Genomic DNA, 54,816 nt, shown 5'->3' with positions numbered 1-54,816 from the left:
GGCCGTCGAAATCGGTGGTTAGTTGGCAGTTCAGCGGTTCAACAGTGGTGACAGAAAGTGGAGCGTTCCGTTTACGGGGCTGCCCAGAGCGCGCTGGGTTTTGATCTGCTAGCCTAATGTTCAGGTTCGTTCGCCGCGTCGGTTACGGTGTTTTTTGACACTGTGAATCGGCGGATATTGGCGCAAGGGGCAGCGGCGTAATAGGCTATCATTTTGAGTGCCGAGGGCTGGGCTGTCAGTTACACCCAGCTAACAAATCGCAGCAGTACGCGGCCTACGGCCGCCGGACGTCACTGACGTGCCGCCGCTGTGCTCAGCGTTAAACGGTAAACCATGGAAAGCAGGGCTCGCAGAAAATATGCTTCGATGATGTGGGAGTGTCGCTATCGGGCAGAGACACTGCGTGACTTCACGTCAGGAAAAACTCATTGCACCTATCTCCAGACCACGATCGAATCCGAAGCTCTTCAGTTGCGAAAATTGCTTGAGCTAATTGCGTTCTCCTCGCTTGTGTCATACCAAGAGGCCTACCGTTCTGTCAGAAGCGATATTGCGAAGGATTGGCACGCTGCAAGGATCTTACGCAAGATTGAGAGCATTAATCCTAAGTTTTATCCGGTCCCAATCGACGGCTTTAACAGACAGGGCTGGAATAGAGTTCAAGGCGGCTACCTCACGAGAAAGCAGTTCGAAAGGTTATATGATAAATGTGGAGCAATGCTTCACTCCCAGAATCCGTTTTCAAAAAGGAAGAGTTCATTGGCCTTTCACAAAAAAGTGCCTGAATATTTGGGCAGGATCGAGGCTCTATTGTCAGAGCATTTGGTGGCGCTTGCTGACTCACAAGAACTCATTCATGTGATCGCTCCGATGGAAGAAAATGCACCAATTCAGGTCCGACACTTAGTGCGGGAAACGAACCACGTTTAACAAATCGCGTAAGGCGGACGTCCCTGACGGGCCGCCGCTTCGCTTCGCGTTACACATCGCAGGAGGCATTGTGATAGTCATCTACGGAATTAAGGAACACCTGAATCCAGTCAAGGCGAAGCTTTCCGATGTTATTCATGGGTGTATGAGGTCGGTTTTAGGTATGCCGGAGGACAAGCGCGCTCATCGGTTCATACCGCTAAACGCCGAGGACTTTTTCTATCCAGGTGGCCGGACGCCCGCTTACACTGTTATTGAAATCAATATGATGCAGGGCCGAACTCCCGATACTCAGAAAGCCCTCATAAAGGAGCTATTCAGCCGAATTGAGTCGGAGATTGGTATTTCGCCTGTGGACGTGGAAGTGACGATTAAGGAGCAACCAGCCCACTGTTGGGGGTTCCGTGGCATGACCGGAGATGAGGCGCGAGATCTCAAGTACTCTGTCAATGTGTAACAAAACGCTCAAGTATGTTCCCGGCCTTCGGCCGTCCACCGGACGGCTTTTAGCCGCCGCTTAGCTATGCGTTATATGCAAAAATGAGGTGAAAATGCTTAGCTTTCTTTTATTAATTGGCTCTATCACGGCTGGCTTTATTTACTCAAGCTGGTTTTTTATAGCGTCGCTTTGTATATTATTTTATAAGCTACATAAGTGGTATTACTATCAAAGTAAACCTTGGAGGATAGTACATTTTCCTATGATGAGATCATATGCGCAGGCATGTGGGATTGTGCAGAATGAGGCAGATCAAAACAATAAAGATTTTCAGTTCAAAAAAGCTGTTATTCTCATGCTCGATTTACTAAATCCAGTTAAGTTAGATTTGTCTCATGAACAAATTGTCGAACAGGAATGTATGCGATTGAGTTCATTTTATGATAAACGATTAATTCGCAACCACTTAAAAAAATCAAATATCGAAGAAGATAAAATAGATTCAATATTACACTCCATAAAAAATAGAATTGATACTGCTGATAACAACTACATAAATTATCTTACTGTTCGTATGGTAATTGCTTCTGTTTTAGCATCACAATTTGATGAGGATGCAAGAGGAGAGTATGTATTTAATATTTTCAATGGTAGAGCAGTGTAAATGCATATAACAAAGGCAATCAAGACGGACAGCTAAACGTTGGCTGCTGTTCGTTCCTCACAACAATTATAGCCAACATTTATCTGACCGCTTATTGCGGCGTTAGGCACTACACACCACAATCTGAGTTTGAGTAAGATTCAAAGTATGAAAAAGGTATCAGAAATGCTCATAGCAGTTAGCGGTGACCTGTTAAAGAGCGTGGATAATCTTGAGGAAATGCAGGCACACTTGGATTTGGTGAAGACTGCATGGAATATGTCGCTTTCATCTGGAAAAAAACGAAATGGAAGGCTCAAAAAATTTATTGAGTCTCAACGAGGCTGGGCGCCAAGCATCGAGGCACTCGAAGGTTTAGAGTGGGAATTCAGGCGAATCATGCAGCAAAAGGACAAGCTTTTTCCTACGGTCAAGAAAAAAGTAGAGTTTGCGACGGCCATTGAGGAAGACACGAACGACTATATTATACGGGCGTACTTCACAAATGGTGCCGAGCCGCCCCCGATCACCTAACAATCACAGGCACGGCGACGCCTACTACATTGCGGCTTCGCCTTCATTCCGTAACCGCGCGTGCTGTTGGCGTTAAGTGTTTTTAGGGAGGAAGCTGTGAGTAAGTATCATATCGCCCAACTCAACATTGCCACGCTGATGGCTCCGATTGATTCGCCGCAGCTTTCGGATTTTGTCGCAAATCTTGATAGGATCAATGCGTTGGCAGAGGAATCTCCGGGTTTTGTCTGGCGGCTTCAAACCGAAGACGGTGATGCTACCAGTATCGATTATTTCGGTTCAGATAAGATCGTGAATCTTTCCCTCTGGGATTCGGTCGAGGCTTTGCATAATTACGTTTATCGGTCTGCCCACGTTGAGGTCATGCGCCGCAAGAAAGAGTGGTTTCACAAAATGGGTGAGGCTTACATGGTTCTTTGGTGGGTGCCTGCCGGTCACATTCCGTCAATTGAAGAGGCAGCCCACAAGCTGAACATTCTGCAAAAGCGTGGCCCAACCGTGGAGGCTTTCATATTCAAAAAAGCATTCCCGGCTCCCAGTGACCTCGCCACTGCGCCAGCCGAGACTTGGGATGGTGAATGTCCAGCCACTTAACCAATCGCTCAAGTACGTTCCCGGCCTAGTGGCCGTCCACCGGATGCCCTTGTCAGGGCACCGCTTAGCTTCGCGTTAGGCCAGTAAATCAGAAGAGGTTGAACATGGATATTGATGACTTCATGAGAAATACAAATGGGCCGGCCTACGAAAAAAACGAGTCAAGAAATGGGCCGCCTCTCAGCTATGTTGGCGAAAAGCTCCGGTATGCTCTGGAAAACTGCCATGACTTGCTTAAAGGAATCGAGGGTTGTGTTCCCAATAACTTGCCGCTTCCAGATGGATATCAGGAACACGCACCAATCTCAGCAAAACTGGACTTGTTGAAGAGCCCAGCACTGGCGTCTTTCCACTATCAAGTCACCGCATTTGCTGCACTTTTCAATATGCTTGGTGTGGTTAAATCGAGTAAGGACATTGAACGTTTGGTGCAAATGTCGGAAAAGGACTTCAAGAAATGGCTCGATTTCATTGAGCGCGAAGGCTCTGTGCTAGGGTGACGGCCTAACCAATACAGTCACGGCGACGGCTACTACATTGCGGCTTCGCCTCCATTTCGCAGCCGCGCGTGCTGTTGGCGTTAAAATCCCTTCGGAGGTATCGATGAAGAGTCTATCTGTAGCACTTCTCATGCTCTTAATTACCGGTTGCGCGACAACAAAAATGCAAACGCACGTCGATCCCGAGCATAGGGATCGAACTTACTCGAAAATATTAGTTGATGCACCGAATGCGAATTTTGAGTTCAAAGACTTAATGATCACTGAGCTGTGCAGTGGTCTAAGGGAAAGGTCAGTAGAGTGCATAACGAAGGATGACCTGTTCCCCCCTACCAGAGAATACTCAGAGCCTCGAATTTTCGAAATCATTGATCAGAATGGTATCGATGGTTGGCTAATCGTTGGTATCGGATCAGGTGCGACTAACAGCCAGTATATGGGGTCTCAAACATTTGGATCTGCTACAGTTTACGGCAATACCATTTCGGGTAGCGCGAACTCCATGGCAATGTATTCCTTCAGTCGGCAGCAAGGCTATTCGATAACCATGTTTGATATGGAAACGAAGCACAAGGCTTTCATCATGGAAGCCAGTACCTCTGCATCGGGCTTGGCTAACATAACTAACACGGTTTTCGCAGAGAGTTTGGCAAACAAAATAATCAATGAAATGTCCACTGCTGGCTTTGTTGAGTAGCGAATTTTAACAAGGCCAGGCACGGCGACGGCTACTGCATTGCGGCTTCGCCTTCATTCCGTAGCCGCGCATGCTGGCAGCGTTCGGCAGCAATGAGGATTTAAATGATCGAGCCTATGACCCGTATAAATTCTGGTAAATGCCGCTGCGGGGCATACCGATTCCATGTGTCTGAGGAGCCGTTTTGGGTATCGTATTGCCATTGTGGTGATTGCCGCAAGTCGACAGGAGCACCGGTTACAGTTTTCGCGGGGTTCAAAATTGAGAGCGTGAAGCTCACCGGGTGCGAAGCTACAACCTATAGAGCTATACCGGAGGTAACACGCTTATTTTGTTCACGGTGTGGGACGCCAATCGGATATCAAGATGTTCGACTACCGGGTGAAATTTATTACTACATCGGAATTTTGGAAGAACAAACGATAGTTGTTCCGCAGGTGCATGCCTGGACGGTGGAGCGCTTGTGTTGGCTTAATATAACTGACGATTTGCCAAGCTATCAGCACTTTAGCCGACCACGGTAGAGTAGTTATCGTGCGTAGGCAGATGCTGCCGAACAATACGCTCAAGTTCGTTCCCGGCCTGGCGGCCTTCCACCGGATGCCCTTATCAGGGCACCGCTTAGCTTCGCGTTAGGCCCTTCCGGGCACAAGGAGATATCCATGCGGAATAAGAGTAAAAGTCGTCCAGATCATAGCAAGGTTGACTGGAGGAATTTGACAAAAACTGGGGAAAACTTCCGAAAGTTTAAGTTTTTCAGTGCACGGTTTGAGTTCAGTAAGCTCACCAATTGTGATTTTTCGGCAGTTTCAGCAAAGCGAGCATGCTTCATAAAATCTGACCTTTCTGGAAGTGATTTCACAGGTGCAAATCTAGAGGGGGCCAACTTCGGTGGCGCGAACTTGACTGGTGTTAATTTCAAGAGTGCCGTGTTAAAGCATGCGAATTTCGAAAACGCTATTGTTGACGGAGCAAATTTTTTGAATGTGAACATCAACATGGCAAAAAAGCTGAAACTTTCAGAGTCTCAGCTGCGCGAGATTGAAGAAGCTAAGCAGGCAGAAAAGGACAGAGCGGCGGCCGACTTGGCGGCAAGAAAAGCAAAGAAAGAAGCGGAATCAACTCAATAGCCTAACAATTACAGGCACGGCGACGGCTACTACATTGCGGCTTCGCCTCCATTCCGCAGCCGCGCGTGCTGTTGGCGTTAGCTGGATTGATGTGGTTCCTTTTTGGTGGCTCGGTATCAGTGGCCTTGGTTCAGGTTTGGCAGCAAACCGGCGAGTTTCGGTGTTTGCCAAGGCCGTCGAAATTGGTGGTCAGTTGGCAGCACAGCCGTTCAAAAGTGGCGACAGAAAATTGGGCGTTCTGTTTGTGGGGCTGTCCGGCGTAAGCAAGTTTTTGGCCTGCTAATCTGGCGTTCTGGTTCATTCGCCGCATCGGTTGCAGTGTTTTTGACACTGTGCATCTGCGGATCTTGGCATAAAGGCAGCGGCGGAATAGGCTATCATTTTGAGTGCGAGGAGTTGGGCTGTCAGTTATACCCAGCTAACAAATCGCAGCAGTACGCGGCCTACGGCCGCCGGACGTCACTGACGTGCCGCCGCTGTGCTCAGCGTTAAACGCTCACAACACAGATCATCAACGGGAGGTGTGTCCATGGAATTCGATTACCGAGCAGACGACAATTCCGGGATTATGTATATGGGTGACTATGGGCCCGGAACAAGCCTGTCGCAGACTATCGAGCCAGATGATGAGGTGACGCTCAAGGTTGGTGGAAGCAGGGTCAATGTCACCGTTGACAGCATCAATGGTAATTCGTACGAGGGAACTGTAAATCGAATCATTGATGACTCTGATGCATTTGACGATCTTGAGGCCGGCAACGAGGTGGAATTTCTACACTCCAATATCTGGGCCAGGTATCGGAGCTAGCGAGCGTCTAACCAGTCGCTGTAGTACGCGGCCGATGGCCGCCGGACGCCCTTTTCATTGCGGCTTCGCCTCCATTACAAGGTCGCCGCTAAGCTTCGCGTTAAATGCCAGTGATCGCGAAGTCCAGGGCATCTACTATCTGGTCTCGAAAGTGGGTTAATGAGCCTGCGGGGTTATTCAGTTGCTTGGTGGGCACTGAGGATATTTGAGGTGTCAGCAACAGAAGTTTCTGGCCATCGAAGGTGACCTCTGGAGTGAGGCCCTGCATCGTTTGGTTCCCGAAGGCTGAGAGCCTGCCAAGCGGAATAACGATGCGTGTTGCCAGTTCAGATAAGTGCAGGCTTTGAATGTCGACCAAGTAGGGATAAAACGATTTGCTGGCTTTGTTCGGATTGGGGTATACATCGAACTGGGCCATTAAAATTCCCTAAATTCGTCACCGAAGCAACCATGTTGCTCAACGAATTTGTTGTAACTTGTGATGGCAGCGCGGTTTTCGTCGGCCCATTGAGCTGCTTTGCGTTTCGCCAACTCTTCTCTCAAAGCTCGCTCAAGCGTGGCCGAGAGATTGATGTTCAACGCTCGCGTTTTTGACAGCAAGTCGCTGTTCACGGACAGATTCGTTGCCTTTTTAGGAGAAGCTATATCGTAGAGCTCATGCATTTTGGCCTCCACAGAGCTATTTTCTGGCTTTTACACAGCTTATGCGTATGCGGGTGCGCATTCAAGTGCATTTAACCAATCAATCAAGTTCGTTCCCGGCCTGACGGCCGTCCACCGGACGGCTTTTAGCCGCCGCTTATCTCAGCGTTATGTGCCAAGGAGAGTTCATTGTCAAACCAAGACCCATTAAAGAGGCTAGTTGACATCGTTAACGAACAGCTTAAGCAAGGGAAAAGTGAAGAAGAAGTTGTCGATCTTTTGATTTCCTCTGGTTTGGATGATTTCAAGGCTAGGAATGTTGTTGCAACAGTTAAAGCCTCTCGGACAAGCCACGTCGGCGGAGTTATACGCTTCATGGCTGTTGCTATAGCAGCTTTATCTGTTCTAACTTTAACTGCCTACATTATGCTAGGTGAATCACAATTTTTAGGCCAGGCGACGTCGTTAACGTTAATATTTTTCCTTTGCTTTATTCTTTTCGGCATCATGGCAAGTATCAAAGGTAAAATAATGGTTTACGCCAGACTGGTTAACGCTGGTTTTTGGTTGACTTCGTCTTTTATGCTTATGGTAGCCATGTTTCTGCATCCAGGCTGGGATAGCGAATGGTTCGGCACTGGAGGTGGGTGGCGTGGGAAAATTTTTTCTTTGGCAGGTAATGTTATCTACAACATAGGTCCAACTGGCATAGCATATATCCTAGCAGTTTTATCTATGTTAATTCTTCTCTTATTTTGGTCAGAGATTCATAGACTTAAAACCCAGGACTACGAAGCTATTTAGCACATAATGCGGCGTTAGGTGCCTTTAGCATATGTCTCATTATCGATAACAAGTAGGAAGTTGTTTATGACAAAAGAGCAAGAATTATTTATCCAGCGCTTCTTGAGTGAGCTTGAAGAAGATAATATAGCAATATTTGCTGGAGCAGGATTGTCATCTACAGCAGGGTACGTGAACTGGAAAGAACTACTGCGCCCACTTGCAGATGAATTAAATTTAAATATAGACGAAGAGCAAGATCTAGTAGGAGTTGCCCAGTTCTATTTAAATGAAAATGGACGCAACCGGATAAGTCAGCAGTTAATGGATGAAATTGCAACAGCAAAGCAACCTACCGAGAATCATAAAATACTATCCAAACTGCCAATAAGAACTTACTGGACAACAAACTATGACAAATTGATAGAAAAGTCATTAGAGGATGTGAACAAAATTGTCGATGTTAAATATACAATTAATCATCTAGCTGTAACTAAGAAAAAAAGAGACGCAATAGTATACAAAATGCACGGCGATATAGATCATTCTGATAACGCGGTATTAACAAAAGATGATTATGAAAAATATCCATTCAAAATGAAACCTTATATAACTTCTCTTTCGGGAGATCTAGTTTCTAAAACATTTTTGTTCTTAGGCTTTAGCTTCACCGACCCAAATTTAGACTACATAATGAGTCGTGTTAAGGCGTATTTTGAAGAGCACCAAAGGCAGCACTATTGTATTTTTAAGCAATGTAGCGAAGGTGATTTTGAAAGCCAGAGACTTTATGAGAATGCCAAAATTAGACAAGCTTTACTAATTAAAGATCTTTCTAGATTTCAGATTAAAACAATACTAGTCGAAAGATATTCCGACATTACTGAAATTCTATATAGAATTGAGCGAGTTTATAGACGTAAAACAATTTTTTTATCTGGAAGTGCGCATGATTACTCGCCGTTTAATAAAGCTGATGTTGAATCATTTCTTTGCCTTTTAGGGAAGGTTTTGATTGAGAGGAATTATAAGATTTCATCTGGTATTGGCTTGGGTATTGGTAACGCGTTTATAACAGGTGCAATCCAAGGTGTTTACGCTCACCACAATGGGTATGTAAACGATTATTTAAATATGAGGCCTTTTCCGCAGTACATAGAAGATAAAAAGCTAAGGGATGAGACTTGGCGGAAATATAGGTATGAAGTAATAGGGTCTGCAGGCATTGCCATATTCTTTATCGGTAATAAAGTTGAGAATGGTAATGTTGTTCTAGCGGATGGGGTTAGGAAAGAATTTGAAATAGCCCATGAATTAGGATTGGCATTGGTGCCAGTAGGTTGTAGTGGTTTTATGGCACAAGAACTTTGGTCGGAAGTTATGGCCGAGGTGTCGAAATACTATGATGAGTCTAACGTAGACCTAATTCAAGCTATAAGTGAGCTCGGTGATGAAGTAGAAAAACCTGAACAATTAATTTCGAAGATCGTTAATGTAATTGACTTAATGTCAAAGGAGTAGGAAATGGCTAGGCGCGTATTTTTCAGTTTTCACTATAAACATGTTTGGAAGGTTAACCAGATTAGAAGTATGCCCAATATTACAGGCACAGCTGCTGCAGGTTTTCACGATGCATCACTTTGGGAAGAAGCTAAAAAGAAAAGTGACAAAGCAATAAAAAACTTAATTGATAAGGGGTTAAAGAATACATCAGTAACAGTTGTTTGTGTTACGTATGGCACCACCAACCGTGATTATATTAATTATGAAATTGATCAATCTCTAGCAAGAGGCAACGGTCTTGTGGCTGTTCAAATTCATGAGTTAAAAGATTCAAACGGTGAAACAGGACCCGCAGGTGCTATTCCATCCAAAATTGGAGCGAATGGGTTTAAAGCATACAAATACACCAATAAAACAGATCTTGCTAAGTGGATCGAAGAAGCTGCAAAAATAGCAGGGAAATAGCACCTAACAAATAAGGATAGGTCGCGCGCAGCCGCGACCTGATCCGGTGTTGGACGAGCCCGGTGCTTCTCTATTAAGGAAATATCATCGGCGAACTGAGAGGTGCTTTGGCCCTGGCATTGGGCGGTCATTTTCGTCAGGCCAGAGGTTCCCGTGACCCTCGGTGAAACCGATAGCCGATCTGTCCTGGTGGTGTCATAGGGTGCTCTGATCCCTCCCTGTGAGGTGCATGTCGGACGGATGTGGGTCTATGCTAAACATCGTCGCCGGATTGTCGGCCCGGGCCACCGGCAAGGTCGCCGCCAAAGCGTGATGCCCATGGGCTCGCCACAACAGGGGCAAACGCGTTGTTTCCGGGGTTGGGTGACGATCCCGGGTAGCGCCACCTGCAAGCGCAACTGCAGCCGGTGTAAGGTTTTGCGGGCACCGCCGTGCAGGAACCCGTATGCCCGCACCCGTCGCAGCCCCTTGGGCAGGACATGCTGCAGAACCCGCCAGAGGAACCGACTCGCCGGTTCGGTCAGGGTCTGCCAGCGCCGGGTCTGGCTGTCCTGGTAGCGGAAGGTGACCTGCTCACCGTCGTAATCCACGATGTTCTGCTCCCGGAGCACACCACGATACAGATAGCGGGCCAGATAGGTCAGCGCCTGGTCGCCACGGCCGACCTGCTCGCACTGGGCGACCCAGTGTTTGGGAATCGATTCCGGCAAGGCAAAGCCTTGCTCGCGCATCCGGGTGAGGAATTTGGCGCGAAACACGGTGGCCAGGGCCCGGCCGTTGAACAGGTATCGCCCGGCCCGGGCGTGCCAGTGATGGCCCGTCAGCCCGCCCCCGGGGACCACGATGTGGACATGGGGGTGGAAAGCCAAGCGGCGGGAGTGGGTGTGCAACACCCCGACCAGCCCGAGCTGGTTGCCCAGGCGTTTATCGTTGCGGGCGAACTGGCACAGCGTCTCCCGGGCGGCCTGGAACAGAGCGTGACAGGTCCATCGGAGGTGGTGCCAGGCAAAGCCCCGCAACTGGGCCGGTAGGGTGAAGGTCACCAGGAAATAATCCACCGGCAACAGCTTCTGCCGCTGCCGGCCCAGCCATTGGCTGTTGGTGCCGTGCTGACAGGCAGGGCAACTGCGATGGCCGCAGGACGGGTACGCCTGTTGCACCTGCTGACAGGCGCGACAGTGATAGCGAACCTCGCCACAGTCCGGCGTATGGCAGGCCAGAATCGACCGCAGGGCGGCGTGATGTTCCGGTCGCATACGTGCCCCGACGTGCTGCTTCAGGCTGGCCTCATGATCGCGCAGAATCTGCGCCAGGGTGATCATGGGGTCACCCAGTCAACCTGCAGGCGCTCCACCAGAGCATTAATCATCAGGGCACTGTTCTGCTGGGCCTCATGGGTCATCCGGGTGTAGCGGGCGGTGGTCACCGGGCTGGCATGGCCGAGCAGGGTCTGAATTGAGCGCAGGTTAACCCCATTTTCCAGCAGATGGGTGGCAAAGCTATGGCGCAGGGAATGAATGTGCACATTTTTGCGGATACCGCAGTCCAGAGCGACCTGTTTGATGGCCTTCTGCACTCCACCCCGGTCCATCACCCGGGGCTTGCCGGAGGTGGCAACCGACGCATACGGCGGGTGTCCCCCGGGAAACAGCAGGTCCGGATGACGGTGAGTGGCCCAATAGCGCCGCAAGGCCTTGAGTGTCATCAGCGGTAAAGGCACGAAGCGATCCTTCTTGCCCTTGCCACAGCGCACATGCACCCGCATCAGGTGACTGTCGACATCGGCGATGGTCAGGTTCAGGGACTCGCTCAGTCGCAGGCCCAGACTGTAGGTGGTGAGGAAATAGACCTGATAACTGAGTTTGCGTGTGCGACTAATCAGGCGCTCGACCTCCTTCAGGGAGAGCACGTCCTGCAGGGTCTGAACCTTGGGGGCCTTGACGATAGGGACGTATTCCCAGGGCTTGCCCAGTACATACTGATAGAAACTCTGCAACGCATTGCGGGCAATCTTGACCAGACTCCAGGACCGATGCTCGACCAGATGCATGAAATACTGCTGGAGCTGATCGGTGCTAAGCTGATCGGGACAGGTCTCGAAATAGTCGCAGACCTGTCGCAGGCAACGGGTGTACAGATCGATGGTCTTGGGGCTTTTGCCGCGCAGGGTGAGTTCGGTGAGGTAGCGTTGGTGCAGTGCTTGAAAACGAGCGTGTTCGTTGGCGTTCATCACACTTCTCCTGACAAGCCCTCCGAAATGGAAGGGGTCAGAGAAGTACAGTCGAATTTGGCCTCTGCCGCGTAGCGGCTTCGTTCAACCAGTCGCTGTAGTACGCGGCCTACGGCCGCCGGACGCCCTTTTCATTGCGGCTTCGCCTCCATTACAAGGTCGCCGCTAAGCTTCGCGTTATGTTTTAAGGAGGCAGTTTGAGTAAAGTCGTTGGACGCTGGCGCATTAAGTGGATGGAAACGTGGGATCAAGACGTTGTTGATCTTGTCGAGCCCGGATACTTCCAGTTCGATGAAGATGGCCTTGGCTTTTTTGTATTCGGAGCAGTCGAGGGCCAAATTGACTACCGCATTCCTGAAGATGGTGGACGAGTCGAGTTTTCTTGGTCTGGAAATGATGATGGTCGCGAGAAATCCGGCCGTGGTTGGTTTCAGCTTCTATCTTCACGCTCAGCGAAAGGAGAATTCTTCATTCATTGTGGAGACGAGTCGGCTGTGGAAATCGAACATCAAACATAACCAGGCGCGGCACTCGGATGCCTTTGTCTCCGCTTCGCTGCGTCAAAGCCACCGGTGCGCTTCGCGTTAGCTGGATTGATGTGGTGCCTTTTTGGTGGCTTGGTGCCAGTGGCCTTGGCTCAGGTTCGTAGCAAAACCGGTAACTTTCAGCTACGCCAAGGCCGTCTAAGTCGGTGATCAGTTTGGCAGCTCAATCGTTCACCGGCATTGCCATAAAATTTGGTGCTCGCCGTGTGGGGCCGTCCACGCAAACTTAGGTCTGCGCCTGGTAATCTGGCGTTCAGGTTCGTTCGCCGCATCGGCTGCGGTGTTTTAGGACACTGTGCATCGGCGGATTTTGGTGGAAGGGCAGCGGCGGAGTAGGCTATCACTTTGAGTGCCAGGGGCTGGGCTATCAGTTACACCCAGCTAACAAATCATTCAAGTTCGTTCCCGGCCTGAAGGCCGTCCACCGGACGTCCCTGACGGGCCGCCGCTTAATTCAGCGTTAGCACCAAGAAGTTCAGATATGGCAAAGGTTAAGAAAAAGCTTACTCCGGCCCAAAAGAGAGCAAGGAAAGCCGCGAAGGCAGAGCGGCGAAGGAAGTACGAGTGGGTCTTTATCAACGGTAAGCAAGTAAGAATAAAGCGGCCACCGACCGTGGATGGTATGCCTGTAGACCAGTTCAGTGAAAAGAATGCTGATCCAGTCTGGCTCCATCAAAAGGAGATGTGGGAGTTGATGCCGGTTGAAGAGACTACCTTTGGTCTTGAGCCGTCTATGGAACCAGATGCAATGAAAGACGAAGATGGAATACCGTTTTGACTATGACCGCAGGTGCTCAGTTGAGCAGTGCTAACCAATAGTTGCAGTTCGTTCCGGGCCTGACGGCCCTCCACCGGACAGCCTTGTCACCGCTTCGCTCTGCCAAGGCTGCCGCTGAACAAAAGCGTTGAACTAAACCGCTTCGCGGTAGCGAGTAAGCCTGGAAGTTTCCTGCGAGATCAGGTGAATTGACCGATACTTTTGATTAGCCCAAGTGGGCTTTCAAAAGAGGAGTTACCGTCATGACACCGTTACGTCAGACCATGATCCAGGCCATGTGCCAACATGGCTTTTCCCCCCGAACCCAGCACAGCTATCTTTACGTCGTCACCGCGCTGGCCCGTTATTATCGGCGCTCGCCCGCTGACCTGATCGCAAATCTCGGAGGTGCATGATGGCAGGCACACTGAGCGTTCAAAACATACTGGCGCGATTTCTGCCCGGTCAGACACTGGACAGTCACCGTCGCAAGGTCTGCGCTCGTTTAACGGGCTGCCGAACCGCCCGCATGGGCGGTATGGAAATGCGGTGTGATCATTGCCAGGCCCGTTCCATCTGTTATTACGGATGCCGGGATCGGCATTGTCCGCAATGTCAGGGGCGAGCGAGTCAGCAATGGAGCGAACGTCAGCGGTCACTGTTGTTGCCGGTGCCTTACTTCCATCTGGTGTTTACGCTACCTCATACCTTGAACGGCTGGGTTCAGCTCCACCCCGACGTGGTCTATCGCTGTCTGTTCGCCGCAGTCTGGGACACGCTTAACCAGTTTGGACGCAACACCCGGCACCTTGGCGGCGAGCTGGGCATGACGGCGGTGCTCCACACCTGGGGGCAGAACCTGAGCCGTCACGTTCACGTGCATTGCCTGATTCCAGGCGGGGTGTTGACCGGCACCGGTGACTGGCACAAGGCAAAAAGCCACTACCTGTTCCCGGTACGGGCCCTATCCCGGCGTTTTCGAGGGCGCATGGTGTCGTTGCTGAGAGCGTCGGAGAACGCAGGTGAACTGCACCGAGTTACCCGCAGCGGTGAGGTTGATGGTGTGCTCGACGGCCTGATGCAGCAGGAGTGGGTTGTCTACACTCGACATTGCCTAAACCAGGCCGATAGCGTGGTGGACTATCTGGCTCGCTACACTCATCGAATCGCCATCAGTAACGGGCGCTTGTTGTCGATGGACGGTGACCGGATCTCGTTCCGATATAAGGATTACCGCGATGGTTCCCGAATTAAGACCCAATGGCTGGAGGGCCAGGAGTTCGTGCGGCGGTTCCTGATGCACATCCTGCCCAAAGGCTTCATGCGCATTCGCCATTTTGGCTACCTGAGCAACCGCACCCGACGCCGCAAACTGGCGGTTATCCGACACTGTTTATCGCAGCCGCCCAAGCCAGAAGCGACATCGGAGAGCCCGGCGTCTCAGCGATGCTGGCCCTGCCTCCTATGTGACAACGGTCTGGTGCGTATGGTTCGCCAGATTCCACGGTTCAGAATAACGGCTGTGCCGACGGGCTAGCTTCACGGCCTTCTTGATCCGACGGGGGAAACCTACAGTTCTTAGTGAGCTGGATCTCTCTGTGGCCGAAGGCTGGAAAAACGGGTACCTGAGAGGTAGTCTGAGGGAAATTACAACAAGGAACCGCCTCGTGAAGGATCGAATGAGACTAAAACCCGCCAGCATTGCTTCCCGCCCGGCCCCAGATGTACCGTTCAGGCTTCGCCTCCAAAATACTTTATCCTTAGGCACCGTTCGATAGCTGCGGCGTTGGCGGCTTAGTCCAACAGACATTTAATGGTCATGCTGCGCACTACCATTAAATGCTTAGGTGTTATGAGTATTTAGTCAAGGAGGCTGATCGTTCTGGACATATCAAAAGAATCAAACTCATTAACTCACTTTTAGAACAGGATACTGAGCAAAGCCTTACTTATGCTGCTTTGGAATCTAGGCTCACGTTAGAATACCTGTGCTACGAGCGATTTAAGCTCTACTTCTCATACCTATCAGAAAGTGACTTAAAGAATTGGCAACCCAAACACATCATCAAACAGATTTCAGATGAAGTTGACGATAATGTTTCAAAGGAGTTCTCAATATCAATATCAGATGAAAAAATAGATGAAAGGTCACCAGAAACGAGAGAAGAATTTGAATCGATAAAATACACCCCTTTGGGTAATCAATCGGAACTTAAGTTTAATAAGCTTCATCAGTTATGGCATGGCGTTTCTAACGTTGCTTTGCATATTCCAGTACCAAGCATAACATCTAGAAATCTCAATATTTATGGCGATAAAGATAATATCAGGAAGAAAGTTTCTGGAGTTGTTTCATTTCTATCAGGCATGAAAGGCAATCTATTGATGGGTGGTTCTTTCGGAGAGGAGTATGGTTTTAATTGTTTTGCTTGTGATACTAAAATAAAACGACCTGTAAAAAACTTGCAGAATCAAACAGTTTTAAGCTGTATAAACCCAAATTGCCAAGAAAGCTACGTCATTAAAAAAGATAAAAATGGCGATTTTGAAGTGATTAGAAGCATTATTATGTTTTCATGTTCGGGCTGCAATGAAGACTTAGAAGTTCCGATTAGAGTCTTTCGAGACTTACGCTTCAATCAAACGCTTAATATTAATTGTGGTAAGTGCAATACGTTGTCAGAGGTTATTATGAGGCCTTTGATAAAAAGTACCGAGGCAGAACATCCTCATAACAAAGCATTGCAGCGGACAAGCGGCTGAATGCGGCGTTAGGCACTATCAAACTTTCAATTTAATACACCAAATAAGGTAACAATAAATATGACCTACTGGCACATGCAAATGCACCCTGATGACAAATCTTTCGCTGACGAGCACGTATTTTCAATTCTTGAACATAAAAGAATAATCGGATTAGGTGACTGGAATAAAGGTCAAGCAGTGATAGCGGAATTTCAAACCGAAATGAAAGTGAATGATGTGGTAGCCATTAAAAATGGCGCTAAATTGATTGCGTTAGTACAAGTCATTGGTGGCGCATACCATGTAGATAACGATTCTACGGATACAGGGTGGATTGAGCATCGTAGACCAATTCGTATATTAGATTGGGAATTAGAAGAAAAATCATTACCTCAACCACGAGGTACGCTTGAAAAATGTGTTAATAAAAATGCGCCCACTACGCAAGTTATTAGTGAGTGGCACTCTCGGGTAGTGGAGTCATTCAAGAAGAGAAAGTTAGCTACAGCTGTCTAGATAAATTGTTGTTTACCCAAATGGAAAAATGCCTAATCGGGTAGCCGAGGGTATCTAACCCTCAGCCCCCACAACACCCTGAATGCGGGTCCGCACAGGGCGTTTCACTTAGGATAGTGAAGCTTGATCCAACCATCACGCAACGAATAAAACCCCTCAGATTTCAAATACTTTAAAGATAATGCTTGATTGATCCCTGGAGTTTTAGCGCTACGCCATGGCCCTTTGCTGGTAATGCCACACACAACTGCTGACTGCACATGCACACCTCGTCTCATCAAGTTTCTTACCTTGGTTCGTGGCTTGCGCCACTGTCGCCAGTAAGCCATTCTGACCCTGCGCCGAATCCATTGATCTAGATCGACACAGAGTTGATAGCCTTTGGCGATACCAAAATAATTGATCCAGCCACGTAAGTACTGGCTCAGCTTGAAGAGTTGGTATCGCATTGATACACCCCAGTTGCGATTCGTTAGTTTCCGAACTTGTTGTTTGAAATTATTCAACGTATTCGGGTGCCAATGAATGTTCCCTGATCGGAAAGTGAATCCCAGGAACTTACTATCATTGGTTTTAACGACGCGGCTTTTGATCGTGTTAACGATCAATTTCAAACGGCGTTGCAGGTATTTACTGATACTATGAAGTACACGTTCGCCTGCACGCTTACTCTTCACTAAAATCGTAAGGTCGTCTGCGTATCGGGCGAATTTGTGGCCTCGCTTCTCAAGTTCTTTGTCTAGTGGGTCGAGCATGATGTTCGCCAATAGTGGCGAAAGAGGCCCACCTTATGTGAAGTAAGGGATTATGCAAAGTAATCGCTGAAAACCCTCGTAAACTCGACACTTGATACATTTCTACTTTACATAACGCTGTTACAAGCTGGTGTTAATCTGATTTATATCCTGGATCTGTTGGGACATGCGGATATTGCCACAACAGAAATTTATGCCCGCGCGGATACGGAATTAAAACACACAGCACTAGAAAACGCTTATCCGGAACTCATTGCACCTGAAATGCCGCCGTTGAACCAAGATGAAAACTTGCTAATTTGGTTAAACAGCCTGTGAGGTAGTACGGATTCTGAAAATATTATGCAAAGTAATCCAGGTCGGGCCTTCCTTGTTTGGGCCATCATGACGATTTACTTTGCATAATCATTTACTTCACATAAGGTGGGTTATGTAAAGCTTCACATAATGCGCCTTGAGGAACACCCTCATGACTTTCACTATAGAGCTGGTTATCGATAACCCCAGCTCGGAGATAACGCTTAATCAATTTAAGAAGCCGTTTATCCTTCACTTTGTAGCCAAGGTACGTCATCAGTAAATCATGGTTAACTCGATCAAAGAACTTAGACAGATCAACATCAACAGAAAAACGGCGACCCGTTTTGATGATGCCTTGAACCTGCTTAACCGCTTGCTGCCCATTACGATTTGGACGGAACCCGAAGCTATTGTTCGAGAAGTCTGGATCGAAGATGGGAGTTAGTATTTGGGCAATGGCTTGCTGAATAACACGATCAGTGACCGTGGGTATCCCTAATTGGCGTTTGCCGCCATCAGGTTTATCTATTTCAACACGTCTGACCGGAAAGGGATAATAGAGACCTGTTTCCAGTTCCTCAACGACCTCTTTCCAACGGCCACACCTTGCCCAAGAGGGGAACTCATCAACGGTCATCCCGTCGATGCCAGCCGCCCCTTTATTGGCTCGAACGCGTTTCCATGCCGCCTGAAGGTTTTCAGGTTGCAACGCTTGTCCGAGTAGATCTTCGCTAAAGGCTGGCTTCATATCCATACGCTGAATCACGTCATCACCGGACGGTGTTCGTGTGTTCAAGTCTGTCATGGCTCCTCCTTTATTCAACTAAGTGTTCAGGCCTTCACCGTGTCCCAACCATTACGATGGGCGTTTGGCTACTATGCCGTCTGCTGACTTCTGCTCAATCACCGGCGGGATTGCCCCCATCGGCGCTATCGGTGTCCACCTCGTTCGCTCGCAACCGCCGATGGCAACGGGTGCGCCCAGGCTTGATCGACCAGTGTCCTGACTGGTAATTGACCGATCGCTCGTTGAGCAGATCCCGATGCGTCGGACCGCCCCAGATAAGAACATGAACTTTCACTGCACAACTGCATCATTTACGGTGGCCGTCAGATCACGTGGCTTCGTCGTCTTGTGCCAACTCGCCTCCGGCCTACGCCTCATATGATGTTCTTGTTCATCAGCTCGCAGCTTTGCTAGCGGCTTCCTCCAGACCGCGCCTCGCGGGTTGGCCCTTGCCATTCGCTAGTGGTTAGCGTTCAATCGGTAAAACCGGCTGAACGGTGATCTTTCCACAGGGGACTTTCACCCCATTAGCTCATGCCCATGCTGGGCGTACACAAGATGGTCAACCGGACGCCAAAAGCGTGCCGCTTTTGGTTCCCTCCGCTGGCGCTCACGCCGGTTACCTCAGAGTTAAATTCCAAGAGGAAGTTATGTCAGGGATCGCTAAAACTCCAAGTCCTCCATATTACGCAGTGATTTTCAGCTCAACTCGCACTGAAGGTGATCATGGCTACGGTGCAATGGCTGACAGAATGCTGGAGCTGGCTGCACAACAAGAAGGGTTTCTTGGTATAGAGTCAGCCCGCGAGGATGTCGGTATTACTGTCTCGTACTGGGTCAGCGAGGAATCCATCAAAAGTTGGAAGCAAAACGCAGAGCATCTTGAAGCCCAGCGCCTTGGACATAAAGCCTGGTACTCTGAATTCAAAGTCCGGGTTGCAAAGGTTGAGCGGGCTTATGGCATTTAACAAGCCATCCGAGTTCGTTCCCGGCCTGAAGGCCGTCCACTGGGTGCCCTTGTCAGGGCACTGATCTCGATTCAACTGCGAAAAATACCCATGACTTCTTCACTTCATCGTCTGTACTCTTTTCGTCGCTGTCCCTATGCCATGCGCGCCCGTCTCGGCCTTTTGTTTGCCGAGTTGCAGGTGGAGCTGCGGGAGATAATCCTGAAAAACAAACCAGCCCAAATGCTAGCGATTAGCCCGAAAGGCACCGTGCCTGTTTTGCAACTTTTTGATGGTGTTGTGATTGAAGAGAGCCGGGAGATAATGGTGTGGGCGCTTGAGCAACAAGATCCGCAAGGGCTGTTGGATGCAAAGGTTTTGCATCAGGCCTATGCTCTGATCGAGCAAAACGACAACGAATTTAAACATTGGCTGGATCGCTATAAATACGCCGACCGTCATCTCGAAATGACCCAGTCAGAGTATCGGCAACGGGGTGAAGCCTTTTTACAGGTTTTAGAGGACTTGCTGACCAAAAGCCCTTTCCTACTGGCGGATAGCGCAACCATTGCCGATATTGGCATCGTGCCGTTTGTACGCCAATTCGCCCATGTGGATCGCGATGTGTTTTACACCCTACCTTACCCGAACCTGCAGCAGTGGCTAAAACACTGGTTGGAGCACTCATTCTTTCTGAAAGCCATGACCAAGTTTCAGCCTTGGCAAGAGGGGGATGACGTGGTGGTTTTTCCTTCTTAGCACTAATCACCTAAGCCTTCTTAGCCTCTTTAGTCGGCCGCCATTAGTAGTTAAGATGATAGCCCTCATTTCAAAATTTAAGTGGTTACCATGACAGTTGATCTCAATAGCCGTTACGGCTTAAATCCTGCGCATAGTGAAGTGGTAGAGGCCTGCCAAATTATTGAGCCGTGCGATACGTTAGATATGGGTTGTTCGAACGGGCGTAATGCTGTGTACCTCGGCCAGCTCGGATTCAACGTTACCGCGATAGACGCTAATCCCAGTGCCATTAATATGCTGGAAAACATTATTAATGAAGAGGGGATGACAAATATCAAGGCCGAAGTGTACGACATTAATCATGCGAGCCTTGGTGTGAATTATGGCTTTATTGCCTGCACGGTAACCCTAATGTTTCTTGGCCCAGCTCGTGTTGATGCTGTTATTGCCAACATACAAGAGCGTACTTTACCTGGTGGCTATAACCTGATTGTTTGCGCCATGAGTACTGAGCAATACCCTTGCCCAGTTAGTTTTCCATTTACCTTAAACGCAGGGCAGTTGCGTGAAGATTATGAGGGTTGGGAACTGATTAAGTACAACGAAGACGTAGGTACGATGCATAACGGCGCGCAATTACAATTTGCGACCATGTTGGCGCGGAAGCCCAGCCAGTTAAATTAATGATAAAGGCCGCTCGGCCTTGAAATAGCTAAAATTTTTCAAAAAACAAAGAAAATAATAATACGTGGAAATATATTGTCGATGTTATTTCCGCTGCGCTCCAAACCAGCCGTAAATGCAGACGTTACAGGTACTTATGACACTACACATTGAAACTCCGCTTGTTGAATCCCGTGCAATGAGCGCCATCACAGGGCGTTCGGTGTGGCTTAAACTTGACGCACTGCAACCACCTGGTTCGTTTAAGATCCGGGGCATCGGTTATGCGTGTGAGACCTATATCGCTCGGGGTGCCCGTAGGTTCGTTTCCTCCTCTGGAGGAAACGCTGGCCTGGCTGTCGCGTACGCTGGTCGTCGTCTAGGTGTTCCGGTTACGGTTGTGGTGCCTGAAACTACCACTGAAAGAGCTAAAGCGCTCCTGCATCTGGAGAATGCGAAGGTCATCGTGCATGGCGCTTCTTGGCAAGAAGCCAACGCTTTTGCGCAATCGTTGATCGGTGAATCGGATGCATTTCTCCATCCCTTTGATGACCCACTGCTTTGGCAAGGCCACGCCACATTAATTGACGAAGTTTTTCGCTTCGGCCTTAAACCCGACGCTGTCATACTCTCCGTTGGAGGCGGTGGGCTTATGTCAGGCGTCGTTGAAGGGCTACATCGAAATGGATGGAATGATGTTCCTGTTTTTGCCGTAGAAACTACGGGTGCTGCATCATTTCATGCAGCCGTAAAAGCGGGTCATACCATTGAGCTGGAGCAGATAACAAGCATCGCCACCTCGCTTGGTGCCAAGCGTGTTTGCGAGAAAGCTTTTCAGTGGTCTAAAAACCATCCGATCCAGAGCGTCGTGGTCTCAGATCAAAGTGCACTGACTGCTTGCGAACGTTTTCTTGACGACCATCGCATATTGGTAGAACCAGCCTGTGGTGCGAGCCTAGCAGTAGCGTATGAAAATGCACCAGAACTCAAAGATTTTAGTAATATTTTGGTAGTTGTATGTGGCGGAGCTACTTCTACAATCGATCAGATCAGGAAATGGGGAAGAGGGTAAGGCTTCCTATAACAATGCCAAACACGGCGACACCTTTTCGTTACGGCTTCGCCTTCATCCGTTAACCGCGCGTGGTGGTTTTGTTAAGCAGGCAGCACGCTTCAAAAGACCACCGATGACGTAAAGGCACCTCAGCGTGTTGAGCAAGTTATTACTAAAGTCAGAGCGTTTGCAGCGTCGCTTCGGAAGGAGGCTCCGGAACCTCCGTGCCTGATCTGTGGATTGAGGTCGATGACTTGGACGGTGCAAAGATTTAAAGATGCATCAAGGACAGAGGCATGATCATAGCTGAAACATCAAGATTATTGTTGCGGGAGTTCACATTGAATGATGTTGCTGCGCGTCGTTTAGCCTCTGCCCGTGTGGCTGAGAAGGTCGGGCTTAAAATTGATGCCTATGCGAAATATCGTGACTGGGACGTTCGGATCTATCGTAAAAGTCGTGCTGGAGATATCGAATCCGCATAATAGGGCAGTCAACCATACGCATATGCGAGCCTTGGCAACCTAGGTTTTCGACGTTAGTTTTGGGGAAAATTTCATGACGAAGAAAGTAGTAATGTTTGAATACGAGAAAGACACAAAAAACAGTGTTCGCTATAAGGAGATCCCTGATGAAGGAACTGCTCCTATCGTGGGTACTTTGTATGTTCAGAAATGGTTTGCTGGTGATAGTAAATCTATTGAGATAACGATAGACAAAAAAGACTAGCTGCTTGCTATTATCCTTGACGCAGGCCACTCATCCCAAGCTGGCCTCAGAGGCTGCGCTTTGGGAATAATGCTCAAGAGAAGGAATTTTTGTGAAAAGTGGATTTTGGCGTTTGTCTTTTTTTGTGATGCATGTTTCGCGCAAGAAGCCAGGAAAGCTCCTGAACTTTGGTCTTGGTTTAAGGATCTTAATAAATCCGCATCAGCTTGCGAGATTCAGAGCTCATTTAGCCAGCACATTGCATAACCAGCTGCTGCCGGGCAATTTTCTCACTGGCCAATCGCCTGAGACTTTACGGTAAAGTTGGGCCCTTACGTGAAGCGGCACGCGAAGAAATCGAAAAGACAGAAAACCGAGTCAAACCCGTTAGCATTAAGCAAACAACCAGAGTGTCAGCAGGTGATGAACGATCCAAGCAAACCTATGTTCTGGCGCGATTTACGCATGCCCTATGTGGAGCTACGAAAGGTCGGGGACGGGCGAAAGGTCTGCTACGCCCCACACAGTCATACCCAATGGTCCTTGGGTGCCATAACCGAGGGAAAGAGCACGTTCCTCTATCGAAGTGATCAGTTTGAGGTCAGTGCAGGGGCCTTGGTAGTTATCAACCCAAATTGGGTTCACGCCTGTAACCCGATCGATAATCAGCCTTGGGGCTACCTGATGCTGTATATCGACACGGACTGGTTAACCAAGTTGCGATATGAGTCTGGGCTCCTGGGCACACCTTGTTGGCAGGATATCTCGACAGCCATCATCTCTGATCACAAGTGGTATACAGGTTATTGTCGGATGGCGGAATGCCTGCTGGATTCGAATCGAGAGCTGCTAGAAAAACAAACGGTTGTTGTGGAGTACCTCACTGCCTTGATGCACGAACTGTCAGGCCAAGCGTCCGAACCCGTATCGAAAACGCCCGATAACTTTCAAGCGCTGGCCGATTACTTGAGGGCTCATGCAGCTGTGGATGTGTCTTTGGATACGTTGTGCGAGCGCTCGGGCTTCAGCCCCGGGCATCTCATCCGCTCCTTCAAACGTCACTTTGGTTTAACGCCACATGCGTATCTGATCAATTACCGGATACAACGCGGACAACAGGAGCTGAAGCATGGCAAGCCAATTGCCGAAACCGCGCTTAATGTCGGATTTGCTGATCAGCCGCATTTTCAACGCACCTTCAAGAAATTGCTAGCTGCCACACCGAAGCAGTATCGACAGTCCTTACTCAATCAGCAGATAGACACAACTGGCGGCAAGTAACAGTGCGAGTGCGCGGTTTAGTATGATCAGTACAACCGGGCGCTGGATGTACCTACGCAGAAAAGCGCCCGCGTAAACCCAGCAACTCAGCGACAGCCAGCAGATGGGTAAATAGAGCGCAGCAAAAATGAAGACTTCCTGTAGATCGTTACCCCTGATGTAAGCCCCAATGCCCGAAGCCGATGCCAGCCAGGCTTTGGGGTTGAGCCACTGCATGATCGCGCCGGTAATAAAGCCCGGTGCTTTGTGGGTTTCACGTTCTGCCAGATGCCCATCATCGCGAAACAGCTGAACACTCAAATAGAGCAAGAATGCGACGCCGGCCCAGCGCAAGGTTGCGTTGAACCCCGGTATAACCGTCAGCACCGAATAGAGTCCCAAGCCTATGGTAACGAAGAGGACGATGAAGCCCAAAGTGGCGCCGGCGGCGAAAATCAGCCCTCTGGCTAGCGGATAGTTGGCACCGCTGCTTAGGCACACTAGGTTTACGGGCCCGGGGGTGATGGATGCCGCAAGGGCGAATGCTGTCATTGGTAAGATCAATGAGGTTGTCATGGTTTGCTCTTTGTTTATTGGCTCCTGCTGAAGTTTGCGATAGCGTCAGTGTGAAGTATTGAACAAAATTGCGGTGATTCAGTTCAGCGGAGTTAGGAACAAGCAGCTTTGTTATTTAGCTGCTTCTGCGCCATAAAGAAGACAACTAAGCCTGCCACTGCCGTGGCGGAACCCACATAGCCGGTAACGTGCCAGCCCATACCGGCGCTGATGGCCATACCGCCTAACCAAGGGCCGATCGCATTGGCAAGATTGAAAGCCGCATGGTGAGAGGCCGCCGCCAGGGTTTGAGCACCGTGCGCAACATCCATCAAATGAGTCTGTAGGGCAGGGCCCATGGCCACCATGAGTGCGACCAAAAAGCAGGCGATTAGAATGCTCCAGATGGCCCCCGTTGCAAGCGGGAACAGTGCCAGCATAACGGCGGCCCACAGCAGAATCAGCCCGACACTTTTGAATTTAAAACGATCAAACAACCAGCCGCCCAACATGTTGCCGACAAAGCCGCCCAGGCCAAATACAAATAAGGCGATAGGAATCCATATCGGCTCTACCTCAGTAACGTTCAGAAGTGTTGGCGCCAAGTAACTGAATACGCAGAACATGCCAGCAAACCCTACTGACCCGATGGCTAAGGGGTACCATATTTCCGGTCGATTGAACGCACGTAATTCGCTCAAAGAGCTGTGGCGCACTTCGTCGCGGTTTAAGGGCAGAATAAAGAAAATAAGAACCGTGGTAAGCGCGGCGACACAGGCGACGAAACCAAACGCGTATCGCCATTCTAAGTGTTGCCCCATCAAAGTGGCCAGTGGGTTACCGAACAATAAGGCCAGTGCGAGGCCCATCATAATATAGCTTACGGCTTTGGCTCTTTGATTTAGCGGCACCAGCGATGCGGCTACCAGGGCGGCAACACCGAAGTAGGCACCGTGAGGTAAGCCGGCAATAAACCGGGACATCATCAGCGTTTCATAACTGCCGGCCATGGCGCTTGCGAAATTACCCACCGCATAAAAAGCCATCAGCGCAATGAGCAGATGTTTGCGAAATAGCTGGGCCCCAAAGATTGCGAGCACAGGCGCGCCGACAACAACCCCTAACGCATATGCACTGATCAGGTGCCCAACCTGGGGCTCGGTAACGCCGAAATCCAGCGCTACGTTTGGCATCAGCCCCATAATGGCGAACTCACCGGTGCCAATCCCGAACCCGCCCATGGCGAGGGAAAATATAATCAGGATGACTTTATTGCGTGAATAGGTGGTCTCGGCAGGAGAGGGTTCGGGCATGAAGTAAAGGGCCTCGGGAGCGGTAAAATGGCGGTCGGCCATTGTATATCAAGGCCCCTATTCATACGACCGTAGCAGCGTTCCGGAGACGGTAGCCGCAGTTTCAAGGTGATGTTGCCGACGCCGAATTCATTCCGGCGCCTCTGGCGGTTTCTCCATATGACCACCGAACTCATGGCGCATGGCAGAAAGCACACGATTGGCAAAGTCTGCTTCGCCACGGGAGGAAAAACGTTCGTACAACGCGGCTGTTAGCACATGCGCCGGCACCGCTTCGTCAATCGCCGCCTGGATGGTCCAGCGGCCTTCACCCGAATCCGACACACGGCCATCGTAGGTGGACAACGTTGGATCTTTCAGCAGCGCACTGGCGGTTAGATCGAGTAGCCAGGAGCCGATAACGCTGCCGCGGCGCCAAACTTCGGCGATCTCGGGTAGATCCAGCTGGTATTGGTAAAACTCGGGATCGCGCAGAGGTGTGGTCTCGGCATCGCGTATTCTCGGGCGAAGGCCGATATCGGCATGGCGCAGAATGTCTAACCCCTCAGCATAGGCCGCCATCACTCCGTATTCGATCCCATTGTGTACCATCTTCACGAAATGCCCGGCGCCGCTCGCGCCACAGTGCAGAAAACCCTGCTCGGACTCGCTGGGTTTGCCGTGGCGCCCAGGTGTGCGTTCTGCTGCTTCAACGCCTGGGGCGAGGGCAGAGAAGAGCGGTTCTAGGTGGGACACAATCCTGATATCGCCACCGATCATCAGGCAATAGCCGCGTGTTTCGCCGGCGACACCGCCACTCGTACCAACATCGACATAATGAATGCCGGTGAGTGCGAGCTTACGCGCGCGAACGATATCGTCCCGGTAGAAAGAGTTGCCGCCGTCGATCACAATATCGCCGGGTTCCAAGTACGTGGTTAACTCATCGAGGGCAGAGTCGACAACCGCCGCCGGTAACATCAGCCAGATCGCCCGTGGCGGATCCATCTTCATTACCAGATCTTCGATCGATGTCGCGCTTACCGCACCTAGTTTACCAAGTGGCGCTGCCGCTTCAGGGCGCGTGTCGTGAACAACGCAGGTATGCTGATGAGCCATCAGGCGTCGCGTCATACTCGCACCCATGCGCCCAAGACCGATCATTCCGAGTTGCATAGCGCCCTCCAAGTTGTCCGATTTGTTCGATTTGTTCGCCTTTGATACTAGCATGCGTTTTGACATCGCTCTTAGGCCGTACGGTAGTAGAGCCTTCAGGCACAGCGATTAGTAGACATCCTCCAGGTAGCGCCCCTCGGTTCTTAACGCATCTACATCCAAGTGCAATGGCTTGAGAATGGAGTCAAATACTTGGCTTACACCAGAGGCCATGCCCCGTCCTCCACATACCAGCACCTGGGCACCTTTCTCAATCAGTTGTCGCAACTCGGTTTCATCAGCAATGATGGCGTCCTGAACATAGGCTTTTTCTGCCGATCGTGAAAACGCCGTATTCAACCCCGTAAGGCGGTGGTCATTCAGATAACCGCCAAGCTCCGGTTGATAGAGGAAATCCGATTGCGGATTGCGTCCGCCCCAATACAGGTACATTGGGCTCAGATCGGTATTTTTTCGGATAAAACCGGCCAGTGGGCCGATGCCCGCGCCGGCACCAATGAGAATAATGGGTGTCGCACCACCCGCTGGACGAAAGCCCGGGTTTTGTTGAATAAACCCGGTAATCTGATCTCCCGGTGTGAGGCTGTGCAGGTAACCTGAACACAGGCCATGGGTCTGTTTTCGCACGCAGATTTCCAACTGCCCATCTGAGTCAGAAGACGCCAGCGAATACAATCGGGCCGTGTTATCCCCTGGTGGCGCAACGCCAAACAAGTCGCCTGCCTCGAAACTCGGCCGGTGTGACCGGCTTCTGAAAGACAACATCTGCCAGAGGTTTCTACGGTCTTGTACCGGTTTGAAACGTAATATGCTGGTAGGCGCGTTTACCGCAACGCCATAGTCAACACGTTCAACAAGCTCGAACTCCGATGTGACGGCGGGCGCAGGATTATGAGTCAGTGCCAGAGAGATGCCCATGGGCTCGCTGATAGCCTCGCCCCATTCCCGAAACTGCAGTGCGGAACGGCGATCGATTAGGGTAACGGGATGCATTTGGTGCAGGCCTTTGCTACTTAGGGCAGCACCCACATCCACCGCAAACTGGCAAAATTTTGGGAACTGTTGGTCACCAAATCCCAGAACTGCAAACGCCAATCCGTCATGCGCCTGAAAGCGTGCAAGTCGAGTCATGAACTGACTGGCGGATGAGGGCGCGTCGCCGTCACCGTAGGTTGATGTCAGAACAAAAAGCACAGACGCTTGGGGATAGCGCTCTGCCAGGTCATTCATTGGCGCACAATGTACCTTCTTGCCGGCCTGACTGAGCTTACCTTGGAGATCCTTGGCAAAACCCCAGGTGGTATTGCCTTCCGAACCCACCAGAATTACTACATCCGCCGCTTCGATGCTGGCGCCTTCATCAAGACGCACGGATGATGAACGTCGCTTCCACCAGATCTGTATGCCAGTAAATGACAGTGCCGGCACGGTCAGCGCAGCCATCCCGAGAATCAGGCCTAACCACCACAGGCCTTCACTCGTATGCAAGCGGATCATCCAGTGCTGGAACTGGTTACCGGCAGAACGTGGCTGGTATTGCAGTAATTCTCCGGTTGACTGATCAACGAACCCGGAGCCCTTAGTGGTGTTCAGGGAATAGACGTCACTGGGATCGTCCGGATAAGGGAACACCAGCTCACGCAGCTCGTTGGCATCCACGTTTTTTAGCGCGATCAGAGAGCTCACCGGTAACGGTGTGCCACCTGAAACCTCCGCCGGAAATGACGGCTCCGCAGTGGCAGCCTCCGGTAGAAGGCCAAACCTTACCGCAGACATGTAGCTACCTGTCAGTGCCGACAGTAACAAACCAATAACCGCAAACCGGGCCAGCTCGGCGTGAATCCGTGGGCTACCAGAACCTGCAATCGGCTTTAAAATTGCCTTCCAGCCTCCCATACGTCGAGCCAGCAGAAACATGCCGGATAGGCAGAGCAGCAGCATTATCACAGCCAGTCCGCCTGCAAGCATTCGGCCTGCATCATCCAACAAAAAAGATCGGTGTAAGTTCTTCACCCAGCGCAAAAAGGCTGAGGGCTGATAGGGGGCAATGCCCTCACCGGTCAGGGGGTTAACCAGATCCGCGCCCGGCTGTCGGTCATGGCTGTAATAGACGACGACTTCACCTGAGAGAGAGCGCTGGATCTGCTCGGTGCCCGGATAATGCGCCACTACACGCTCGGCCAAATCAGCAACACTGAGCTCACCGGTCGCCGGGATGGTCGAGCCCGCCCGTTCGATTGCAGGTACAACGGACAAAACCACTCCGGAGGTCGCCAGCACCAACAGAAGCAGGGCTGCGACCAATCCGGGCCAACTGTGGAGCTTGCGTAACATTAACCTTGCTCCCGTTAGTTACTTGAGTTCATAAACAAAAGACTGGACATAGCCACGGCCAGAAACCGACTTACCAGAACCTTCAGTGGTCAGAGGGGCCACCACATCTGAACGGTTGTCACGCATATCTTCAACGGCGGTGTCCACACGAACCTGGTACCCGGCGTCGATCAGTGCGTCCTCAAGTTCCAGCGTCACGTTCAGGGTGCGCCCGCTGGTCACGCTGGCACCGGTCAGGCCATCGTATTCAGCCTGGTTCAGGCCACTTCCCCGGGCCCAGTCGCGTAAATGCTTGTAGTATTTACTCTTCTCACCGGCAACCCAGAGAGTCCCATGGTATTGGCCATCGGCATCGGTGAGATAGAGCGCGAGGTAAGCTCCGTCACCGCCATAATCGCTCAGTTGTGTGGTGAAGGTAACTTCCCGAGCCTGTGCGTAGGCCGGTATTGCCATGGCAGCCGCAAGGCCCAGAGCTAAGAGAATCTTTTTCATGATGCAATCTCCTTTAATTACTCAACAGTGACGCTGGGGCGGCCTTTGACGATGCCCTTACGCGACCCCCGTTCTTCGTTGGTCGGTTCGCTGTAGTTCCGTGATTTGTCACGATGGTCATCATCATCATCGTAATCGTCGTCGTCATCCTCCCGCTCCATTTCCATCAGCTCAAAGGTCGCCGGCGAGTACTCAGCTTCCACCCGATGACCATCTGGATCCCTTCCTTTGACTTCGTAACAGCCGTCATTCACCTTGATGCGGAAAACCGTCCAACCTTCCGATTCAAGCTGTTTCCGGAGATTCTCCCGGGGCTGCCATCCGGCAACCGGGTCATCGCAATCATCGTCAGCCAAGGCGTTGCTGCTCATTAGCAGCAACGAAAATGTGATAACAATGGGTTTTATATTCATCGCATGTCTCCCGTTGAATGCGTTTAAACCATCTTAGGGCTCTAACCTGACACTGGCCTGAACGGTAGCAATGCGGTTTCAGGCTGCGGTCAGGTAGCGGCTGTAGTATCTTTTAGTCAGGACTAGGCGAAGGGTGAAATATGCGGGTATTGTTGGTTGAGGATACAACCGGGTTGGGTGAGGCCGTGCGGGATCAGATCAGCGAAGATGGACATGCCGTGGATTGGGTGCAGAGCTTGGGTTTTGCTGATACCAGCGTGAAAACCACCGCTTATAATCTGATTTTGCTCGACCTGATGCTGCCGGATGGCCACGGTTTTGATTTTTTGAAAAAACTGCGGGCAACCGGCGATGCCACACCCGTGATTATTCTGACCGCCAGGGACCAGGTGTCAGACCGCATTGCAGGGCTGAATGCCGGGGCCGACGATTATCTGGTGAAACCTTTTGATTTATCTGAACTTTCTGCTCGGGTGGCCGCCGTGGCACGACGCTACCGTGGCAATCCAAATCCCCTGGTGCGTGTTGGAAACCTTGAAATAGATCTTGGTGACCACCGCATTAGCCGCAACGGTCAGCCGGTGGAGCTTACGGCACGGGAATGGGCACTATTCGAGGGTTTTCTACAGCGCCCGGGAATACTGCTATCGCGGGCTCAGCTTGAAGATCGGCTGTACGAATTCGGGGCCGAAATTGAAAGTAATACCATTGAGGTTTACATCAGCCGGCTACGCAAAAAACTGGGGCGAGATGCCATAGTGACCGTCAGAGGCATGGGTTACCGGTTGGAACTTGATGAGCACTAAAACCAGCTTGCAAAAAACGCTTGGCACCTGGCTCACCATCGGCGTGACCTTGCTCTGGCTGTTGGGCGTTATTGCGTCAGGCTTGGTCGCTCGGCACGAAATGAACGAGGTGTTCGACAGTGCGTTGGAGGAAACAGCGCAGCGTATTCTGCCGTTAGCTGTGACTGACATACTGAACAGGGAAGGGAATCTAGGCTTGGAGCGGGCATTAGCCCTGAAGGAGCATGACGAGTATCTCACTTATCTAGTTCGTGATAAGTCAGGCAAGCTCCTGCTGCAATCCCACGACGCGGATCCCCAATTTTTTGGCGCCATTCCGCGAGAAGGCTTCTCCGAAACGGCGACTCACCGGATATACGGGGAGCCCGCCATCAGCGAAACTCTATACATTGAAGTGGCCGAACCTTTAGGTCATAGGCGCGAAGCCGTGCTGGAAACGAGCCTTGCATTACTTCTGCCACTCATACTGCTGATTCCCATCAGCCTGGTCGGCGTGTGGTGGGTGATAAAACGCTCTCTTCGCAGGGTTGTTCTATTACAACAATCGATCGAAATTCGTGGTGGTGGCGATCTTTCTCCGGTAGCCGTCGATCGTCTGCCGGAAGAGTTTGAACCCATCATGATCTCAGTGAACCGTTTGCTGGAACGACTGCGCCGCGCACTTGAGGCCGAGCGCAGTTTTACTGCCAACAGCGCCCATGAATTGCGAACGCCACTGGCCACTGCGCTGGCCAAGCTCCAGCGGTTAAAGACTGAAACACAGGACGTTAAAGTTAAAACGCAAGCTGGCGAGATTGAAACGTCTCTTCGCACCCTCTCCAGGCTGTCGGAAAAGCTGCTGGAACTGGCGAAGGCTGAGGGCGGCAGCGCCTTGTCAGAAACCCCTAACAACCTTGTACCCATACTCCGAATGATCGCCAGCGATTATGAGCACCAGGCGCCCGGTCAAATTGTGCTCAACCTGCCTGACAATGGCGTTACATCGTTACTTGACCCTGATGCCTTCGCCATCCTGGTAAGAAATCTGACCGAGAACGCTCTCAGGCACGGCACGGACCATAAACCTGTGAACATTAGCCTGGCAGGCGACGGTATCCTTCGCGTGGTTAATCACGGTGAGATTGTATCGCCGGAGAAACTCGCCTTGCTGCGAAACCGGTTTGTCCGCTCTGACACAAACACAGTGGGATCCGGCATCGGGCTTGCGATTGTGGAAGCCATTGCCAGTGGTGCGGGCATTACCCTGAACCTCCGATCGCCAGCCTCAGGCCAGAGCGACGGCTTTGAAGCCGAACTTAATATTACTGTGGTCGAATGAAAACCGGACCTTTAAGGCTGGTGTCAGGTTAACCCTGCAGAATTCAAACAAACCCAGTCGGAGTTTGTTTGTGCCCAACCTACGTACCAGTGTCACCCTTTTTCTGCTGTTGGCGGTTCAGCTCAGTTTCTGGACCCCTGGGCTCAGTTATGAGCACTTACTGACGCTCAATGGCTACCTTGCCATCAATTTCATGTCCATCACTATGCTGCTGGCTACCCGACCTGGATGGCTGGAATCTCCGCTAGGTGGTCTGGACAGAATGTACCAGCTGCATAAATGCACCGGCATTCTGGCAGTCATTTTTGCCCTGGCACACTGGCTGATCGAAATGGCGGATGATGCTCTCGAAGCCCTGTTTGGAACCGATCGGGGCTTAAAGGAAGCCAACTTTTCGGGCTTGCTGGACAGTCTTCAGGATGGCGCTGAAGACCTAGGCGAACCCGGCCTGTATCTGCTGGTGTTTCTGGTTGTCATTACCCTGATTCGCTGGGTGCCCTACGGTTACTGGCGTTACCTGCACAGAGTGATGCCGCTGATTTATCTGGCACTGGCCGCACATGCCGTATTGTTGGCTCCGCTGCAGTGGTGGCAACAACCCATCGGCTGGCTGATGGCATTATTAATGGTGGGCGGTGCCATCGCGAGCCTGCAATCGCTGACGGGACAAATCGGAAGGAGTCGCCGCTACAAGGGGCTGGTTCAGGCCGTCAAGCGGACATCGGCGAACATCACCGAAGTCGTCTGCGACATGGGCAACAGCTGGCCCGGGCACCGAGCCGGACAATTCGCCCTGGTGACCTTCGATCGGATCGAAGGGGCACACCCTTTCAGTCTGTCCTGTGCGGACAATACCAGCGGTCTGCTCAGTTTTCAGATCAAGGCGTTGGGAGACTACACCCGCAAGATCCCGCAGCAGCTACACAGTGGTCAGGCTGTTACGCTCGAAGGTCCCTATGGTCGTTTTAATCTCGACAGCGGCAGAAAAAATGCCCAGCAGATCTGGGTGGCCGGCGGCATCGGTATCACACCGTTTCTGGCAGCACTGGAGAGCCGCCTGATCAATGCCGAGCAAGAGCGTCCTGCAGTCACGCTTCATTACTGCACCGCCGGTGCGGCGAATGATCCAATTTTGACTCGTGTGCAACAACTGACGAAGAAACTTCCTGACATAGCACTGCACATCCACGATAGTATGCAGGGGCAGCGATTGACCGCGAACCAACTACAAATCCATAACTCCAAAGTGGATATCTGGTTCTGCGGGCCACAAGGCCTCGCAAAAGCCCTGCGAAGCGGACTGAAGCAACAGGCCGTTTCATTACGCTTTCATCAGGAATTTCTTGAGTTTCGCTGAGCGCCGGTGTGGTGGTCACACCCCGTCACCCCAGATCCTTAACGAGATTAATGTGCTGATTTACAGGTCTATTTCGATCAGTACTTTCAAGCCTCCTTTTGACCCATTTGAAAAAGAGGTATCACCTCCATAACGACCAACAATCTCACGAACGATAGCAAGACCAAGCCCATGACCGGGAGTTTGTTCATCGAGCCGCCGCCCTCTCTGGCCCAAGTGCATCCTTTTATCCTCTGCAACCCCGGAGCCGTCGTCAGTTACAATGATCTGCGCCGAACCATTACGCTGTTCTAAAGAGAGTTCAACGCATTCTGCGGACCATTTTCCGGCATTATCGAGTAAATTCCCCAATATTTCGTTTAGATCATGCTCCTCAATCGGCCAGCGAGATTCATCGGTGAGGGAGGTCGATAGTTCGAATGATCGTTCCGGGTAAAGCCGGCCCAGCATCCATAAAAGATCCCGGGCTTGCTTGACGGGATATGCACTTTTACCGATCTGCGGCCCGGCAAACTGACTGCGCCGCATTTCCGCTTCCAACTGCCGGTCGATATCACCAAGCCGCGATCCCATCTCATGCCTCAGGTCGTTATCAAGCGGGCGGCTGGTATCTTCGAGAACTTGTCTAACGGCCGCGATGGGCGTTTTGACACTGTGAGACAGGTTTGCAAGCGCTTCCCGGGAGCGCTCAAGCCGTTGATCCAGAGAATCCAGCAGTTGATTGAGTTGCTGCACCAATGGCCGGAATTCTTCCGGAGCCTGTGCGTTGATCCGGGATATTTCCCCGCTCTGTAATCGTTTGAGAGCGGCCTGCAGCGAAACCACGGGCCGCATTGACAGGTTAATACCAAACCAGATAATCCCCACAAGTAAAAAGATCAGTAAGATCGATACGATTGCTGTCCATGCATGCAGCTCTGCCTGGCTGTTTTGCAGCGCACCCATATCCTCTGAAACGATGACCGTAATAGGGGTGTCTTTTACAAAAAATGATTTTCGATAGGCGAGAATGTCGGAAGGCAAGTCGGGTACCTTCGCATTGTGTACCTCGATACCTTGCTGTTCGCCAGATTGCAGCAAAGGGCTTATCAGTGGGTGCCACGATTGCGGAGATATGACCGTTTGATTCGGGGACTGGATAGCAAAGGCATGGTGAAATACCTCCTCAAAATAGTCACCGGTCTGAAGCATGTCTATTTTGCCTTCGGCTTGACGAATATGGTGTTCCAGGAAGGCCACTTCGTCTTTGAGGCGGCTTTCTACAAACTCCCGAGACATCCTTTCCAAAAGTAACCCGTGTACAAGCCATGCGATAGCCATCAGGCCAATACCTGCGGGCAACAGCAGGAGTAGGAGCGCTCCTTTTACCGATACTGGCTTTTTAAACAGCGTCATTAAAGAGATATCCCTGGCCGCGCCGCGTGGCGATAGTCTCCGGCCCGACCAGCTTTCTCAGGCGCCGGATATAGGCTTCGATGATATTGTCATTTGGGCTTTCGTTTAGATTGTACAGCTGCTCCATGAGCTGATCTTTGGAAAAAATATGGCCAGGCCGGCTCATCAGGCATCGCAGTAGCCGGAATTCCGTGCCAGTCAGACTGAGTTCTGCACCATCTTGGCCTTTCAGGCACTGACGATTCTCATCCAGCTCAAAACGCCCCACCTTCACCGACGAGTGAACTCTGCCTTCGCTCCTCCGCATGATGGCGTTCAATCTGGCGATCAGTTCTTCGGTTTGAAAGGGCTTAGCCAGGTAGTCGTCAGCGCCTGCTTTCAGGCCGTTTACTTTATCTTGCCAGTCACCCCTTGCGGTCAGTATCAGTACAGGGAAAGTGGCTTTGCTTGTGCGCCATCTCCTCAGCACATCCAGGCCATTTCCGTCTGGCAGACCGAGATCCAGAACGCCTGCTTTGTAGTCTTCCTGCTCTCCCAGAATAACGGCCTCTTTAGCGGTACGAGTCACATCCACGCTGAAACCGGCTTTCTCAAGCTGGCCGGCAAGCCCCTCGGCAAGCAATCGGTCGTCCTCTACCAGCAGTAATCTCATTTGTCGTTCCCTTCTTTCCGCCAAAATAGGCCGAGGCAGTATCGCGCATCAACCTGAATTCAGCCTGAACTGAAAATAGTTCGGTATTTTCAGAAAGAGTTCAGGTTGATCAGCGATGGTACCAAGCGTTTTAGCCAAATGCCCACGTTGTCGGATGAACCCATTGGGTTTTGAAAGCACGCTATGCCATATCACAGGAGAAAGTTTGATGAGCGCATCAAAGTTCGTATTCGCAGCAGTAGCCATGTCAATTTCAGTAACAGCGCTTGGGGCTGGTGCTCACGGAGGTGGGCACGGCCAGGGCGCCAGCAGCGGTGAACCGGGTAAAGCCTCGGACGCCGGTCGCAGTATTACGGTGGAGATGTACGACAACTACTACGAACCTGAAGCTATCGAGGTCAAGCCAGGTGAAACGGTGCGCTTTGTCGTTGAGAACAAAGGGAAGCTGGTGCACGAATTCAATATCGGGACCCCGGACATGCATGAGGCGCATCAAAAAGAAATGAAGATGATGGTAGAACACGGCGTTATTCAGGGAGGCAAACTCAATCACGACATGATGGAAATGGATATGGGCAACGGCCAGTCCATGAAGCATGACGACCCCAACAGTGTGTTGTTAGAGCCGGGCGAGAGCAAAGAAGTTGTTTGGAAGTTCTCGGAAAAGGGAAATATTGAATTCGCCTGCAACGTTCCAGGGCACTACGAGGCCGGCATGTACGGCGATGTGAATTTTAAATAGTTGTTAGCAGGCTCTAGGTAACCGAAGCGCCGGCTTGAGAGCTTGCGCTTCGAGCATTGTAAATCAAGTAGTTAGGAGTATTTGACCATGAAAATGGCCTTTCTTGCAGGCACTTTGGGCCTGCTTTTGCCTGTTATGGGCTTGGCGGGTGAGTACGACTTGACGGTCGATCGGGTCGAAATCGACACGGGCGACTTTGTCAAAGAGGGTATTGGCTACAACGGCAAATCCCCGGGACCGGTTATGCGCTTCAAGGAAGGCGAAGAGGTTTCCATCAACGTGACCAACAATCTTGATGAGATGACTTCGATCCACTGGCATGGTTTGATCCTGCCTTTCAACCAGGATGGCGTGCCCGGCATCAGTTTCCCAGGTATCAAGCCCGGGGAAACCTTTACCTATAAGTTCCCAATCACACAGTCGGGCACTTACTGGTTTCACAGCCACTCTGGCTTCCAGGAGCCGGATGGCGCCTACGGTGCCATTGTGATTGAAGCCGAAGGCCGTGAACCGTTTCGTTACAACCGCGATTACGTGGTTCAGCTGACGGACAAGCACCCGCATTCCGGCGACCGCATTATGCGGAATCTCAAAATGATGCCGGATTATTACAACCGTGAGCAGCAGACTGTCGGGGAATTCTTCTCAGACGTCTCTGAAAACGGTCTGATGACCACCGTGAAAGATCGTATGGCGTGGGGCGATATGCGCATGATGAAAGCGGATGTCGAGGACGTGCAGGGTTTCACCGGCCTGATTAACGGCAAAGGCCCCGACCAGAACTGGACTGGCATTTTCGCGCCGGGCGAGCGGATTCGGCTGCGTTTTATTAACTCCTCAGCCATGACCTATTTTGATATCCGTATTCCGGGTCTGGAAATGACCGTTGTACAGGCGGATGGCAATAATGTGCAGCCGGTCAGTGTGGATGAGTTCCGCATTGGTGTGGCAGAAACCTTCGACGTCATCGTGCGGCCCAGAGAGGAACAGGCTTACACGATTTTTGCCGAATCCATGGGACGCTCAGGATATGCGAGAGGAACACTGGCGCCTGAGGCGGGGATGGTCGCTGCGGTGCCAGAATTGCGTGAGCCGGCCCGTTTGACCATGGCAGACATGAGTGGCATGCCTGGTATGGATCACGGCAGCATGGAAGGTATGGAAGGTATGGAAGGTATGGATCATGGCAGCATGGGGAATATGGAAGGAATGGAGGGAATGGATCACACCAAAATGGAAGGCATGGATCATTCCGCCATGGACATGTCTGGAGGAGATGGAAGCGATCCTTTCTACGCAAAGGGCAGTGGTTTACTCCCGGAGGCGGCCAATGGGGGCAAGTTCCTGTCTTATGCGGATCTGAGAGCCCAGGAACCACTCTTTGAGGACCGTGAGGCCTCCCGGGAAATCGAATTGCGTCTTACCGGGAACATGGAACGCTATATCTGGAGCATTAATGGCGTCAAATACGAAGATGCCGACCCCATTCGACTGCAATACGGCGAACGGGTCCGTTTCAAGTTTGTGAATGAAACCATGATGACCCACCCCATGCACTTACATGGCATGTGGTCCATTCTGGATGTCGGCGCTGGCCAGATGAACCCCATCAAACATACGGTCAGCGTTCAGCCGGGCACCACGGTTTATATGGAAACCGAGGTGGATGCGCCGGGACAGTGGGCCTTCCATTGTCACCTGTCTTACCACGCCGCGGCGGGTATGTTCCGTAAAATCATTGTTGAGGGCGGCCCCGAAACCAAGAAGGCTACTGCCGAAGACCCAATTGCCGAAGACGGAGGTGATGCATGATTCGTTGGATCTCACTGGTTGCGACTGCTGTATTGGGGGTGAGCATCATACCGGCAGTGGCCTCCGCTCAAGAGCGAATACAAGACACCACCGCGCGTAAAATGCCGCTGAACGTCTGGGGGGCTCAGTTCGAGGAATTCGAGTACCGCTACAGTGACAATGATGAAGAACTGGGTGTATGGAACGGCGACATTTTCTATGGCACAGACGAATTTAAAATTCGCTGGCTTACAAAAGGCGAGTACGCCATAGAAGAGAAGGCATACGAAACGCTGGAGAACCAGCTTGTCGGCCAAACCCCCATTTCTGACTTCTTTGATGCCAAGGCCGGTCTCAGGTTTGACACACCGGAAGGTCCTGACCGCACCTACGCTGTTTTGGGCATCACGGGGCTTGCGCCGCAGTGGTTTGAAATTGATGCTAATCTGTATGTCAGCCAGGACGGAGACACCTCAACCGCGCTGGATGCCGAATACGAACTCCTGCTGACCAACCATTGGATTCTAGGCGCCACTCTGGATGCAACCGTCGCATTCAGTGAAGACCGGGAGATTGGGGTCGGCAAGGGGCTGGTTTCCACAGAAACCGGGCTGCGGTTAAGTTATGACCTGATTGATCGTTCTTTCTCACCCTATATTGGTGTCGTTCATGAGCGCAAATATGGCGACACCGCCGATTTCGCTGAAGCAGGAGGCGACAATGTAGAAGACTGGTTCGCGGTGGTGGGGGCAAGAATCTCCTTCTGATTCGGGTTGGTGACAATTTCTCATAGCTGCTAAGTTTAAAGTCATTCCATAAATGACTGTGTGGGCTAAACCGCAGACTAACGGAGAGACCAATGATTGCCCTAACCATAAACGGAAAACAGCACGAGCTGGACGTTCCCGATAACATGCCGCTGCTTTGGGCCATTCGGGATGTTGTTGGCATGAAAGGCACCAAGTTTGGATGCGGTATCTCGCAGTGCGGTGCCTGCACCGTTCACCTGAACGGGGTAGCGATACGGTCCTGTGTCACGCCGGTCTCCGCCGCCAAGGGCGAGATTACAACCATTGAGGCCATGGCCGACGATCCGGTTGGCCAGAAAGTCCAGCAGGCCTGGCTCGACCTAGGGGTGGCTCAATGCGGTTATTGCCAGGGTGGCCAGATCATGAACGCCACGGCTCTGTTAAAGAAAACCCCAGCACCGGAAACCCAGGAAATTGTTGACGCCATGGCGGGCAACCTGTGTCGGTGTGGTACCTACAATCGCATCCTGGCGGCCATTGAACGGGCTGCAGACAAGCAGGAGGCCAGCTCATGAGCCGATCAGACGATACACTGTTGCTCGCCAACGTTAGCCGCCGCGGTCTTTTAAAAGGATTGGCCGGGGGCTCTGCGCTCCTGTTGGCCGCCCGCTGGGATCTGGGGCTGGCCAATGAACAGACCCAGTTTGGCGCCGGCGCCATGCCCGGTGGGTGGGTTGATAACCCGAATGTGTTTATCCACATCGATTCCGACGGACTGGTTACTATTGTCAACAATCGTGCCGAAATGGGGCAGGGTATTCGCACGAGCCTGGTTATGGTTGCTGCCGACGAGCTGGGCGCAGACTGGGATCAGGTTCGGGTGCGGCAGGCGGAAGGAGATCAGGGTAAGTACGGCAACCAGAATACCGATGGTTCTCGCAGCATGCGTCACTGGTACCAACCCATGCGCCGTGCAGCCGCCGCCGCCAGGCTAATGCTTGAGCAGGCCGCAGCCAATCAATGGGGGGTACCCGTGCACGAGGTGCGAGCCGAGATCCACAAGGTGGTGCACCCAGCCACGGGCCGGGAACTCGGCTTCGGAGACCTCGCAGAAGCAGCGAGGGAGCTGGATGTCCCTGGTCGGCACGACCTGGTTCTGAAATCCGACAGTGAGCTGCGCTTTATTGGCAAGGAATCCGGGCTGATCAACGGTGAACTGAAATCCGCCCATCCCAAGGCCATAGATGGTGAAGACATTGTCTCCGGAAAGGCGATTTTTGGCGCCGATATCGACCTGAAGAATACGCTCTACGCGGTCGTGGCTCGCCCGCCAGTCTACGGCGCCAAGGTGAAAAACGTCGATGACAGCGATGCATTAAAAGTTGCCGGCGTCAAAAAAGTGATCCGCATTGAAGGCACTGGCCAGCCCGCGGCATTCAACCCTTTGGGTGGCATTGCCGTGGTAGCCACCAATACCTGGGCCGCCATGGAAGGTCGCAGAGCCCTGAAGATCGAGTGGGACAATGCTCCGGCCGGCAACAATGCCGACTACACCTCCGATGCTTTCCGAGAGTCCCTGGAGAAGGCGGCACAATCCCCCGGCAAAGTTATCCGCCAATCCGGCGATGTCGAGGCCGCTCTGCAAGAGGCCGAAAAGCGTGTATCAGCAACTTACTATATGCCCCACATGGCTCAGGCCCCCATGGAGCCCCCAGTGGCAGTGGTGATGATCAAGGACGGTAAGGCCGAGGCCTGGGCGCCGGTTCAACACCCAAGGGCGGCCCGGGAAGGTATCGCGGGAATGCTGGAGATGGATCTGGAAAATGTAACCCTTCATCAAACACTGCTCGGCGGTGGCTTCGGCCGCAAGTCGAAACCGGATTTTGTGATGGAGGCAGCCTTAGTGGCGAAGGAGTTCGAGGGGCAACCGATCAAACTGCAGTGGTCCCGCGAGGATGATATCAGCCATACCTACTTTCATACGGTCTCCGTCGATCATCTGGAAGCGGGCCTGGACGGGGAGGGCAAGGCGACCAGCTGGCGCCACCGGACCCTGTCTCCCAGCATCACCTCGCTCTTTGCCCCGGATCCCAAGCATATAGCGGAATTCGAGCAGGGCATGGGCTTCAACACCATGCCATTCAATATTCCCGCTATTCGGCTGGAAAACCCACCCGCACCGGCTCATGTGCGTATCGGCTGGTTCCGTTCGGTGTACAACCTGCCCCACGCTTGGGCCATCCAGAGTTTTGCCCATGAAATGGCGGTGGCAGCCGGTAAGGACCACCGGGACTATGTTCTGGATCTACTTGGGCCAGACCGTGAAATTCATAACCTGACCGTCGGCGATGGCTGGAACTACGGTGAGGATCCGGACAAGCACCCTATAGACGTGGCCCGGATGCGCCGGGTGATTGAGCGCGCCACTAAAGAGGCGGGCTGGGGGCGCAAGACCGGCAAGGGCCGTGGTTTGGGCCTGGCTTTCCACAACAGCTTTGTCTCCTACACCGCCATTGTGTTTGACGTGGAAGTGGACGATCAGGGTGAACTGACCATTCATCGGGCGGACATTGCCTTCGACTGTGGGCCCCAAGCCAATCCGGAACGAATCCGGTCACAGATGGAGGGTTCCTGCGTGATGGGTATCGGTGTCGCCCTGCAAAGCGAGGTAACGTTCAAGGATGGTGTTGCCCAGCAGGATAACTTCGACAGCTACCTGATCCCACGAATGCCCAATGCGCCGAAAGTGGTCAGGGTGCACCTGATCGACAATCCCAATGATGCCATGGGCGGTGTGGGCGAACCCGGCCTGCCGCCAGTGGCTCCGGCACTGTGCAATGCCATCTACGCGGCTACCGGGAAGCGTATCCGGCGTCTTCCTGTCGGCAACCAGCTGAGCTGACTTTGAGTTACTGTTGACGAATATCTAAAATTTGACGCTGGATCGTTACCGGCAGATTCGCGACGCAGCTAACCAACAGTTGGGGATAATTCAGCCCAAGGCGCAATAAGACCGATCAATACTGCAAACACCGCGGAGAGTAATCTATGGACAGCAAGATTAATGTAACGTCGCCTTTGGTCATCCTTCACGGCGATGAAATGGCCCAAGTTGCTTTCGAGCAGATTCTCAAGAAATTTGTGACTGCGCGCCTGAAAATCCAGCTTGAAGAAATCGACCTGTCCGCGGAACGCCGCCTGCTGACCAATGGCCAAGCGGTGATTGATGCCATCGACGCTCTTCAGCGCCTTGGTGTGGGGGTGAAGAACGCAGGTATGACCGTCAACCGCCAGCAGCTGGATGAACTGCTCCGCAAACATCCCGATGTGGACTCTGGCAACCTGCACCCACTGGCCACCAAATCCCCTAACGGCGCCATTCGCAAGGGCATCAGCGGCAACATCACTCGAGAGGACATCCAGTTTCGCAACCTCAAGATCAGCCGTCCGGACTGGATCGGTCGCGACATTGAAGTGGACACCATGGAGTTCGGCGGCATCAAAGACAGCTTCAACCAGCTTTCCCAGGCCACGGGCGTGGTCAAGCTGATGTTTGTGGGTAGCAGCGGCGACCCGGTGGAGTTGCACCGCCGCGACGTCCGCAAGGGAGACCCCTGGCTGCTGGCTACCAACGATATGGAAGATGTCAAAGCCTGGGCTCACCGCTTTTTCCAGCGTGCCATTGACGAGAAACGTGATGTCTATCTGGGCCTGAAAGACACCGTTATCCCCGGCTACGATGGCGCCATGAGAACGGTGATTGAAGACATCTACCACAGTGACTACCGCCAGCAGATCAAGGATTTGGAGTTGGGCTACCACTACGAGCTCATCGACGCCCAGGCCGCGCGCATTGTCTCTAACCCGCCACAACGAGCGCTCTGGGGCGTGCCTGACAACACCACCGGGCGCAAGCTGTTCAAACTGGTAAACCAGCTCCGTGAGGTCGGCATCCCCAGCCGCAGTGCCCATGTCTCTATTTCCCGCATGAGCGCCGGCGGCGGCGACCAGTACGGCAGCTTCAACATGCCGGCGCGCGAAGACGGCATCCTCAAGGTGATCGTAGACGGCGAAGAGAAGCACGCCCGCCGAGTCAGGAACGGCGACCCTATACTGTTTATGTCCAATGATCATGAAGCCATCAAGGATTGGGTGGCCCAAGTGTTCCGCGACGCCTCCCGCAAGGACAAAGAGGTCTACTTCGGCCTCAAACGCGAGTATATGGAATACGACGAAGTCTTCAGCAACGTTATCACCGAAGTGCGGCGGGAACTGGCCCGAGAGCACACACCGCCGCCGTCCTTCATGATCATGCGGCCGTCCAGTCAGCTCAAGAAGATGATTACCGATCCCCCGAGAAATGCGCTCTATCCGTCCCAGAACCTGGACGGCGATATCTTCTCGGACATCTCCGCCGCGCTCGGCGGCAGCCTGGCCACTGCCAGCTCCATCATCGAGAGCAAGGACGGTACCATGCTCTTCGAGGCGCCCCATGGCACCGCCCATGACCTCTACCTGAAATATCTGGAAAGCGACGGCCGCGACGCCCACTTCAACCCATCCGCCCTGATTTTTGCTCTCGCTAACGCGCTGGAAACCCTAGGTGAGCGCGAGGGCAACGCGCCCCTGGCCGAATACGCAGTCAACCTCAAGTCAGCACTGACCGACACCGTCGACAGGGGTATTGTCACTGCGGATCTCAAGGGCAAGACCGTCGACCCGGATTCGGAGCAGGTGGTGGATATGGCTGGTTTTCTGGACGCTGTAGAAGCCGCGCTCCAGTAGTTCCCAGCCGACTGGCGCGCGGACAAAACAGGAGCAGGTCGTAAAAATCCCCGTTTCTTAGAAGCGTTGAGAATGGGTCTTATTTTTGGTTCAATTGAGGCCATCACTCCCCTTATCGGTTGAGGAGCCAGAGGATGAAACTAGCTACACGTCTGATCACAAAAAAGTGGTATCAGTCAAAGCTGTTCTGGCTTCTCTTCGTCATCTTGCTCTATGCCCTGATCGGCTTTTTCCTCGTTCCCTATCTCATCAAGTCCTATACCGAAGATGCCGTTCAGGCACGATTTGGCTGGACCGGCGGCCCAGCTGAAGTGAGTTTCAATCCCTTCGAGATGGCCCTTACAGTCAACGACCTCGAAGTCCGGGACAATTCAGATACGCGCGTTCTCGCGTTTTCAGAGCTACTCGTCAATTTTGATCTCGGCTCAATCTACTATTGGGCCTGGACCCTTGAACCATCACACCTGAATCAGCCCTCTGGATCTGCTGATCAGCGATTTCGTCACCTATGAACACCGTGATGGTCGCTATGTGGCGTCCCTGACACTGGGAGAGTCTCAGAAGCTCAAGTGGGAGGGCTCAATCGATGCCGAACCCTATCGGTCCAACGGCCGGCTCGAACTCTCGGGCTTCAGCCTCGACTATTTATGGCCCTACGTGCAGCCTTTAGTGAATTATCGTGTCAGCTCCGGCAGTCTCAATGCAAGCGCCGACTACGTTTTCAGCTGGCAACCCGAGGCGCAACAGGCTCTGCATTTACAGGTCAGTAATGCCCACGCAGAAATAGTAGATCTTGCTGCTGCGATCCCAGAGAACAATGCCTTTGAAACCATTGAGCTAGGCACGGTCGACAGGATGGGTGTCAGGGGCCTGAACTATGATTACAATCAGGCGAACCTGGTTATTCAAGAGGCCTATCTGAATAAACTGGACCTCATGCTCATTCGAAATGCTCAAAACCAGATCAACGTGACCTAGCCTTTCACCGCCTCACCTACAGGTGACCAGGCTTCGTCCGATAAACCGGCAGAGAACAATTCCAGTGCCAACGAGAACCGTTTCAAATGGCATGTCGAGTTGTTCGACCTCAACGACTCCCGCGTCACCTGGAAAGACAAGACACTTAAAAATACGGCAAGCATTGGTATTGAAAAGATCGCTTCCCAGATCCATGATCTCAATCAGAATCTCGATGAAGCGAAGACCTTCAGTCTGTCTCTCGCACCTGACCAGTCGGGGCCAGTCGAGATGGCTGGCACGCTGATACCAGCGAAAGCTCAGATCGAGGCCACGATAGACGTTCGGAAACTTCATATTCCGCTCGCACAGCCCTACGTCAATCAGTTCATCAATTTGCAGCTTAACAAGGGCGCGCTTACGGTCAAGGGAGAACTGGTTCTCACTGGAGAGGCCAGTATCGGCCACTTCAGCGGCACGGTCGATGTCGACAACTTCGATGCCACCGACCCACTACTAAAAGCCAAGTTGATTGGCTGGAAGAGCGTGCGCTCGGGGCCCATGCGAGCAGCCCTGGCGCAACCCACGATTACCATAGACACGCTTACAATTATCGAGCCCTACGGGCAGTTCAGGATCAGTGACAGTGGCGAGACCAACTTTTCGTCGCTCTTTCCTGATAAGCCTGAGAGTCCCGATGCGCCCGACGGCGACAAGGCTGGCACAGCGAATCAAGCGGCAGCGCAGAGCAGTCTAGTTGCCGAATCCAAGGCCGAAATCAATATTGCCCGTGTGCTTATAGAAAGCGGCCGAGTGTATTTCGAAGACAACAGCATAGAGCCATCGGTCGTGCTACCGATGAAACAGCTCGGTGGTGCAATTACCGGCATTTCCTCGCTGCCAGACAGCAGAAGTGAGGTGGATCTTGCGGGCACGGTTGGAGAGCAAGGCACGGTGACGATTCGGGGTGAGCTCGACGCGTTTGCCGAGCAGCTGTACCTCGATCTCGGCTTGGTCGTGGAAAACTTTCATCTCTCAACCGTTTCTCCCTACGCGGCTAAATATATCGGCCGCAAGATTCAGCGAGGCCAGCTCAAACTCAATCTTGATTATCACGTCGAGGCCGGAAAGTTAGATGCTTCGAACAGCATTGTCCTCAAGGATTTCTCTTTGGGTGAGTCCGTGAGTAGTGATGAGGCAATGGACTTACCGATCAATCTCGCCATTGCTCTGCTGAAAGATTCCAGCGGCACCATCAGCCTGAACGTACCCGTCAATGGCAGTCTTACGGATCCAGAGTTCGCCCTGGACAAGGTTATCTGGCAGGCCTTCACGAATCTCCTCAAGACAGCGGTGACATCGCCCTTCAAGCTGATCGGCAGCACGGGTGACGATATTCAGAAAGTCGATTTTGAGGCGGGGTCCAGCGAACTGTCGAGTGCTGCTGAAGGCTCACTTCAAAGCCTTTCCACTGCCTTGAAGGAACGCCCAGAGCTTCGAGTAGAGGTCAGAGGCAAGGCGTCGCGTGCCATCGATGCGCCCGCGCTCGCCGAATCGCAGCTGGCCACCGAAATGGGCCGGCGCAAGCTCATGGGTGGGGATGATATTGCCTCTTATGAGGACTATCTCAAAGCCAAGGGGAGCTCTAACGCTCCGAAAGACGACGTGAGTCCGGAACAGATCAGCGATGAGCAATATCTTGCCCAGCTCAAGCAAGCTGCCGCCGATAGCATTCAAATAACGGATGAGAGGCTGCAGAAGCTGGCACTTGAACGATCGAAAAAGGTATCTCAGAATCTCGTGCAGAACAATAAGCTGAACCCCGACCAGCTATCAAGTGCAGAGCCCGATGTGGACACGGAATCAGCTGATGGTGATCAAAACAGCGGGATTGTAAGTATGCCCTTCGACTTGCAGAGCCGTTAGCCTTCTGCAGAGGACAGCACCGCGCTAGGCAATGGTGAGTTCTTTTAATGGTTTGTAGTGTGCTGAAAATCAATCATTTCTTTGGCCGGTATAGGTCTACTAAAATAATACCCTTGCACTAAGTCGCAACCTAACTTTTCCAATAGAGTAAGTTGTTCGCGCATTTCAACGCCTTCAGCAACAACCAGCATATCCAAACTATGTGCCATTGCGATGGTTGATTTTACTAAGTTACAATCCTCCTTGTTTAAAGTTATACCGTTGATAAAACTACGATCTATTTTTAATGTATCGAAGGAATATTTCCGAAGATAACTCAAGGATGAATATCCTGTTCCAAAATCATCCATTGATAATTTCACGCCCAGCTCATTGAGTTCATCTAACGCATCATCAATGTATGAGTTACCGATCATCAATACACCTTCGGTAATTTCAAACTCCAACCTATCAGGTTTAGTACCCGTATCGCTAAGAGACTTTTTAATAAAATTAATTAACTCTTTATCCCTGAATTGACGGGGCGATAGATTAACCGCCATTGTATAATCTCGTTGATTAACGTTTTTCCACTCATTTAAAAATTCAAGGGCTTGCTCAAAAACATACTTTCCTATGTGGACAATTACGCCAGTATGCTCAGCAATTGGAATGAACTCATCCGGAGTTACGTTACCCAGGATCGGGTTATGCCAGCGAAGTAATGCTTCTGCGCCAACAATACTTTCATTTTTAACATCAAATTTTGGTTGATAATATACTTCAAATTCATTACGTGCTAGCGCGCTATTAAGATGTTCTTCTATTTCAAAGCGACGCAGCATTACCTCATTCATTTCTTTGGTAAAAAATGAATATGTATTACGTCCTAATGCTTTTGCTTGATACATTGCAGTATCGGCATTACGCAACAAATCAGACGCGCAATTCCCGTTTTCAGGATAGATAGAAATGCCAATACTCAATGTCAGAATTAGCTCTCTGCCATCTATTTGAAAAGGTTCTCTAAAAATTTTAAGTAAATTTTCAGAAATATCGACCGCATTATTCCTTTCTGATAACGCTCGCAATAATACAATGAACTCGTCGCCACCTAAGCGACCTAAAGTGTCTGATTGTCGAACTGCGCCCTTTAATCTTGGATTCATAGAATAAGTGCAGCACTTTGGATGAACAGGTAGAGGTAGGAGGGCCCTTGCCGGTACCCTCATTCGCTTTACCGACCAAAGTGAAGAGAATCATGGGATACCGACAACTGACCCAAGCACAACGATACCAGATTTCGGCCTTCTTGAGAGTAGGCTGGAGCCAGCGGAAAATAGCCCGGGAGATCAACTGCCACAGCTCGACCATCAGTCGGGAGCTACGTCGCAATCGAAGCCTGGCTGAATACGAGCCGATGGAAGCCAGTCGTTTGTCCAGACACCGGCGCAAAGGAGCTCGCAAATCTCATAAACGAGCGCCTTCATTGATAGGTTGGGTGGCCAAGCAGATTCAGAGTGAATGGAGTCCTGATCAGATAGCCGGTTTTATGAGGCGAGTTGGCAGTATCCAAGTCAGCCATCAGTGGATTTACAATCTGATTTACCGGGACAAAATAGCAGGTGGCGACCTCTGGAGGTATTGTCGCTTGCCTTACCAGAGACGTTATCAGCGCCATCTTGCCAAGCGAGCGGGGTTAGGCAAGATCCCGGATCGCGTAGGCATTGAGTGCCGCCCTAAAGCCGTCGATGATCGCCTGCATATAGGCCACTGGGAAGGAGATACAATCCTTCACGGGCATAAGAATTCAGGCGCGGTCACTCTGGTTGAAAGACGGTCCGGCTACCTGCTCGCAGGCTGTGTGCCGAAGCTGAAAGCCCACTTAGTTACAGATGTCATCATCCGTGAGTTAAGGCCGATCAGAGGGGCCGTACAGACGATGACACTGGACAACGGTTCTGAATTTTCGGACCACCAAACATTTAGCAAAGCGTTGTCGCTGACGTCGTATTTCTGTGACCCTTACCGGTCCAGTCAGCGTGGCTCCAACGAGAATACGAATGGCCTATTGAGGCAATACTTTCCGAAAGGCACTGACTTCGCCAAGGTGTCCAGAAAGGCAACCAGGCAAGCGGTGAACAGACTGAATAACCGACCACGAAAACGGCTGGATTATCGCACACCGGCAGAAGTTTTCTGGGGCGAATACTCAGGAGGCTTGGATACGAGCGGTGCTGCACTTATTACTTGAATCCAGGATCTATTGGCAGCTTCAACAAGTAGTTTGTCGCCTACTTCATGACCTAATGAATCATTTACCTTTTAAAAATCGTCTAAGTCTAAAAATAGAACAGCATATTTCTCAGTGCTTCTGTTCGCTTCCTCAAGCATTTTTGATAAACGATCGAGGGATAAAAATCGATTTGTCAATAGGGTTAAAGTATCATAATAAGCTTGATCGCGTATTATTTCGGCAGATTTATGTTGTTCAGTAATATTTCGAACAATGATCACTACTTTCTTATACGCATGCAAGTGGCTAAGCCTTGCTTCAAAATAAGTCGTGCCACTAGGAATATTTAGGTAATATTCAAAACTTGACACGCCCCTTGATCTATTATTTTGGTGATGTGAGCTTTAAACGTTTTAGCGACACTTTCTGGTAATAGGCTGGCTATAGTTTTTCCGATAAAATGATTTGGTGAAACGTAAAGGTTATTGTTTTCACCAGCGTGGTAATCAATGATAGTCCCATCTTCTTCCATTAAGAAAAACAAGTCAGGTGTCGCTTCAAAAACAGCTTTAAGCATATTGTCTTTAAACACTGCTTGGTCTTGAGCCTGTCTAACATCAGCCAAATTGATATCAATACAATACATTTCGTGTTTATTATTTTCGTCAATGAAAAAGACATGACTTGAAAAAACATTTATATCTTTACCACTTTTATTACATAAAGTGATTTCTGATGCGGGTATTTCTATACCTTGATTGAGCCAGTTTCTATGCGCAGAGATAACAAGGTCACGCATGTGATTAGGAACAATTAGTTCTTCTATTGCTCTACCCAAAGCTTCTTCTTTGGTGTAGCCATACAGTAATTCGCTACCTATATTCCAATAGGTAACTCTACGCTCTTCATCGTATCCTTGAACCGAAATAGCATCCACCGAATCAAATAATTGATGAACTGCATCTCTTGTGGCTGCTTGATGAACTAACATATGGCTAATTTGATTGCCTCTTAGTTAGAAGAAATAAAAAAAATCGGCATACTAAAAACCATTTTATTCATCAAATTTGACATAAGCTTAGGGAGGATCTGAATAACCACCGATTTCCTCAAAGACAGCATTAAGTTCAAGATAGGACACTCGTTCCGTTACATCAAGCAAGTATTCGGTTATAACACGAATCACTATCCTGTTTTTGTTTTTTAAGCTTCAATTATCTCAATTTTTGACATTTTCCTGATAAAACCTCCACAAAGCCGTGACACGGAGTGGGCTATCGTACCCGCTCTATGTCAGACCGACTTTACCGGTCGTCAATGTGGTGGTTTTTGTCATGAGCGCATTCGTACCTCGCCAACTACAAGGGTTTATAACGGCCGGCGGCCTCGCGACGCTGTTTCACTGGCTTGTTATGGCTGCGCTGATCAATGCGGGGCTTGAGCCAACACTGGCGACCGCAAGCGGAAGCGTGTCTGGAGCCGCACTAAACTACGGTCTCCAGCGGCGTCTGGCGTTCCGGAATGCGGGCCCTCACAGGCTCACGCTATGGCGCTATATCGGCTCCTGCCTAGTCGCTTGGCTGTGCAATCTCGTCTTTTTCTTCCTGCTCAATAACGTTCTGACACTTCCTGTGCCGCTTTCACAAGTCGTGACTACAGGTCTTGTCGCTGCGCTGAATTACATCGTCTACCAAAGGCTGGTTTTCCATGAACAAACGCGTTGAATTCCCCGTTTTGCCGTCGTTTGATAAGCCGCTGCTATCACTGGTGGTGCCGCTGTTTAACGAGCGCCCGATGCTGCCCCTTTTCTTTGACCGGGTTCTGCCCGTGCTTGCCAAGCTGGACCTGCGCTGGGAAATCGTGCTGGTTGATGATGGCAGTGACGATGGCAGTGCCCAGTACATCCGCGGTGTTATCGATCGAACGCCCGGCGTTCGGCTTATCAAACTGAGCCGGAACTTCGGCAAGGAAGCCGCAATGACGGCGGGGCTTGAACACGCCAGGGGGGATGCGGTGATTGTGCTGGATGCCGATCTGCAAGATCCGCCTGAACAGATCCCGGCCATGATCGAGTGCTGGCAGGCTGGTGTGGACGTTGTCCTGATGCAGCGTCGCTCACGGGCTGGCGAAACCGCGTTCAAACGCTGGAGTGCGCATCTTTTTTACCGGCTGCTGAACCGAACCAGCCGGACGAACATCCCGGTGGATACCGGTGACTTTCGGCTAATGAGCCGAAAAGCGGTCGATGCTCTTCTGGTGTTGAAAGAACGCAACCGCTATATGAAAGGGTTGTTTGCCTGGATCGGCATGCCGACGCGGATAATCCAGTACGACCGTGAAGCGCGGGTGGCCGGGGAAACGAAGTGGGATTATCCCGGGCTGGTGGGCCTGGCACTGGAGGGGCTGACCTCGTTTTCTGTGTCGCCATTGCGCTGGGCAACCGTGATCGGGCTCATTGCCGCCAGTATGGGCGCGATATTCGGACTGTGGATCGTAGTGAAGGCCATCATGCTGGGCGATGCGGTGAGTGGTTATCCCTCGCTTGTGGCCATCATCAGCTTCCTGGGCGGCATTCAGCTGATGAGTGTGGGCATTGTGGGGGAGTACGTTGGCAAGACCTATATGGAGTCGAAGCAGCGACCGGTCTACCTGACAGAGGAAGTGTTTGAAAGCCGGGATGGCATAGGACAACAGGTTAATCGCAAAATGACAGGGGCGCGTCATGTCAAAGCGGTTTAACGTTTGGCTGCTGATACTGGCTGCAATAATGGTCAGTCGCTTCATCGGCATGGCGCTGTTTCCCTTTGCCGACACCACCGAGCCCCGTTACGCGGAAATTGCCCGCTTGATGGCTGAAACCGGTGACTGGATTACGCCCTGGTTTGAGCCCGGCGTTCCTTTCTGGGGTAAGCCGCCTTTGTCGTTCTGGGCGCAGGCGGCGGCCATCAAGGTATTTGGGGTTTCGGAATTTTCGCTGCGCTTTCCCTCCTGGCTGGCAACGCTTGCCATGGTGTGGCTCATCTGGCGGCTGGCGCGCCAACTCTGGAGTGTTCAGGTGGCTCAATGGAGTTGCTTGGTTTTCGCCACCATGGCCCTGACTTACATCAGCGCAGGCGCCGTGATGACAGACGCTTTCCTCGCCTTGGGCACCACCCTTACTCTGGTCAGCTTTTGTTTAGTGATGGCGGGAGAGGGCGGCCTGTGGCGCTGGCTTTTCTTTCTTGGAATGGTGATCGGGCTGCTGTCCAAGGGGCCATTGGCCATGGTGCTGATCGGAATCCCCATCGTATTATGGTTACTCTTCTCATGGCGGGAAGCGAGCAACGACTTGCGACGGCTACCCTGGATTAGAGGAACACTGATGACAGCTCTGTTGGTGTGTCCCTGGTACATACTGGCTGAGTTAAAGACCCCTGGCTTTCTGGATTACTTTATCGTTGGCGAGCATATTCGCCGGTTTCTGGATCCGGGTTGGGCAGGGGATCTCTACGGCAGCGCCCACAATCAGCCCAAAGGTATGATCTGGGTGTTCTGGTTGTGGGCCTCGTTTCCGTGGGGCATCCTCGCGCTGTTGAGCCTGGCACTGACGTGGTTCAGAGGCAAAAGAAGCGGCATCGTAAGCAAGACGATATCCAATCCCGGCGTTACTTTTTTGCTGGTTAGCGCACTGGCACCGATGCTGTTCTTCACGCTTGCAGGCAATACACTCTGGACTTATATACTGCCGTCATTGCCGTTTACCGCTATTCTGATTGGTCGCTGGGTGTCAGAATGCAAGTCTTTCTGGTTACCCCCTATGCGGGGTGGGCTGGTGGCGCTGGTGCCTGTTTTACTGACCGTGTTCGTGGGTCTGGCCGCCGTAGGCTGGACGCCGCTCAAAACAGAGAAAGAACTGGTAAGCTATTATCAGCTGGTCAGAGAAGCCGACGACAGCCCATTGATCTATCTCGATGACCTGCCATTTTCAGCTCGATTCTATTCAAACGGAAGTGCTCGGGAAGTGACGAAGAACGGTTTGAGCAACTTACAAACGTCCAACGTGTTTCAGCACTTGTATGTTGCGGTTCCCAGAACCTGGTCAAGCGACAAAGTGGCTGATTTATCCCCGTCAGCTCGGAAGGTTATGGAAGATAATCGCTATCAACTGTTGGTCATTGAGGGATTGCTCCGCGATCAGCAACCGGTGTCTGACGCCAACGGAGTTCGCTCGAATGACATCTAACCAAACTTCTCTCCAATCTCCTCTCAGATTGTTGATTGTCGAAGACCAGGTGGATCTTGCGGAAAATCTGTTCGAGTTTCTGGGTGAAGATCGCTACGTACTGGACTTCGCCGCTGATGGGTTAACCGCGCTGCATCTGCTGGCTACGCAAAGCTATGACGTTATCGTACTCGACCTGATGCTACCCGGCGTCAATGGCTATGATATTTGTAAACGTATCCGCCAGGACCTGCAATGTCAGACACCCGTCATCGTGATGACGGCACTGAGTGCCCTGAGCGATAAGGAAAAAGGGTTTGATTGCGGGGCGGATGATTACCTCGTGAAACCGTTTGAACTGCGCGAGTTACAACTACGGATCGAAGCTCTGCATCGACGCTATTCGCCACAGCGACCGGTCTTGTCCGCTAATGACATTCGGTTTGATCCGGGTACGCTGGAAGTGGAGCTGCGCGGACAGAAAACAACCTTGTCCGGCACACCAGCCCGCCTATTTGAATTGCTGGTGCGATCGTATCCGAGCTTTCTCAGCCACGAGGCGTTAACGGATGCCGTATGGGGCGCCCGTCATGGAGAAACGGAAGGCAACAGCCTTCGCACCCATATTTACACACTTCGAAAATCCCTTCAGGCGGGCCTAGGCAGCGGGCTCGTAAAAACAATCCATGGGCGTGGGTACAGCTTGGAAGTCCCGGCAAAAGGGAACCCTGAGACGCGATGAAGTCATCTTTGACCGCACGCCTGGCCCGAACGCTGTTTTTCCTGATTGCTGCCACCGTGGCCAGCTCCATGTTTATTGTCGAGTTGTTCGTTAATGACGTTGAGGACACCATTCTGGGTTTAGAGCTGAAGGCTGAAGCCGAGTATTTCACGGAGCAACTTCAACAAGGGCGTTTTCAACCCATAAAAACGGCGCAGCTGGAGGCGGTTTTTCTGCCAGAAGGCGAGGCCGACGCTGTGATGCCAGAATATTTCCAGGGCCTCTCCTTGCCATTTTCCCAGGAAATCGAAGTAGGGCAGACAACACTCCTGATCTACGGCGAGCGGCTGGAAGTACCTTATGGCAAGCTCTTTCTGGCCAAAGATATCACCATCATGGAAAATCGGGAGAACCTGGTTCTGCTTGCTCTGGTTGGTGTGGCGGGCATCATGCTCCTCGTAGGTTTTTTTGTTGCGAGGGTAGGTGCCCAGTACTTGGTAAGGCCCTTCAAGAAACTCACCCGGGAAGTAATAAATACGATACCGGGATCGTCGATGCAGCAAATCGCGACGGACTACCGTGATCAGGAGTTTTGCGATATCGCCGAAGCGTTTAACCGATTCCTATTCGCACTTGAACACCACATCGAGCGGGAAAAGTCGTTTGTGAAGCTGGCCAGCCATGAACTTCGTACGCCTCTGGCCGTGATGAGCGGCGCCCTGAATGTACTGGAACAACGCCAAAGCCTGTCGGCGGCGAACCAGAAAACCCTCGCCCGCATCCGTCGGGCCATGCAAACCATGCGCGACGATACAGAGGTTCTGCTCGAACTTGCCCGTAGTGAAGCGTCCGAAGGCGATGCCAGAACCATTGTGCTGCAAGAGATCGTCCAGAACACCATTGACGACCTGGAGCACGGGCTTCCGGATCATGCCGGACGGATCACCGTCTACAACAACAGCCCGGGGCTGAGAGTAAAAACCCATCCCGCCTTGGTCCGTATGTTACTGCGCAACCTGTTGCAGAATGCGCTGCGCCACACCCATGCTGAAGTGGAGGTTCGAATGATCGAGAACAGAATTTCGGTGCGAGATTTCGGGTCCGGGCTTCCTGATAAAATAACCAAGCACCTGAGCGTTGTTGGAGCGCCCAGCGCCATCACATCGAAGGCCGGCGAGTTGAGCAACACCACCTTTGGGTTGCTGATTGTTCGCTTGGTTTGTGAGCGCTTGGGCTGGGATCTCGAGATCGCACAATCAGACA

General features: G+C 51.5%; 62 protein-coding genes and 3 pseudogenes (1 of these 65 cut by a window edge). 47 read left to right on the top strand and 18 right to left on the bottom strand.

Annotation, left to right across the window (positions count from 1 at the left end):
• The first annotated feature begins 333 nt into the window (after positions 1-333).
• From CPH80_RS05540 to CPH80_RS05490, 11 genes are all read left to right on the top strand, one after another.
• Positions 334-930, top strand: a complete 597-nt coding sequence (locus CPH80_RS05540) for a hypothetical protein (RefSeq protein WP_197703613.1) — start codon at positions 334-336, stop codon at positions 928-930.
• Between the two features lie 70 nt (positions 931-1,000).
• Complete coding sequence (locus CPH80_RS05535) at positions 1,001-1,387, top strand: tautomerase family protein (protein ID WP_096275980.1); 387 nt, start codon at positions 1,001-1,003, stop codon at positions 1,385-1,387.
• Positions 1,388-1,481: 94 nt separating this feature from the next.
• Positions 1,482-2,033 (top strand): hypothetical protein, encoded by a 552-nt coding sequence (locus CPH80_RS05530; protein ID WP_096275979.1) that lies wholly within the window; start codon positions 1,482-1,484, stop codon positions 2,031-2,033.
• 147 nt (positions 2,034-2,180) lie between these two features.
• Complete coding sequence (locus tag CPH80_RS05525) at positions 2,181-2,546, top strand: hypothetical protein (RefSeq protein WP_157746855.1); 366 nt, start codon at positions 2,181-2,183, stop codon at positions 2,544-2,546.
• A gap of 96 nt (positions 2,547-2,642) precedes the next feature.
• A complete protein-coding gene (locus CPH80_RS05520; protein ID WP_096275977.1) occupies positions 2,643-3,140 on the top strand; it encodes a DUF3291 domain-containing protein in 498 nt (165 codons plus the stop codon).
• Between the two features lie 104 nt (positions 3,141-3,244).
• Complete coding sequence (locus CPH80_RS05515; protein WP_096275976.1) at positions 3,245-3,640, top strand: hypothetical protein; 396 nt, start codon at positions 3,245-3,247, stop codon at positions 3,638-3,640.
• A 103-nt stretch (positions 3,641-3,743) separates the two neighbouring features.
• Positions 3,744-4,337, top strand: coding sequence for a hypothetical protein (locus tag CPH80_RS05510; protein ID WP_096275975.1), 594 nt, complete (start codon positions 3,744-3,746; stop codon positions 4,335-4,337).
• Between the two features lie 104 nt (positions 4,338-4,441).
• Positions 4,442-4,861 carry a GFA family protein gene (locus CPH80_RS23280; protein WP_096275974.1) on the top strand — a complete coding sequence of 140 codons (420 nt, stop codon included), beginning with the start codon at positions 4,442-4,444 and terminating at the stop codon, positions 4,859-4,861.
• Between the two features lie 138 nt (positions 4,862-4,999).
• Entirely contained in the window at positions 5,000-5,467 is a 468-nt protein-coding gene (locus CPH80_RS05500; RefSeq protein ID WP_096275973.1) for a pentapeptide repeat-containing protein, read from the top strand.
• Between the two features lie 34 nt (positions 5,468-5,501).
• Complete coding sequence (locus tag CPH80_RS05495) at positions 5,502-5,750, top strand: hypothetical protein (protein ID WP_096275972.1); 249 nt, start codon at positions 5,502-5,504, stop codon at positions 5,748-5,750.
• A 246-nt stretch (positions 5,751-5,996) separates the two neighbouring features.
• Positions 5,997-6,275 carry a hypothetical protein gene (locus CPH80_RS05490; protein WP_096275971.1) on the top strand — a complete coding sequence of 93 codons (279 nt, stop codon included), beginning with the start codon at positions 5,997-5,999 and terminating at the stop codon, positions 6,273-6,275.
• A gap of 100 nt (positions 6,276-6,375) precedes the next feature.
• On the opposite strand, the gene CPH80_RS05485 is transcribed toward CPH80_RS05490, so the two are convergent.
• Together CPH80_RS05485 and CPH80_RS05480 are read right to left on the bottom strand one after the other, a co-directional pair.
• The gene (locus CPH80_RS05485) at positions 6,376-6,693 is read right to left on the bottom strand and encodes a CcdB family protein (RefSeq protein WP_096275970.1); all 318 of its coding nucleotides are present in this window, start codon (positions 6,691-6,693) and stop codon (positions 6,376-6,378) included.
• Positions 6,693-6,938, bottom strand: a complete 246-nt coding sequence (locus tag CPH80_RS05480; protein WP_096275969.1) for a type II toxin-antitoxin system CcdA family antitoxin — start codon at positions 6,936-6,938, stop codon at positions 6,693-6,695. Before CPH80_RS05480 ends, CPH80_RS05485 begins: the two co-directional genes overlap by 1 nt.
• A 168-nt stretch (positions 6,939-7,106) precedes the next feature.
• Here CPH80_RS05480 and CPH80_RS05475 point away from each other — a divergent pair, with 168 nt between their 5' ends.
• The 3 genes from CPH80_RS05475 (at position 7,107) to CPH80_RS05465 (ending at position 9,668) form a co-directional block, all read left to right on the top strand.
• Positions 7,107-7,721 carry a hypothetical protein gene (locus tag CPH80_RS05475; protein WP_096275968.1) on the top strand — a complete coding sequence of 205 codons (615 nt, stop codon included), beginning with the start codon at positions 7,107-7,109 and terminating at the stop codon, positions 7,719-7,721.
• A gap of 66 nt (positions 7,722-7,787) precedes the next feature.
• Entirely contained in the window at positions 7,788-9,221 is a 1,434-nt protein-coding gene (locus tag CPH80_RS05470) for an SIR2 family protein (RefSeq protein ID WP_096275967.1), read from the top strand.
• Positions 9,222-9,224: 3 nt separating this feature from the next.
• Positions 9,225-9,668, top strand: a complete 444-nt coding sequence (locus tag CPH80_RS05465) for a TIR domain-containing protein (protein WP_096275966.1) — start codon at positions 9,225-9,227, stop codon at positions 9,666-9,668.
• Between the two features lie 248 nt (positions 9,669-9,916).
• Here CPH80_RS05465 and CPH80_RS05460 read toward each other — a convergent pair whose 3' ends face one another.
• Positions 9,917-10,990 (bottom strand): transposase, encoded by a 1,074-nt coding sequence (locus tag CPH80_RS05460; protein WP_096275965.1) that lies wholly within the window; start codon positions 10,988-10,990, stop codon positions 9,917-9,919.
• Positions 10,987-11,898, bottom strand: a complete 912-nt coding sequence (locus CPH80_RS05455) for a tyrosine-type recombinase/integrase (protein WP_096275964.1) — start codon at positions 11,896-11,898, stop codon at positions 10,987-10,989. Before CPH80_RS05455 ends, CPH80_RS05460 begins: the two co-directional genes overlap by 4 nt.
• A 197-nt stretch (positions 11,899-12,095) precedes the next feature.
• On the opposite strand from CPH80_RS05455, the gene CPH80_RS05450 reads away from it, so the two are divergent.
• The 6 genes from CPH80_RS05450 (at position 12,096) to CPH80_RS05430 (ending at position 16,461) form a co-directional block, all read left to right on the top strand.
• Positions 12,096-12,416, top strand: a complete 321-nt coding sequence (locus tag CPH80_RS05450) for a hypothetical protein (protein WP_166671448.1) — start codon at positions 12,096-12,098, stop codon at positions 12,414-12,416.
• A 508-nt stretch (positions 12,417-12,924) separates the two neighbouring features.
• Positions 12,925-13,221, top strand: coding sequence for a hypothetical protein (locus CPH80_RS05445; RefSeq protein WP_096275963.1), 297 nt, complete (start codon positions 12,925-12,927; stop codon positions 13,219-13,221).
• Positions 13,222-13,463: 242 nt separating this feature from the next.
• Entirely contained in the window at positions 13,464-13,616 is a 153-nt protein-coding gene (locus CPH80_RS21560; protein ID WP_227520370.1) for a phage integrase N-terminal SAM-like domain-containing protein, read from the top strand.
• Positions 13,613-14,737, top strand: a complete 1,125-nt coding sequence (locus tag CPH80_RS05440; RefSeq protein ID WP_227520369.1) for an IS91 family transposase — start codon at positions 13,613-13,615, stop codon at positions 14,735-14,737. The genes CPH80_RS21560 and CPH80_RS05440 overlap by 4 nt, the downstream gene beginning before the upstream one ends.
• Positions 14,738-15,039: 302 nt before the next feature.
• Positions 15,040-15,963 (top strand): hypothetical protein, encoded by a 924-nt coding sequence (locus CPH80_RS05435; protein ID WP_096275961.1) that lies wholly within the window; start codon positions 15,040-15,042, stop codon positions 15,961-15,963.
• Between the two features lie 60 nt (positions 15,964-16,023).
• Positions 16,024-16,461: a pyruvate kinase gene (locus CPH80_RS05430; protein ID WP_096275960.1), complete on the top strand. Its 438-nt coding sequence runs from the start codon at positions 16,024-16,026 to the stop codon at positions 16,459-16,461.
• Between the two features lie 104 nt (positions 16,462-16,565).
• On the opposite strand, the gene CPH80_RS22915 is transcribed toward CPH80_RS05430, so the two are convergent.
• The 3 genes and pseudogenes from CPH80_RS22915 to CPH80_RS05415 form a co-directional block, all read right to left on the bottom strand.
• Positions 16,566-16,967, bottom strand: a complete 402-nt coding sequence (locus CPH80_RS22915) for a group II intron maturase-specific domain-containing protein (protein ID WP_264754830.1) — start codon at positions 16,965-16,967, stop codon at positions 16,566-16,568.
• A 45-nt stretch (positions 16,968-17,012) separates the two neighbouring features.
• Positions 17,013-17,237: pseudogene (locus CPH80_RS22910) on the bottom strand (reverse transcriptase domain-containing protein); the annotation flags it as partial.
• A gap of 388 nt (positions 17,238-17,625) precedes the next feature.
• Positions 17,626-18,321 (bottom strand): reverse transcriptase domain-containing protein, encoded by a 696-nt coding sequence (locus CPH80_RS05415; RefSeq protein WP_227520367.1) that lies wholly within the window; start codon positions 18,319-18,321, stop codon positions 17,626-17,628.
• Positions 18,322-18,953: 632 nt separating this feature from the next.
• Here CPH80_RS05415 and CPH80_RS05410 point away from each other — a divergent pair.
• From CPH80_RS05410 to CPH80_RS05380, 8 genes and pseudogenes are all read left to right on the top strand, one after another.
• Positions 18,954-19,271, top strand: coding sequence for an antibiotic biosynthesis monooxygenase family protein (locus CPH80_RS05410; RefSeq protein ID WP_096275958.1), 318 nt, complete (start codon positions 18,954-18,956; stop codon positions 19,269-19,271).
• Between the two features lie 90 nt (positions 19,272-19,361).
• Positions 19,362-20,009 (top strand): glutathione S-transferase, encoded by a 648-nt coding sequence (locus CPH80_RS05405; RefSeq protein WP_096275957.1) that lies wholly within the window; start codon positions 19,362-19,364, stop codon positions 20,007-20,009.
• A gap of 90 nt (positions 20,010-20,099) precedes the next feature.
• Entirely contained in the window at positions 20,100-20,675 is a 576-nt protein-coding gene (tehB, locus tag CPH80_RS05400) for a tellurite resistance methyltransferase TehB (protein WP_096275956.1), read from the top strand.
• A gap of 136 nt (positions 20,676-20,811) precedes the next feature.
• On the top strand, positions 20,812-21,726 hold the full coding sequence (locus tag CPH80_RS05395; protein WP_096275955.1) for a pyridoxal-phosphate dependent enzyme: 915 nt from the start codon (positions 20,812-20,814) through the stop codon (positions 21,724-21,726).
• Positions 21,727-21,787: 61 nt separating this feature from the next.
• Positions 21,788-21,900: pseudogene (locus CPH80_RS22305) on the top strand (chorismate mutase); the annotation flags it as partial.
• 104 nt (positions 21,901-22,004) lie between these two features.
• Positions 22,005-22,193, top strand: a complete 189-nt coding sequence (locus CPH80_RS05390) for a hypothetical protein (RefSeq protein WP_096275954.1) — start codon at positions 22,005-22,007, stop codon at positions 22,191-22,193.
• Between the two features lie 73 nt (positions 22,194-22,266).
• Positions 22,267-22,437 (top strand): hypothetical protein, encoded by a 171-nt coding sequence (locus tag CPH80_RS21840; RefSeq protein ID WP_172898586.1) that lies wholly within the window; start codon positions 22,267-22,269, stop codon positions 22,435-22,437.
• Positions 22,438-22,839: 402 nt separating this feature from the next.
• Positions 22,840-23,697 carry an AraC family transcriptional regulator gene (locus CPH80_RS05380; protein WP_096275952.1) on the top strand — a complete coding sequence of 286 codons (858 nt, stop codon included), beginning with the start codon at positions 22,840-22,842 and terminating at the stop codon, positions 23,695-23,697.
• Here the strand turns inward: CPH80_RS05380 and CPH80_RS05375 are convergent.
• The 6 genes from CPH80_RS05375 to CPH80_RS05350 form a co-directional block, all read right to left on the bottom strand.
• A complete protein-coding gene (locus tag CPH80_RS05375; protein ID WP_096275951.1) occupies positions 23,659-24,252 on the bottom strand; it encodes a LysE family translocator in 594 nt (197 codons plus the stop codon). The two genes, CPH80_RS05380 and CPH80_RS05375, sit on opposite strands and share 39 nt — an antisense overlap.
• A gap of 92 nt (positions 24,253-24,344) precedes the next feature.
• Positions 24,345-25,544, bottom strand: a complete 1,200-nt coding sequence (locus CPH80_RS05370; protein WP_227520450.1) for an MFS transporter — start codon at positions 25,542-25,544, stop codon at positions 24,345-24,347.
• Positions 25,545-25,673: 129 nt separating this feature from the next.
• The gene (gnd, locus tag CPH80_RS05365) at positions 25,674-26,699 is read right to left on the bottom strand and encodes a phosphogluconate dehydrogenase (NAD(+)-dependent, decarboxylating) (RefSeq protein ID WP_096275950.1); all 1,026 of its coding nucleotides are present in this window, start codon (positions 26,697-26,699) and stop codon (positions 25,674-25,676) included.
• A 108-nt stretch (positions 26,700-26,807) separates the two neighbouring features.
• The gene (locus CPH80_RS05360) at positions 26,808-29,033 is read right to left on the bottom strand and encodes a PepSY domain-containing protein (RefSeq protein ID WP_096275949.1); all 2,226 of its coding nucleotides are present in this window, start codon (positions 29,031-29,033) and stop codon (positions 26,808-26,810) included.
• 18 nt (positions 29,034-29,051) lie between these two features.
• On the bottom strand, positions 29,052-29,525 hold the full coding sequence (locus CPH80_RS05355) for a DUF2271 domain-containing protein (RefSeq protein WP_096275948.1): 474 nt from the start codon (positions 29,523-29,525) through the stop codon (positions 29,052-29,054).
• 17 nt (positions 29,526-29,542) lie between these two features.
• Positions 29,543-29,938, bottom strand: a complete 396-nt coding sequence (locus tag CPH80_RS05350) for a PepSY domain-containing protein (RefSeq protein WP_096275947.1) — start codon at positions 29,936-29,938, stop codon at positions 29,543-29,545.
• Positions 29,939-30,078: 140 nt separating this feature from the next.
• Between CPH80_RS05350 and CPH80_RS05345 the strand changes: the two genes are divergently transcribed.
• The 3 genes from CPH80_RS05345 (at position 30,079) to CPH80_RS05335 (ending at position 33,419) form a co-directional block, all read left to right on the top strand.
• Positions 30,079-30,744, top strand: a complete 666-nt coding sequence (locus CPH80_RS05345) for a response regulator transcription factor (RefSeq protein WP_096275946.1) — start codon at positions 30,079-30,081, stop codon at positions 30,742-30,744.
• Positions 30,734-32,062 carry an ATP-binding protein gene (locus CPH80_RS05340; RefSeq protein WP_096275945.1) on the top strand — a complete coding sequence of 443 codons (1,329 nt, stop codon included), beginning with the start codon at positions 30,734-30,736 and terminating at the stop codon, positions 32,060-32,062. Before CPH80_RS05345 ends, CPH80_RS05340 begins: the two co-directional genes overlap by 11 nt.
• A gap of 70 nt (positions 32,063-32,132) precedes the next feature.
• Positions 32,133-33,419 carry a ferric reductase-like transmembrane domain-containing protein gene (locus tag CPH80_RS05335; RefSeq protein ID WP_096275944.1) on the top strand — a complete coding sequence of 429 codons (1,287 nt, stop codon included), beginning with the start codon at positions 32,133-32,135 and terminating at the stop codon, positions 33,417-33,419.
• A 60-nt stretch (positions 33,420-33,479) separates the two neighbouring features.
• Here the strand turns inward: CPH80_RS05335 and CPH80_RS05330 are convergent, their stop codons facing one another.
• Entirely contained in the window at positions 33,480-34,814 is a 1,335-nt protein-coding gene (locus CPH80_RS05330) for an ATP-binding protein (RefSeq protein WP_096275943.1), read from the bottom strand.
• Entirely contained in the window at positions 34,801-35,466 is a 666-nt protein-coding gene (locus CPH80_RS05325) for a response regulator transcription factor (protein WP_096275942.1), read from the bottom strand. Before CPH80_RS05325 ends, CPH80_RS05330 begins: the two co-directional genes overlap by 14 nt.
• A 208-nt stretch (positions 35,467-35,674) precedes the next feature.
• Here CPH80_RS05325 and CPH80_RS05320 point away from each other — a divergent pair, with 208 nt between their 5' ends.
• The 10 genes and pseudogenes from CPH80_RS05320 to CPH80_RS05280 all read left to right on the top strand — a co-directional run bounded on the left by CPH80_RS05320 (position 35,675) and on the right by CPH80_RS05280 (position 46,416).
• Entirely contained in the window at positions 35,675-36,208 is a 534-nt protein-coding gene (locus tag CPH80_RS05320) for a cupredoxin domain-containing protein (protein ID WP_096275941.1), read from the top strand.
• Positions 36,209-36,295: 87 nt separating this feature from the next.
• Entirely contained in the window at positions 36,296-38,020 is a 1,725-nt protein-coding gene (locus CPH80_RS05315; protein ID WP_096275940.1) for a copper resistance system multicopper oxidase, read from the top strand.
• On the top strand, positions 38,017-38,766 hold the full coding sequence (locus CPH80_RS05310) for a copper resistance protein B (RefSeq protein ID WP_096275939.1): 750 nt from the start codon (positions 38,017-38,019) through the stop codon (positions 38,764-38,766). The genes CPH80_RS05315 and CPH80_RS05310 overlap by 4 nt, the downstream gene beginning before the upstream one ends.
• Positions 38,767-38,858: 92 nt before the next feature.
• On the top strand, positions 38,859-39,323 hold the full coding sequence (locus CPH80_RS05305; protein ID WP_096275938.1) for a (2Fe-2S)-binding protein: 465 nt from the start codon (positions 38,859-38,861) through the stop codon (positions 39,321-39,323).
• Positions 39,320-41,650, top strand: a complete 2,331-nt coding sequence (locus CPH80_RS05300) for a xanthine dehydrogenase family protein molybdopterin-binding subunit (RefSeq protein WP_096275937.1) — start codon at positions 39,320-39,322, stop codon at positions 41,648-41,650. Before CPH80_RS05305 ends, CPH80_RS05300 begins: the two co-directional genes overlap by 4 nt.
• 146 nt (positions 41,651-41,796) lie before the next feature.
• A complete protein-coding gene (locus tag CPH80_RS05295; protein ID WP_096275936.1) occupies positions 41,797-43,533 on the top strand; it encodes an isocitrate/isopropylmalate family dehydrogenase in 1,737 nt (578 codons plus the stop codon).
• 134 nt (positions 43,534-43,667) lie between these two features.
• The gene (locus tag CPH80_RS05290) at positions 43,668-44,045 is read left to right on the top strand and encodes a hypothetical protein (RefSeq protein ID WP_096275935.1); all 378 of its coding nucleotides are present in this window, start codon (positions 43,668-43,670) and stop codon (positions 44,043-44,045) included.
• Positions 44,002-44,511 carry a DUF748 domain-containing protein gene (locus tag CPH80_RS05285; RefSeq protein WP_096275934.1) on the top strand — a complete coding sequence of 170 codons (510 nt, stop codon included), beginning with the start codon at positions 44,002-44,004 and terminating at the stop codon, positions 44,509-44,511. The genes CPH80_RS05290 and CPH80_RS05285 overlap by 44 nt, the downstream gene beginning before the upstream one ends.
• 93 nt (positions 44,512-44,604) lie before the next feature.
• Positions 44,605-45,027: pseudogene (locus CPH80_RS22905) on the top strand (DUF748 domain-containing protein); the annotation flags it as partial.
• Between the two features lie 24 nt (positions 45,028-45,051).
• Complete coding sequence (locus CPH80_RS05280) at positions 45,052-46,416, top strand: DUF748 domain-containing protein (protein WP_264754829.1); 1,365 nt, start codon at positions 45,052-45,054, stop codon at positions 46,414-46,416.
• A gap of 44 nt (positions 46,417-46,460) precedes the next feature.
• Here the strand turns inward: CPH80_RS05280 and CPH80_RS05275 are convergent, their stop codons facing one another.
• Positions 46,461-47,564, bottom strand: coding sequence for a putative bifunctional diguanylate cyclase/phosphodiesterase (locus CPH80_RS05275; RefSeq protein ID WP_227520365.1), 1,104 nt, complete (start codon positions 47,562-47,564; stop codon positions 46,461-46,463).
• A gap of 92 nt (positions 47,565-47,656) precedes the next feature.
• Between CPH80_RS05275 and CPH80_RS05270 the strand changes: the two genes are divergently transcribed.
• Positions 47,657-48,649, top strand: coding sequence for an IS30 family transposase (locus CPH80_RS05270; protein ID WP_096275931.1), 993 nt, complete (start codon positions 47,657-47,659; stop codon positions 48,647-48,649).
• Between the two features lie 71 nt (positions 48,650-48,720).
• Here CPH80_RS05270 and CPH80_RS22300 read toward each other — a convergent pair whose 3' ends face one another.
• Both CPH80_RS22300 and CPH80_RS22295 read right to left on the bottom strand, forming a co-directional pair.
• Positions 48,721-48,912 carry a diguanylate cyclase domain-containing protein gene (locus tag CPH80_RS22300; protein WP_227520449.1) on the bottom strand — a complete coding sequence of 64 codons (192 nt, stop codon included), beginning with the start codon at positions 48,910-48,912 and terminating at the stop codon, positions 48,721-48,723.
• A gap of 65 nt (positions 48,913-48,977) precedes the next feature.
• Positions 48,978-49,622, bottom strand: coding sequence for a PAS domain-containing protein (locus CPH80_RS22295; protein ID WP_227520364.1), 645 nt, complete (start codon positions 49,620-49,622; stop codon positions 48,978-48,980).
• 343 nt (positions 49,623-49,965) lie between these two features.
• Here CPH80_RS22295 and CPH80_RS05260 point away from each other — a divergent pair, with 343 nt between their 5' ends.
• The 5 genes in view from CPH80_RS05260 to CPH80_RS05240 are tightly spaced (each overlapping or abutting the next) and all read left to right on the top strand, a layout consistent with a single transcriptional unit that may run on beyond the window.
• A complete protein-coding gene (locus CPH80_RS05260; protein ID WP_096275930.1) occupies positions 49,966-50,355 on the top strand; it encodes a GtrA family protein in 390 nt (129 codons plus the stop codon).
• A complete protein-coding gene (locus tag CPH80_RS05255; RefSeq protein ID WP_096275929.1) occupies positions 50,339-51,370 on the top strand; it encodes a glycosyltransferase family 2 protein in 1,032 nt (343 codons plus the stop codon). The genes CPH80_RS05260 and CPH80_RS05255 overlap by 17 nt, the downstream gene beginning before the upstream one ends.
• Positions 51,354-52,853 carry an ArnT family glycosyltransferase gene (locus CPH80_RS05250; protein ID WP_096275928.1) on the top strand — a complete coding sequence of 500 codons (1,500 nt, stop codon included), beginning with the start codon at positions 51,354-51,356 and terminating at the stop codon, positions 52,851-52,853. Before CPH80_RS05255 ends, CPH80_RS05250 begins: the two co-directional genes overlap by 17 nt.
• On the top strand, positions 52,843-53,574 hold the full coding sequence (locus CPH80_RS05245) for a response regulator transcription factor (protein ID WP_096275927.1): 732 nt from the start codon (positions 52,843-52,845) through the stop codon (positions 53,572-53,574). Before CPH80_RS05250 ends, CPH80_RS05245 begins: the two co-directional genes overlap by 11 nt.
• A protein-coding gene (locus tag CPH80_RS05240) for a sensor histidine kinase (protein ID WP_096275926.1) crosses the window boundary here: on the top strand, positions 53,571-54,816 show its 5' portion. The gene runs 68 nt beyond the window's last position; only the first 1,246 of its 1,314 coding nucleotides appear in the window; its start codon is at positions 53,571-53,573; its stop codon lies beyond the right edge, outside the window. The genes CPH80_RS05245 and CPH80_RS05240 overlap by 4 nt, the downstream gene beginning before the upstream one ends.

Source organism: Marinobacter sp. LV10R510-11A (assembly GCF_900215155.1).
In the GTDB taxonomy this organism is placed as follows: domain Bacteria; phylum Pseudomonadota; class Gammaproteobacteria; order Pseudomonadales; family Oleiphilaceae; genus Marinobacter.
Note: the sequence above shows the minus strand (reverse complement) of the source record. Positions and strands in the feature narration are given on the sequence as shown.

Bases quoted from the DNA above. Each gene is read 5' to 3' on its own strand.
- CPH80_RS05490 (WP_096275971.1), top strand. From the start codon at position 5,997: ATGGAATTCGATTACCGAGCAGACGACAATTCCGGGATTATGTATATG.
- CPH80_RS05330 (WP_096275943.1), bottom strand. From the start codon at position 34,814: ATGACGCTGTTTAAAAAGCCAGTATCGGTAAAAGGAGCGCTCCTACTC.
- CPH80_RS05480 (WP_096275969.1), bottom strand. From the start codon at position 6,938: ATGCATGAGCTCTACGATATAGCTTCTCCTAAAAAGGCAACGAATCTG.
- CPH80_RS05500 (WP_096275973.1), top strand. From the start codon at position 5,000: ATGCGGAATAAGAGTAAAAGTCGTCCAGATCATAGCAAGGTTGACTGG.
- CPH80_RS05340 (WP_096275945.1), top strand. From the start codon at position 30,734: ATGAGCACTAAAACCAGCTTGCAAAAAACGCTTGGCACCTGGCTCACC.
- CPH80_RS23280 (WP_096275974.1), top strand. From the start codon at position 4,442: ATGATCGAGCCTATGACCCGTATAAATTCTGGTAAATGCCGCTGCGGG.
- tehB (WP_096275956.1), top strand. From the start codon at position 20,100: ATGACAGTTGATCTCAATAGCCGTTACGGCTTAAATCCTGCGCATAGT.
- CPH80_RS05530 (WP_096275979.1), top strand. From the start codon at position 1,482: ATGCTTAGCTTTCTTTTATTAATTGGCTCTATCACGGCTGGCTTTATT.
- CPH80_RS05310 (WP_096275939.1), top strand. From the start codon at position 38,017: ATGATTCGTTGGATCTCACTGGTTGCGACTGCTGTATTGGGGGTGAGC.
- CPH80_RS05515 (WP_096275976.1), top strand. From the start codon at position 3,245: ATGGATATTGATGACTTCATGAGAAATACAAATGGGCCGGCCTACGAA.
- CPH80_RS05430 (WP_096275960.1), top strand. From the start codon at position 16,024: ATGACCTACTGGCACATGCAAATGCACCCTGATGACAAATCTTTCGCT.
- CPH80_RS05260 (WP_096275930.1), top strand. From the start codon at position 49,966: ATGAGCGCATTCGTACCTCGCCAACTACAAGGGTTTATAACGGCCGGC.
- CPH80_RS05525 (WP_157746855.1), top strand. From the start codon at position 2,181: ATGAAAAAGGTATCAGAAATGCTCATAGCAGTTAGCGGTGACCTGTTA.
- CPH80_RS05255 (WP_096275929.1), top strand. From the start codon at position 50,339: ATGAACAAACGCGTTGAATTCCCCGTTTTGCCGTCGTTTGATAAGCCG.
- CPH80_RS05360 (WP_096275949.1), bottom strand. From the start codon at position 29,033: ATGTTACGCAAGCTCCACAGTTGGCCCGGATTGGTCGCAGCCCTGCTT.
- CPH80_RS05460 (WP_096275965.1), bottom strand. From the start codon at position 10,990: ATGATCACCCTGGCGCAGATTCTGCGCGATCATGAGGCCAGCCTGAAG.
- CPH80_RS05375 (WP_096275951.1), bottom strand. From the start codon at position 24,252: ATGACAACCTCATTGATCTTACCAATGACAGCATTCGCCCTTGCGGCA.
- CPH80_RS05325 (WP_096275942.1), bottom strand. From the start codon at position 35,466: ATGAGATTACTGCTGGTAGAGGACGACCGATTGCTTGCCGAGGGGCTT.
- CPH80_RS05540 (WP_197703613.1), top strand. From the start codon at position 334: ATGGAAAGCAGGGCTCGCAGAAAATATGCTTCGATGATGTGGGAGTGT.
- CPH80_RS05470 (WP_096275967.1), top strand. From the start codon at position 7,788: ATGACAAAAGAGCAAGAATTATTTATCCAGCGCTTCTTGAGTGAGCTT.
- CPH80_RS05300 (WP_096275937.1), top strand. From the start codon at position 39,320: ATGAGCCGATCAGACGATACACTGTTGCTCGCCAACGTTAGCCGCCGC.
- CPH80_RS05440 (WP_227520369.1), top strand. From the start codon at position 13,613: ATGATGGCAGGCACACTGAGCGTTCAAAACATACTGGCGCGATTTCTG.
- CPH80_RS05390 (WP_096275954.1), top strand. From the start codon at position 22,005: ATGATCATAGCTGAAACATCAAGATTATTGTTGCGGGAGTTCACATTG.
- CPH80_RS05455 (WP_096275964.1), bottom strand. From the start codon at position 11,898: ATGAACGCCAACGAACACGCTCGTTTTCAAGCACTGCACCAACGCTAC.
- CPH80_RS21560 (WP_227520370.1), top strand. From the start codon at position 13,464: ATGACACCGTTACGTCAGACCATGATCCAGGCCATGTGCCAACATGGC.
- CPH80_RS05315 (WP_096275940.1), top strand. From the start codon at position 36,296: ATGAAAATGGCCTTTCTTGCAGGCACTTTGGGCCTGCTTTTGCCTGTT.
- CPH80_RS05250 (WP_096275928.1), top strand. From the start codon at position 51,354: ATGTCAAAGCGGTTTAACGTTTGGCTGCTGATACTGGCTGCAATAATG.
- CPH80_RS05445 (WP_096275963.1), top strand. From the start codon at position 12,925: ATGGCAAAGGTTAAGAAAAAGCTTACTCCGGCCCAAAAGAGAGCAAGG.
- CPH80_RS05415 (WP_227520367.1), bottom strand. From the start codon at position 18,321: ATGACAGACTTGAACACACGAACACCGTCCGGTGATGACGTGATTCAG.
- CPH80_RS05395 (WP_096275955.1), top strand. From the start codon at position 20,812: ATGACACTACACATTGAAACTCCGCTTGTTGAATCCCGTGCAATGAGC.
- CPH80_RS21840 (WP_172898586.1), top strand. From the start codon at position 22,267: ATGACGAAGAAAGTAGTAATGTTTGAATACGAGAAAGACACAAAAAAC.
- CPH80_RS05245 (WP_096275927.1), top strand. From the start codon at position 52,843: ATGACATCTAACCAAACTTCTCTCCAATCTCCTCTCAGATTGTTGATT.
- CPH80_RS05510 (WP_096275975.1), top strand. From the start codon at position 3,744: ATGAAGAGTCTATCTGTAGCACTTCTCATGCTCTTAATTACCGGTTGC.
- CPH80_RS22295 (WP_227520364.1), bottom strand. From the start codon at position 49,622: ATGTTAGTTCATCAAGCAGCCACAAGAGATGCAGTTCATCAATTATTT.
- CPH80_RS05345 (WP_096275946.1), top strand. From the start codon at position 30,079: ATGCGGGTATTGTTGGTTGAGGATACAACCGGGTTGGGTGAGGCCGTG.
- CPH80_RS05270 (WP_096275931.1), top strand. From the start codon at position 47,657: ATGGGATACCGACAACTGACCCAAGCACAACGATACCAGATTTCGGCC.
- CPH80_RS05355 (WP_096275948.1), bottom strand. From the start codon at position 29,525: ATGAAAAAGATTCTCTTAGCTCTGGGCCTTGCGGCTGCCATGGCAATA.
- CPH80_RS05350 (WP_096275947.1), bottom strand. From the start codon at position 29,938: ATGAATATAAAACCCATTGTTATCACATTTTCGTTGCTGCTAATGAGC.
- CPH80_RS05435 (WP_096275961.1), top strand. From the start codon at position 15,040: ATGCTTAGGTGTTATGAGTATTTAGTCAAGGAGGCTGATCGTTCTGGA.
- CPH80_RS05405 (WP_096275957.1), top strand. From the start codon at position 19,362: ATGACTTCTTCACTTCATCGTCTGTACTCTTTTCGTCGCTGTCCCTAT.
- CPH80_RS05320 (WP_096275941.1), top strand. From the start codon at position 35,675: ATGAGCGCATCAAAGTTCGTATTCGCAGCAGTAGCCATGTCAATTTCA.
- CPH80_RS05465 (WP_096275966.1), top strand. From the start codon at position 9,225: ATGGCTAGGCGCGTATTTTTCAGTTTTCACTATAAACATGTTTGGAAG.
- CPH80_RS05295 (WP_096275936.1), top strand. From the start codon at position 41,797: ATGGACAGCAAGATTAATGTAACGTCGCCTTTGGTCATCCTTCACGGC.
- CPH80_RS05485 (WP_096275970.1), bottom strand. From the start codon at position 6,693: ATGGCCCAGTTCGATGTATACCCCAATCCGAACAAAGCCAGCAAATCG.
- CPH80_RS05275 (WP_227520365.1), bottom strand. From the start codon at position 47,564: ATGAATCCAAGATTAAAGGGCGCAGTTCGACAATCAGACACTTTAGGT.
- CPH80_RS05290 (WP_096275935.1), top strand. From the start codon at position 43,668: ATGAAACTAGCTACACGTCTGATCACAAAAAAGTGGTATCAGTCAAAG.
- CPH80_RS05280 (WP_264754829.1), top strand. From the start codon at position 45,052: ATGCGAGCAGCCCTGGCGCAACCCACGATTACCATAGACACGCTTACA.
- CPH80_RS05410 (WP_096275958.1), top strand. From the start codon at position 18,954: ATGTCAGGGATCGCTAAAACTCCAAGTCCTCCATATTACGCAGTGATT.
- CPH80_RS05370 (WP_227520450.1), bottom strand. From the start codon at position 25,544: ATGCCCGAACCCTCTCCTGCCGAGACCACCTATTCACGCAATAAAGTC.
- CPH80_RS05380 (WP_096275952.1), top strand. From the start codon at position 22,840: ATGAACGATCCAAGCAAACCTATGTTCTGGCGCGATTTACGCATGCCC.
- CPH80_RS05305 (WP_096275938.1), top strand. From the start codon at position 38,859: ATGATTGCCCTAACCATAAACGGAAAACAGCACGAGCTGGACGTTCCC.
- gnd (WP_096275950.1), bottom strand. From the start codon at position 26,699: ATGCAACTCGGAATGATCGGTCTTGGGCGCATGGGTGCGAGTATGACG.